The 57,249-nt window shown below is 63.4% G+C and carries 50 protein-coding genes, 1 tRNA gene and 1 riboswitch (2 of these 52 cut by a window edge); of the genes, 16 read left to right on the forward strand and 35 right to left on the reverse strand.

Annotation, left to right across the window (positions count from 1 at the left end; translation table 11 throughout):
* From proB to CCE89_RS03000, 29 genes are all read right to left on the reverse strand, one after another.
* Positions 1–838, reverse strand: partial view of a glutamate 5-kinase gene (proB, locus tag CCE89_RS02855; RefSeq protein WP_086436501.1) — the 5' portion only. Its footprint begins 296 nt before the window's first position; the window shows 838 of its 1,134 coding nt (coding positions 1–838); its start codon is at positions 836–838; the stop codon falls past the left edge of the window.
* A 44-nt stretch (positions 839–882) separates the two neighbouring features.
* On the reverse strand, positions 883–1,953 hold the full coding sequence (gene obgE / locus CCE89_RS02860; protein WP_086436502.1) for a GTPase ObgE: 1,071 nt from the start codon (positions 1,951–1,953) through the stop codon (positions 883–885).
* Positions 1,954–2,005: 52 nt separating this feature from the next.
* Complete coding sequence (locus CCE89_RS02865) at positions 2,006–3,955, reverse strand: TonB-dependent receptor plug domain-containing protein (protein ID WP_234989910.1); 1,950 nt, start codon at positions 3,953–3,955, stop codon at positions 2,006–2,008.
* A 106-nt stretch (positions 3,956–4,061) separates the two neighbouring features.
* Positions 4,062–4,247, reverse strand: a riboswitch (cobalamin riboswitch).
* Between the two features lie 52 nt (positions 4,248–4,299).
* Positions 4,300–4,375, reverse strand: a tRNA-Ala gene (locus CCE89_RS02870).
* 52 nt (positions 4,376–4,427) lie between these two features.
* Positions 4,428–5,447, reverse strand: a complete 1,020-nt coding sequence (locus CCE89_RS02875) for a hypothetical protein (RefSeq protein ID WP_159456571.1) — start codon at positions 5,445–5,447, stop codon at positions 4,428–4,430.
* Between the two features lie 167 nt (positions 5,448–5,614).
* Positions 5,615–6,358 (reverse strand): Bax inhibitor-1/YccA family protein, encoded by a 744-nt coding sequence (locus tag CCE89_RS02885; protein ID WP_086436506.1) that lies wholly within the window; start codon positions 6,356–6,358, stop codon positions 5,615–5,617.
* A gap of 109 nt (positions 6,359–6,467) precedes the next feature.
* Complete coding sequence (locus CCE89_RS02890) at positions 6,468–7,265, reverse strand: pyrroline-5-carboxylate reductase family protein (protein WP_086436507.1); 798 nt, start codon at positions 7,263–7,265, stop codon at positions 6,468–6,470.
* Between the two features lie 31 nt (positions 7,266–7,296).
* Positions 7,297–7,803, reverse strand: coding sequence for a type III secretion system chaperone family protein (locus tag CCE89_RS02895; protein ID WP_086436508.1), 507 nt, complete (start codon positions 7,801–7,803; stop codon positions 7,297–7,299).
* Between the two features lie 142 nt (positions 7,804–7,945).
* On the reverse strand, positions 7,946–9,571 hold the full coding sequence (locus CCE89_RS02900) for an SPOR domain-containing protein (RefSeq protein ID WP_234989911.1): 1,626 nt from the start codon (positions 9,569–9,571) through the stop codon (positions 7,946–7,948).
* A 157-nt stretch (positions 9,572–9,728) separates the two neighbouring features.
* Entirely contained in the window at positions 9,729–11,495 is a 1,767-nt protein-coding gene (gene ftsZ / locus CCE89_RS02905) for a cell division protein FtsZ (protein WP_086436510.1), read from the reverse strand.
* 148 nt (positions 11,496–11,643) lie between these two features.
* Positions 11,644–12,924 (reverse strand): cell division protein FtsA, encoded by a 1,281-nt coding sequence (gene ftsA, locus CCE89_RS02910; RefSeq protein ID WP_086436511.1) that lies wholly within the window; start codon positions 12,922–12,924, stop codon positions 11,644–11,646.
* Positions 12,924–13,832 (reverse strand): cell division protein FtsQ/DivIB, encoded by a 909-nt coding sequence (locus CCE89_RS02915; RefSeq protein WP_086436512.1) that lies wholly within the window; start codon positions 13,830–13,832, stop codon positions 12,924–12,926. Before CCE89_RS02915 ends, ftsA begins: the two co-directional genes overlap by 1 nt.
* A complete protein-coding gene (locus CCE89_RS02920; RefSeq protein ID WP_086436513.1) occupies positions 13,819–14,805 on the reverse strand; it encodes a D-alanine--D-alanine ligase in 987 nt (328 codons plus the stop codon). Before CCE89_RS02920 ends, CCE89_RS02915 begins: the two co-directional genes overlap by 14 nt.
* 10 nt (positions 14,806–14,815) lie before the next feature.
* Positions 14,816–15,787: a UDP-N-acetylmuramate dehydrogenase gene (gene murB, locus CCE89_RS02925; RefSeq protein WP_086436514.1), complete on the reverse strand. Its 972-nt coding sequence runs from the start codon at positions 15,785–15,787 to the stop codon at positions 14,816–14,818.
* The gene (gene murC / locus CCE89_RS02930) at positions 15,784–17,217 is read right to left on the reverse strand and encodes a UDP-N-acetylmuramate--L-alanine ligase (protein ID WP_086436515.1); all 1,434 of its coding nucleotides are present in this window, start codon (positions 17,215–17,217) and stop codon (positions 15,784–15,786) included. Before murC ends, murB begins: the two co-directional genes overlap by 4 nt.
* Positions 17,214–18,500, reverse strand: coding sequence for an undecaprenyldiphospho-muramoylpentapeptide beta-N-acetylglucosaminyltransferase (gene murG / locus CCE89_RS02935; RefSeq protein WP_086436516.1), 1,287 nt, complete (start codon positions 18,498–18,500; stop codon positions 17,214–17,216). Before murG ends, murC begins: the two co-directional genes overlap by 4 nt.
* Positions 18,497–19,723 (reverse strand): FtsW/RodA/SpoVE family cell cycle protein, encoded by a 1,227-nt coding sequence (locus tag CCE89_RS02940; protein WP_086436517.1) that lies wholly within the window; start codon positions 19,721–19,723, stop codon positions 18,497–18,499. Before CCE89_RS02940 ends, murG begins: the two co-directional genes overlap by 4 nt.
* The gene (gene murD / locus CCE89_RS02945; RefSeq protein WP_086436518.1) at positions 19,720–21,096 is read right to left on the reverse strand and encodes a UDP-N-acetylmuramoyl-L-alanine--D-glutamate ligase; all 1,377 of its coding nucleotides are present in this window, start codon (positions 21,094–21,096) and stop codon (positions 19,720–19,722) included. Before murD ends, CCE89_RS02940 begins: the two co-directional genes overlap by 4 nt.
* Before the next feature lie 10 nt (positions 21,097–21,106).
* On the reverse strand, positions 21,107–22,177 hold the full coding sequence (mraY, locus tag CCE89_RS02950; RefSeq protein WP_086436519.1) for a phospho-N-acetylmuramoyl-pentapeptide-transferase: 1,071 nt from the start codon (positions 22,175–22,177) through the stop codon (positions 21,107–21,109).
* A gap of 17 nt (positions 22,178–22,194) precedes the next feature.
* On the reverse strand, positions 22,195–23,652 hold the full coding sequence (locus CCE89_RS02955; RefSeq protein WP_086436520.1) for a UDP-N-acetylmuramoyl-tripeptide--D-alanyl-D-alanine ligase: 1,458 nt from the start codon (positions 23,650–23,652) through the stop codon (positions 22,195–22,197).
* A complete protein-coding gene (locus tag CCE89_RS02960; RefSeq protein WP_086436521.1) occupies positions 23,652–25,151 on the reverse strand; it encodes a UDP-N-acetylmuramoyl-L-alanyl-D-glutamate--2,6-diaminopimelate ligase in 1,500 nt (499 codons plus the stop codon). The genes CCE89_RS02955 and CCE89_RS02960 overlap by 1 nt, the downstream gene beginning before the upstream one ends.
* A complete protein-coding gene (locus CCE89_RS02965) occupies positions 25,148–26,869 on the reverse strand; it encodes a peptidoglycan D,D-transpeptidase FtsI family protein (protein ID WP_086436522.1) in 1,722 nt (573 codons plus the stop codon). The genes CCE89_RS02960 and CCE89_RS02965 overlap by 4 nt, the downstream gene beginning before the upstream one ends.
* The gene (locus CCE89_RS02970) at positions 26,866–27,396 is read right to left on the reverse strand and encodes a hypothetical protein (RefSeq protein ID WP_086436523.1); all 531 of its coding nucleotides are present in this window, start codon (positions 27,394–27,396) and stop codon (positions 26,866–26,868) included. Before CCE89_RS02970 ends, CCE89_RS02965 begins: the two co-directional genes overlap by 4 nt.
* Positions 27,393–28,355 carry a 16S rRNA (cytosine(1402)-N(4))-methyltransferase RsmH gene (gene rsmH / locus CCE89_RS02975; RefSeq protein ID WP_086436524.1) on the reverse strand — a complete coding sequence of 321 codons (963 nt, stop codon included), beginning with the start codon at positions 28,353–28,355 and terminating at the stop codon, positions 27,393–27,395. Before rsmH ends, CCE89_RS02970 begins: the two co-directional genes overlap by 4 nt.
* On the reverse strand, positions 28,352–28,840 hold the full coding sequence (locus tag CCE89_RS02980; protein ID WP_086436525.1) for a division/cell wall cluster transcriptional repressor MraZ: 489 nt from the start codon (positions 28,838–28,840) through the stop codon (positions 28,352–28,354). The genes rsmH and CCE89_RS02980 overlap by 4 nt, the downstream gene beginning before the upstream one ends.
* A 367-nt stretch (positions 28,841–29,207) precedes the next feature.
* On the reverse strand, positions 29,208–29,951 hold the full coding sequence (locus CCE89_RS02985; RefSeq protein ID WP_143255947.1) for a hypothetical protein: 744 nt from the start codon (positions 29,949–29,951) through the stop codon (positions 29,208–29,210).
* A 10-nt stretch (positions 29,952–29,961) separates the two neighbouring features.
* A complete protein-coding gene (locus CCE89_RS02990; protein WP_234989912.1) occupies positions 29,962–30,366 on the reverse strand; it encodes a hypothetical protein in 405 nt (134 codons plus the stop codon).
* Positions 30,367–30,388: 22 nt separating this feature from the next.
* Positions 30,389–31,402: a cysteine synthase A gene (locus CCE89_RS02995; protein ID WP_086436527.1), complete on the reverse strand. Its 1,014-nt coding sequence runs from the start codon at positions 31,400–31,402 to the stop codon at positions 30,389–30,391.
* A gap of 189 nt (positions 31,403–31,591) precedes the next feature.
* Positions 31,592–31,909 carry a 2Fe-2S iron-sulfur cluster-binding protein gene (locus CCE89_RS03000; RefSeq protein ID WP_086436528.1) on the reverse strand — a complete coding sequence of 106 codons (318 nt, stop codon included), beginning with the start codon at positions 31,907–31,909 and terminating at the stop codon, positions 31,592–31,594.
* Positions 31,910–32,016: 107 nt separating this feature from the next.
* Between CCE89_RS03000 and CCE89_RS03005 the strand changes: the two genes are divergently transcribed.
* The 4 genes from CCE89_RS03005 (at position 32,017) to CCE89_RS03020 (ending at position 36,531) form a co-directional block, all read left to right on the forward strand.
* Positions 32,017–32,634 carry a DNA-3-methyladenine glycosylase family protein gene (locus CCE89_RS03005; protein WP_086436529.1) on the forward strand — a complete coding sequence of 206 codons (618 nt, stop codon included), beginning with the start codon at positions 32,017–32,019 and terminating at the stop codon, positions 32,632–32,634.
* Positions 32,635–32,714: 80 nt separating this feature from the next.
* On the forward strand, positions 32,715–34,784 hold the full coding sequence (locus CCE89_RS03010; RefSeq protein ID WP_327078634.1) for a S9 family peptidase: 2,070 nt from the start codon (positions 32,715–32,717) through the stop codon (positions 34,782–34,784).
* A 116-nt stretch (positions 34,785–34,900) separates the two neighbouring features.
* A complete protein-coding gene (locus CCE89_RS03015; RefSeq protein ID WP_086436530.1) occupies positions 34,901–35,707 on the forward strand; it encodes an SDR family oxidoreductase in 807 nt (268 codons plus the stop codon).
* A gap of 20 nt (positions 35,708–35,727) precedes the next feature.
* Positions 35,728–36,531, forward strand: a complete 804-nt coding sequence (locus CCE89_RS03020) for an SDR family oxidoreductase (RefSeq protein WP_086436531.1) — start codon at positions 35,728–35,730, stop codon at positions 36,529–36,531.
* Between the two features lie 28 nt (positions 36,532–36,559).
* Here the strand turns inward: CCE89_RS03020 and CCE89_RS03025 are convergent, their stop codons facing one another.
* Positions 36,560–36,865: a 4a-hydroxytetrahydrobiopterin dehydratase gene (locus tag CCE89_RS03025; protein WP_086436532.1), complete on the reverse strand. Its 306-nt coding sequence runs from the start codon at positions 36,863–36,865 to the stop codon at positions 36,560–36,562.
* A 72-nt stretch (positions 36,866–36,937) separates the two neighbouring features.
* On the opposite strand from CCE89_RS03025, the gene ccmA reads away from it, so the two are divergent.
* On the forward strand, positions 36,938–37,519 hold the full coding sequence (gene ccmA / locus CCE89_RS03030) for a heme ABC exporter ATP-binding protein CcmA (RefSeq protein WP_086436533.1): 582 nt from the start codon (positions 36,938–36,940) through the stop codon (positions 37,517–37,519).
* On the forward strand, positions 37,519–38,166 hold the full coding sequence (locus CCE89_RS03035) for a heme exporter protein CcmB (protein ID WP_086436534.1): 648 nt from the start codon (positions 37,519–37,521) through the stop codon (positions 38,164–38,166). The genes ccmA and CCE89_RS03035 overlap by 1 nt, the downstream gene beginning before the upstream one ends.
* 141 nt (positions 38,167–38,307) lie before the next feature.
* Here the strand turns inward: CCE89_RS03035 and map are convergent, their stop codons facing one another.
* Positions 38,308–39,135 (reverse strand): type I methionyl aminopeptidase, encoded by an 828-nt coding sequence (map, locus tag CCE89_RS03040; protein WP_086436974.1) that lies wholly within the window; start codon positions 39,133–39,135, stop codon positions 38,308–38,310.
* A 70-nt stretch (positions 39,136–39,205) separates the two neighbouring features.
* On the opposite strand from map, the gene CCE89_RS03045 reads away from it, so the two are divergent.
* The 9 genes from CCE89_RS03045 (at position 39,206) to CCE89_RS03085 (ending at position 47,101) form a co-directional block, all read left to right on the forward strand.
* Complete coding sequence (locus tag CCE89_RS03045) at positions 39,206–40,594, forward strand: leucyl aminopeptidase family protein (protein ID WP_086436535.1); 1,389 nt, start codon at positions 39,206–39,208, stop codon at positions 40,592–40,594.
* 97 nt (positions 40,595–40,691) lie between these two features.
* Complete coding sequence (locus CCE89_RS03050) at positions 40,692–41,033, forward strand: hypothetical protein (RefSeq protein ID WP_086436536.1); 342 nt, start codon at positions 40,692–40,694, stop codon at positions 41,031–41,033.
* A 20-nt stretch (positions 41,034–41,053) separates the two neighbouring features.
* Positions 41,054–41,980: an N-acetyl-gamma-glutamyl-phosphate reductase gene (argC, locus tag CCE89_RS03055; RefSeq protein WP_086436537.1), complete on the forward strand. Its 927-nt coding sequence runs from the start codon at positions 41,054–41,056 to the stop codon at positions 41,978–41,980.
* A gap of 199 nt (positions 41,981–42,179) precedes the next feature.
* Positions 42,180–42,518 carry a P-II family nitrogen regulator gene (locus CCE89_RS03060; RefSeq protein WP_086436538.1) on the forward strand — a complete coding sequence of 113 codons (339 nt, stop codon included), beginning with the start codon at positions 42,180–42,182 and terminating at the stop codon, positions 42,516–42,518.
* A gap of 101 nt (positions 42,519–42,619) precedes the next feature.
* On the forward strand, positions 42,620–44,029 hold the full coding sequence (gene glnA / locus CCE89_RS03065; protein WP_086436539.1) for a type I glutamate--ammonia ligase: 1,410 nt from the start codon (positions 42,620–42,622) through the stop codon (positions 44,027–44,029).
* Between the two features lie 116 nt (positions 44,030–44,145).
* Positions 44,146–44,643, forward strand: coding sequence for a hypothetical protein (locus CCE89_RS03070; RefSeq protein ID WP_086436540.1), 498 nt, complete (start codon positions 44,146–44,148; stop codon positions 44,641–44,643).
* 95 nt (positions 44,644–44,738) lie between these two features.
* On the forward strand, positions 44,739–45,386 hold the full coding sequence (locus CCE89_RS03075; RefSeq protein WP_086436541.1) for a lysozyme: 648 nt from the start codon (positions 44,739–44,741) through the stop codon (positions 45,384–45,386).
* A gap of 58 nt (positions 45,387–45,444) precedes the next feature.
* Positions 45,445–46,512, forward strand: a complete 1,068-nt coding sequence (locus CCE89_RS03080) for a hypothetical protein (RefSeq protein ID WP_086436542.1) — start codon at positions 45,445–45,447, stop codon at positions 46,510–46,512.
* 55 nt (positions 46,513–46,567) lie between these two features.
* Positions 46,568–47,101: a fasciclin domain-containing protein gene (locus CCE89_RS03085; RefSeq protein WP_234989913.1), complete on the forward strand. Its 534-nt coding sequence runs from the start codon at positions 46,568–46,570 to the stop codon at positions 47,099–47,101.
* Positions 47,102–47,250: 149 nt separating this feature from the next.
* Here the strand turns inward: CCE89_RS03085 and CCE89_RS03090 are convergent, their stop codons facing one another.
* The 4 genes from CCE89_RS03090 to CCE89_RS03105 form a co-directional block, all read right to left on the reverse strand.
* Positions 47,251–51,441, reverse strand: a complete 4,191-nt coding sequence (locus CCE89_RS03090; protein ID WP_086436544.1) for a translocation/assembly module TamB domain-containing protein — start codon at positions 51,439–51,441, stop codon at positions 47,251–47,253.
* On the reverse strand, positions 51,441–53,570 hold the full coding sequence (locus CCE89_RS03095; RefSeq protein ID WP_086436545.1) for an autotransporter assembly complex protein TamA: 2,130 nt from the start codon (positions 53,568–53,570) through the stop codon (positions 51,441–51,443). Before CCE89_RS03095 ends, CCE89_RS03090 begins: the two co-directional genes overlap by 1 nt.
* Before the next feature lie 31 nt (positions 53,571–53,601).
* Positions 53,602–54,435 carry an arginyltransferase gene (locus CCE89_RS03100; protein WP_086436546.1) on the reverse strand — a complete coding sequence of 278 codons (834 nt, stop codon included), beginning with the start codon at positions 54,433–54,435 and terminating at the stop codon, positions 53,602–53,604.
* 156 nt (positions 54,436–54,591) lie between these two features.
* Positions 54,592–55,845, reverse strand: coding sequence for a threonine ammonia-lyase (locus CCE89_RS03105; RefSeq protein ID WP_086436547.1), 1,254 nt, complete (start codon positions 55,843–55,845; stop codon positions 54,592–54,594).
* A 94-nt stretch (positions 55,846–55,939) separates the two neighbouring features.
* On the opposite strand from CCE89_RS03105, the gene CCE89_RS03110 reads away from it, so the two are divergent.
* Positions 55,940–57,249, forward strand: partial view of an amidohydrolase gene (locus tag CCE89_RS03110; protein ID WP_086436548.1) — the 5' portion only. Its footprint extends 382 nt past the window's final position; only the first 1,310 of its 1,692 coding nucleotides appear in the window; its start codon is at positions 55,940–55,942; the stop codon falls past the right edge of the window.

Below are 57,249 nucleotides of genomic sequence, written 5' to 3' on the forward strand. Positions count from 1 at the left end.
CGATCCAGCTCTTGAAGGCGCTGTCGTCGCGCTTTGGCAGAAAGAGTGTGCCGGTGTTCGCTGCCAGCGCACGTCCGATCGGAATGTCGGGCGTGCCGTTGACGATGGCCAGCGCGATGCCCGCACGCTCGGCGATTTCGGCGGCGAGCAGTTTGGAGGTCATGCCGCCGGAGCCCATGCCGGAACTCGAACCGCCGGTAGCCATATCGTGGATTTCGTCGGTGACGCCGCGGATCGCCTCGACCCTCTCGGCGTCGGGATCGTCGGGATGGCGGTCATATAGGCCGTCGACGTCGCTCAGGAGCAGCACCCCTTGCGCCGATGCGGCCTGCGCCACGCGCGCCGCCAGCCGATCGTTATCGCCAAAGCGGATTTCGCTCGTCGCGATCGAATCGTTTTCGTTGATGATCGGCACAACGCCGCTCTGGAGCAGCTGGCGTATCGTGGCTGCCGCGTTGAGGTAACGCCTGCGTCCTTCCAGATCATCGAGCGTAAGCAGCATCTGTCCGGCGAGCACGTCATGCTCCCTGAGCAGTTGCGCCCATGTCGCGGCAAGCACGACCTGACCGACCGAGGCCGAAGCCTGCGCATGGGCCAGCGTTTCGCGCCCGCCTGCCGGCAGGTCCAGCATGGCCGCACCCAGAGCTACCGAGCCCGAGCAGACGACGATGATTTCCTGTCCACGCTGCCGCGCGCCGGCGATTTCCATCGCCACCGTGCGCAACCAGTCGCGCCGCAGCATGCCCTCCTTGTCGACGAGAAGGGCGGAACCAAGCTTGATGACCAGCCGCGGACATTTCTCGATGTCGCGGAAATCCAGGAGAGTTTCGATCTGCATGTTGCCTCGCACTTATAGAGATAGGCTGGCGAAGTGAAGCGGGCTCAAATGGGCGACCACTCGCCTTCGCCGTCAGCGCCTTCACCGTCCGCGCTTTCAACCGCCTGACCCTTGGTTTCGGTGCCGGTGCGTTCGGGCAAATAGCCGAGCACTGCGTCGAGCAGCGCCTCGAGCCCTTCGCCCGTAGCTCCGGAAATGGGGAATACATCGGCAGCGCCCGCCGCCTTCAATTCCTCCGCAAAGGCCTCGGCCAGTTCCTCGTCAGCAAGGTCGAGCTTGTTGAGCGCGACGATCTGCGGCTTCTCGGCCAGTCCCTCGCCATAGGCGGCGAGTTCGTCATTGACGGTTCTGAAGGCCTCGGCCGGATCGTCGCCGGCAATATCCACGAGGTGAATGAGCACGCGGCAGCGCTCGATATGGCCGAGGAACCGGTCGCCGATTCCAGCTCCTTCGGCAGCGCCCTCGATCAGTCCGGGGATGTCGGCAAGCACGAACTCGCGCCCCTTGTGGCGAACGACGCCGAGCTTGGGGATTAGCGTAGTGAAGGCGTAATGCCCGACCTTCGCCTTGGCATTGGACACCTGATTGATGAAAGTCGATTTGCCCGCATTGGGCAGGCCAAGCAGGCCGACGTCGGCAAGCAGCTTGAGCCGCAGCCACACCCACATCTCCTCGCCCGGCATGCCCGGCTGGTGCTGGCGCGGCGCGCGGTTGGTTGCGCTCTTGTAGCTCGCGTTGCCGCGGCCACCCATGCCGCCTTCGAGGAACACGACACGCTGTCCGACCTCGGTGAAGTCGGCAAGCACTTCTTCCTTGTCTTCGGAAAGCACCTGCGTCCCGACGGGCACCTTGATCACCAGGTCCTTGGCCCCGGCGCCGGTGCGGTCCTTGCCCATGCCGTGGCCGCCGCGCGCCGCCTTGAAATGCTGCGCGTAGCGAAAGTCGATCAGTGTGTTGAGGCCCTGCACCGCCTCGAACACGACGTCGCCGCCCTTGCCGCCGTCACCGCCGTCGGGTCCGCCGTATTCGACGTACTTCTCACGGCGAAAACTCACCGCGCCGGGGCCGCCTGCGCCCGATTTCAGATAGATCTTGGCCTGGTCGAGGAAATGCATAGCCGCGCATCTATGCATTCCCCCGCTGTTTTGCGAGTGTTTTGGTGCGCGTTCAGAAACTGGCCCGCAATCCGAGCACCGCCGATCGGCCCGGGCTGACGAAGCTGAAGACCTGCTGGTAACGATCATCGAGCAGGTTTTCGACGCGTCCGAACAGTTCGAAACGCTCGCTCAACCGGTAAGTCGCCGCGAGATTGACCAGCGTATACTCTTCGAGCGTGACCCGCACAGGAATGAAACTGGGGTCGGTGAAGGCGAGGTCTTCTGCCGCGCCATTGTGACGCACGACCAGCGTGGCGCTGGCGCTGTCATCGGCCGCAGTCCAGTTGAGGGCTGCCGATGCGATGTGCGAGGGGCGCCGAACTTCGGTCACGCCATCTTCCTCGGCATCGAGCCAGGTGTAAGCAGCGTCGAGAGTAACGGTCTCGGCAAGCCGCGCACTGGCGCTCAGTTCCAGTCCCTTGCGAGACGATTCTGTATCGCGATTGGCTGGCGTCGCCACGAAGGTCGGCGCGGGATAGTCGGTGAAAATCTCGTTCTCGAGCTCGCTGTCGAACCAAGTGGCGGAGAGGCGAATATCGCCATTCGCGAAGTCCTGATCCACGCCCACTTCCCAGCCGGTCGATTTCTCCGGTCTCAAGTCCGCATTGCCGATGAATCGACCATCGATGAAACCGAACAACTCGTAGAAACCCGGGTTCTTGATCCCGGATCCGATCGAGGCGCGCAGCCGCGTATCCTCGAATATCCGGTAGCCGGCGCCGATGCGATACGTCGTCTCGTTCGCGAAACGGTCGTTGATATCGTGGCGGAGAGCGGCGGAGAGATCGAACCGCTCGCCGTCATAGCGATATTCCCCGACCAGCCCGACATTCTCGATTTCTTCGCGTCCGCCAAAGGCAAAGCCGAAGGGATCGGTGTTGCGGAAGCGCTCTCGCTCCCAATCCGCAGCGAAAGTCAGGTGATGCATGTCAGCGAATTGCAGAGCCGAGACATAGGATGCCTTGAGCCGGTCACCTTCGCTACCCGACGTCCTTCCGAACAGGCCGAAGGTATCGCGAGTGATATCGGCGATCTGCGCCGACAGATCATGTGTCCATCGCCCGTCGAAAGTCGCGAGGTTTACGCCAGCGAGCGCATAGATCGCCTCGTTCTCATACGTGGTGTCGGGGCTGTCGATCACATAGCCGAAGGTCGGACTCGCCGGATCGAAATCCTGCTCATTATAATCGCCTTCGGTGCGGATGTAGCGGGCCACGCCGCGCAGTGTCAGCGTATCGCCGACCGCTACCGAGCCCTTGCCCGAAAGCGTGTAGCTGTCGCGGCCGATATCACGCGCACCGCCGATCGCATTGGGCTCGCCGTCCGTCGTTACGGCGACCGCGGACAGCGAAACATCCCAGCCGGTTCCCATCGCACCATAGCGCGCAGCCCCGTTTAGCGTGCCTTGCGTGCCTGCCTCTATCCGTCCGGTGACACCCCGGTGCGTGCCGCTCTGGTAGGCGACCACGCCGCCGATCGCGTCCGAGCCATAGAGCGCCGACTGCGGACCGCGCAGCACCTCGACATAGCCGCCGGGTTCCGCCTGCAATGTGCCGAAGTCGAACTCGCCCCCGAAGGGATCGGAAACCTCGATCCCGTCGACCAGCACGAGGACATGGTTCCCCTCGCTTCCTCGCAGGCGGATCTGGGTCTGGCCGGCGATGCCGCTGACCGCGACACCGGGAACATCGCGCAAAACCTCCGCCACATCGCGGACCTGGCGCTGTTCGAGCGTTTCGCTATCGAGCACGGTGCTGGCGCCGGTATAATCATCCAGCCTCAGCCCACCTGACCGGCTACCGGACACCAGGATGCGCTTGCCCGGATAGCAGAGCAGCTGCTCTTCACCGGGCTCGCTGTCGATAATGTAGCAGACGCCTTTGTCGCTCTCCTGAGCCAATGCGCCCGCGCTCGAGCCAAGCGCCGCAATGGCCGCGCCGCACAACAAAACTTTCTTCAATTTCAAACTCCCGTCACAAAGCGACAGGCCCTGCGGATCACGCCGCAAGGCCCAACCAATGTCGCTCGACGAAAGTCATTCGCGCCTGGCCAATCCCTGAGCCCGGCAAGAGCGACGCGCTCCGGTCGGTCTCCTGGCTCACGGGTCGCTGCTGCCGGTTCGCCTTCCCGAGAAATCTCTCAGTGGCATGTCTGAACCAGCCGCTCGCCGCTTACAGTTGCAGGGACAGCTGCGGAATTGGGTGACGCATCACCCGCACCGCATTCCCGTTACCGATGCGCGTTTCGGGCGTTAGGCATCCGCATCTGCGAATGCAACGGTAAGCTGAATTGTGAGGATGCCGGTGGTGGAGCCGAGCGGAATCGAACCGCTGACCTCGTCATTGCGAACGACGCGCTCTCCCAACTGAGCTACGGCCCCGTCCGGCGGATGCGCGTTCTAGCGAAAAAGCGCACCCGCTGCCAAGCCGGATTCATTCTGCCTGTTCATCGCCTTCGGGCGTCTGCACCACGGGATTCGATACGAACTGCGGCTGGTCGCCCGATGGCGTCGTCGCGGGGGCCGTATCGATTGCCTGCATGGTGTCGGAAGCCGCCGCTTCGGGAGCGATCCCCGCCGGATCAACGACATCGGGCTGGATCAAAGGAGCAGTTTCGCCGCCACCCGAGATCGGCCCGTAAGTCACTCCCGTCGCTTGGCTGGCAGGAGGCGTCTGGGTAGTGATTGCGGGGCTGCTGGAGGACGTTCCAGAGCCGTAATTCGCTTCCATCGTCGATCCGTTAGTTATCGCGCCGGTGTTCGAAGCCGCGCCATACATGCCGGAGGAAGGCTGCGATCCATAGCGCGAATCCCACGCGGCCAGATTGGTGCGATACCGCTCGTATGAGCTGAAGAAATTCTCGAACACCGCTTCCATGCGCGGCAGCGCCTGTTCGGCGAATGCGCTCAGTTCCCCCTTTGGAACGGCGAGCAACTCGTTGCTGATTTCGAGCGCAACATCGCAGAACTGCGGCAGGGCGGGCGGCAACGCGAAGTAGTTGTACACTTGCGTCATGTAGGTGTCCTGCACATCGCGATAGCTGCGGCCATGCTGTTCGCGGTACTCGCGTTGCAGCGTCGTGTTCGCCCGCGAAAGCTCGCGCGAATGCGTGGTGAGGAACGCCGAGTAATTGTCGACCAGCGAGCCGTGGCGCGCGTTCTGACAATTGAGCGCCGCCACATTCAGACCGGAGCGCACATTCCAGAGCCGCTGCGTCGCGCTGATATTGGCGTTGACCGTCTGGCGCACACCGTTCATGCCCATCTGCGGGATCGCCATGGTCGGCGTCGCGCCGAGCGGCGGCGTGGGCCGCGGCGGAATGACCTGTGCCGGAGGCGGCGGTGGAGGAGGCGGCGGAGGCGGTGGCGGGGGCGGCGTTGCGCAGGCAGCCAGTGCAGCGACACCCGCAGCAACCGTGATAATTCTCAGTTTCGACCCGTTTACAGCGCCCATCGCGCGATCCTTTCCACTCGACCCATTGGGGCAGCATGCCATAGCGAGCATTGCCCCGTGATTAAGCGAGGGCCTAGAACCATTGGCCGACAAAGAAAATGCCCGGAAAGCACGTGGCCTTCCGGGCATCGATAGAATGACTCTTATGTGCGATTACCGGTGCGCGATCACTCGCGCGAACCCATGAAGCGCAGCAGGAAGAGGAACATGTTGATGAAGTCGAGGTACAGACTCAGCGCACCGAGGATGACGGCCTTTCCGGCAAACTCGGTACCGCGATAATAGCTGTACTCGTTCTTCAGGCGCTGCGTGTCATATGCGGTCAGACCGGCGAAGATCAGCACGCCGATGAAGCCGACCGCGTAATACAGCGCAGGCGACTGGAGCCACATGTTGAGCAAGCTGGCGACGATCAGGCCAATTACACCCATGATGAGGAAGCTGCCCATCGCGGACAGGTTCTTCTTGGTGGTGTAGCCGTACAGGCTAAGCCCGGCGAACGCCGCCGAAGTCGCGAAGAATGTCGCCGCGATCGAACCGCCGGTATAGACGAGGAAGATCGTCGAAAGCGACAGACCCATCAGCACCGCAAAGCCCCAGAACATCATCTGCAGCGTCGATTTGCTGAACTTGTTCGCGCCGAAGCTCATCGCGAAAACGACAGCAAGCGGCGAAAGCGCCACCAGCCACATCAGCGGGCCGCTGGCAAATTGCACGGCGAGGCCCGAACGCGCGGTCAGCAGCGCGACGATGCCGGTAAGCAGCACGCCCGAGGTCATGTAATTGTAGATCGAGAGCATGTGCTTGCGCAGACCCTCGTCGAATGTCACGCCCCCGGCGAGCTCTCCGCCGGTGCGCGGAACCGAGCCGAAACCCTGCTGGGTCCGCTGGGTATCGTTCCAATCAGCCATTGTGTTGTCCACTCCAAATAGCGGGCGCAAAACCAGCGCCGTTGATTGGCAATATCGGGATTTTGGCGAGTATTTTCAAGAGAAACCGGATTGCATTCCTTGCAACCGATTAACCCTCGCCGCGCGCCTTCGCAGCAAGTTCCGAACCCTTGTCCGCCGTGGCCTTCAGCATGGAAACTAGCAGCTTTTCCAATGCCTTGTCATCGTCGAGCACATTCATGCCCTCGCGCGTCATCCCGCCGGGGCTGGCCACCCGGTCGGCCAATTCGCCGGGCGAATAGGGCGCTTCGGCTGCGAGCGATACGGCGCCCTCGACCATGCCCAGCGCCAGCCGGTCCGAGAGCCCCTGCTCCAGGCCCAACTGCTGTCCCGCGGCGGACAACGCATCGATGAAGCGATAAACGAAGGCCGGACCTGATCCCGAGAGAGCCGTGGCAAGGTCGAAATGCTCTTCGCCGCCCAGCCACTCGGCACTTCCGAGCATATCGGCGAGGCGGGTGACGTCTTCACGCTGGCCGTCCGACAGCCCGCGCGCAGCCAGCAGATTGGGTGACTTGCCCAGCGCGACCGCGAGATTGGGCATGAAGCGCACCCAGCCGCCGGCTTCGGGAAAGGCCGAAGCGATCGTGTCCAGTTCCAGCCCTGCCAGGATAGAAAGCACCACGGTTTCCGGACCGATGCAGGGCTGCATTTCCGGCGCGATGTCGCCCAGCATATGCGGCTTGAAGCCCAGCAGGACCGCATCGAAGTGGCGCTCGGGCACCTCGGTCGTCAGCGTGACGCCCTCGGCGACCTCCTTTTCACGGGGATTGAACGCGATGATGCGCGCCGGGTCCATCCCTGCGCGCAACCAGCCCTCGACCATTGCCGAGGCCATCTTTCCATAACCATAAACGAGAATATCCATGCCCGCCCTCCTACAGAAGGCGCAGAATGGCTCAAGCCTCTCCGGCGGCGTCGACCATGGCGCTTTCGAGCGCGGCGCGCGGATCCTTGTCACCCCACAGCACGAACTGGAATGCCGGATAGAAGCGGTCGCACTCCTCGATCGCGGTCTCGGCCAACGCCTGCGCCTGGGCGATACTCAGCAAGCCTTCGTCACCCAGCAAGGCGCCATGACGATAAAGCAACATGTCGCCATTCGACCAGATGTCGAAGTGACCGAGCCACATCTGCTCGTTGACCAGCGAGAGCAACTCATACGCATCGCCGCGCTTCTCTTTCGCCACCCGGATGTCGGGCAGGCACAGCAACTGCAGAACGTTATCCTCTCCGCGCCAGATCGCGCGCAGCTGGTACTTGGCCCAGCTGCCCTGCACTTCGCCCGAAACCTCTTCGTCGGAGATCATCTCGCACGGCCAGCCACGCGCTTCGAACAGCGCGGTCAGCATTTCGATCGGCGCGGCATCGTTGTCCGCGGTGTACTGCTGTTCGCGCAGTCTCATGAAAGGGGGCTTTCGATTTGCATTGATTGACGAGATGCATCGACCCGAGCCTTCAGCGCAATGGGACAACCGGCGGCGGCTGGGGAGAACCGATCTGGCTTGTTCAAAGCCTGTGTAAAGATGGTAATCGAAACCGGCTAAATTACTGAAGTACGGTAATTTCTTCGCCTTCCGGGCTGGTATAGGTGAAGCTGTCGAGCCCTTCCGCCTTGAGCGCGGTAACGAGATCGCGCGCCGCCTTGTCGGAGGACACTGGCCCTGCAAGGAGGCGATTGGCCTGACCCCAGGTCACCACGTGCGGCTCGAAGTCGCCGAGCAGATCCGGTGCCTTGCGAGCGAATCGCCGCCAGTCGAATCGCAAAGCCGAACGGTCACGCCCTGTCGCCACCTGTACCCAGTAGCGACTGGGATGCTTGGGCGGTTCGGGCTTCGCCGGCTGCTTGGGTTCGGGCGGCGCTTCACGCGGCACCTCTATCGACGTGATATCGACCGCGCCTGCCCTCGCACGGGAAGAACCGGAGCCGGTTGATGAGGCGAGTCCCGAAAATGCATCGGCGACGCTTTGGCGCCGCTCGACGACCGGTTGGGTCTGGGGTTGCGCTTGGATCTGCGTCGACTGCTGCTGATTCGCGCTATCGACGCGCGCAAGATCGAAGGTCGAGACCGACGGGCGCGGCGTGTCAGACTGCGAGGGCGTATCGGTCTGTTCGCGGGCAACGGCGGCGAGGCGACTGTCCTGCGCCACGGCGGGTAGCTCGCTCCGGGATGATGTCGCCGCCGGCGCTGCCGGTGTGGTTGAGCCGGAGGTTACTGCGTTCGAGGTCGCTCGTCCTGGACCTGCACCTTCCCGTTGAGGCCGGGAGGCGGTTCGCCGCGAGCGGGTGCTGTCGCCACCATTGGTCTTGCGGGTGTCGCTCGCCGAGGAATTGAGCGGCGCGCCTTGCGGAGCGAGGCGATCCGCCGCTCGCGATGCGGCCGGGGCGGCCGAACTCGCATATTGCGCAATGCGCGGATCATCCCGGCCGATGGCGGCAGCGCGGGGAAAAATACCGAGATTTGCAGCTGCTGCCTGCTGCGACCTGGTCAGCCGCGGCATATAGGCAAGATAAGGCGCTATGCGGCTGGCCAGATCCTTCGGCATCACGGCATTGGCAATGGAACTCGCCTCATCCACGTCACCGAGAATGGCGAGGCCGAACGCCCGCGCGCGATAGGCCGCCAGGTTCTGCTTCTGAAGCAAGGGCAGGAGAGTCTGTTCGAAGCCCTCCCGATCGCCCGCGATAGCCTGGCTGATGGCGAGCCGCTGCGTGGTTTCAGGATCCTCTCTCCGGCTCAGCACCGCGCGATAGCTTGCTTGCGCTTCTTCATTATTGCCGACCAGATCGTAAGCGAGCGCCCGCTCTGCTTCGACCTCTTCGGCGCTAGCCCCGGCCTGTTCGGCCTCCGCAAAAAGGCGAAGTGCGTCGATCGGGCGATCGGAGCGCACCATGACCGCCGCCATTCCCATCTTCGCCCGGGCATTGTTCGGCGAAAGTTCCAGGGCGCGGCCGAAAAAGCCCATCGACGCGTCGAGGTCGCCGACCTTGAGCGATGCCGTACCAGCATCGACGAGCGCGCTAACGTCACGCGAATTGCGCGCGAGCCGCGAAAGCGCAGAGTTCAGGCTCTGGACTTCAGGAGTCGGCGTCGGCTGAACGACTTCCCGCGAAACCGAACCATCAGATTGTGCCAGTGCGGCGGCCGGCACAATCGCTAGAACGCCGGCCATCGCAGCTATGGATGCGAAACGCGCGCAGGCATTGCCGCGGAAAGAAGGCCTGGATTGAGTCACGAATCCGAAATGGGGCATCTTGACGCGAGTTGCTACAGGAAGCCGCCTTAATCCGGGACGAACGGACCGTCCGCCCTGTCGACCCGCGCGCCTGTTACTGGTTGTTCTGCCGTCCAAGGAAGCGCGGAATGCTGAGCGAGGGGCTGTTCGCCTCTTCTTCATCCTCTTCCTCATCATCTTCGCGATCCATGCTCGACCCGCGCGAGAGGTTGGCCATGCGTTCGAACAGCGTGCTCCCGGTTGGCGCTCCACCCGAACTTCCGCCACTGCTACCACCGCCCGAGCTGTCGGAGGTGCCAGTGGCATCCTCACTCGCGCTCCCGCCGAGCAAACCGCGACGGCGACCGCCAGCGGGCTGAATCGGCTGGTCCTCGGCGGCAAGGCGGTCTGCATCGCCAAGCAGATCGTCCTGGGCGGGAGTTGCCTCGCCACCGCCTGACGACATGTCGGACGTCAGATCGAGTGTATCGCCATTGCCCGCATCGTCGGAAAAGCCTTCGTTCTCTGCCGGGGCAGCATAGGTGCTGTCATCGGCAGGGTCGGCCATGCCGCTGTCGCCGAAGTCATCGTCCTCTGCGTTGCGGAGACCGGCGAGCGGATCGACAATGCCGTCGACATCGTCATCCTCGTCCTCTTCTTCGCCCATGTCGTCACCGGCCTGCATGCCGGTGAGATCGAACGGCTGATCTTCCGCTTCGTCCGCGGACCCGGGTTCGTGAGCGGACTCGTAGGAAGCCGGTTCGTGATCTGCCTGTGCAGCGAGTTCAAGCGGCTCGTCGGAGCTGTCCGGCTCGTCGGTCGCTTCGCTTTCCGATGGCAATTCCAGCACAGGGCGCTTGGGCGCGCGCGAGCCACCGAGCGAAACGGGCGCGCTGTGGCTCATTTCGCCTGAGGCACTGGCTTCTATACCGGTCGCAACGACCGACACGCGAATGGTCCCGTCGAGATCGGGGTTGAAGGCCGAACCCCAGATGATGTTGGCATCTTCGTCGACCAGTTCGCGAATGTGATTTGCCGCCTCGTCCACTTCGAGCAGGCGCATGTCCTCGCCGCCGATGATCGAGATGATGACACCCTTGGCGCCCTGCATGCTGACCCCATCAAGCAGCGGGTTGGCGATCGCGCGTTCCGCAGCTTCGAGCGCGCGGTTCTCGCCTTCGCCTTCGCCGGTGCCCATCATGGCCTTGCCCATTTCGCTCATCACCGAACGCACGTCGGCAAAGTCCAGGTTGATGAGGCCCGGCATCACCATGAGATCGGTGATCGAGCGGACGCCCTGCTGCAGCACTTCATCGGCGAGCTGGAAAGCTTCCTTGAAGGTGGTCTCCGCCTTGGCGACCAGGAACAGGTTCTGGTTGGGAATGACGATCAGCGTATCGACGTGCTTCTGCAGCTCGTCGATGCCCGATTCCGCAGCGCGCATCCGGCGCGTGCCTTCGAACAGGAACGGCTTGGTCACGACGCCGACCGTCAGTACGCCCTTGCGCCGTGCAGCCTCTGCGATGACGGGCGCTGCGCCGGTTCCGGTGCCGCCGCCCATGCCAGCCGCGATGAAGACCATGTTCACGCCTTCGAGCGCGTCCTCGATCTCGGCCACGGTTTCCTCGGCCGCTGCCTTGCCCACTTCGGGCCGTGCGCCGGCACCCAGGCCGCCGGTGATATCGGGGCCGAGCTGGATACGCTTCTCCGCCGCCGAATTGCTGAGCGCCTGCGCATCGGTATTGGCCACGATGAAATCCACGCCTTCGATCTCGGCGTCGATCATGTTCGCGATCGCATTGCCGCCCGCACCGCCGATCCCGATGACCGTGATCTTCGGCCTCATGTCTTCAGTCGCTGCCGGTCCGATATTGATGCTCATTTACTCGTCCTCCGGGCGCAACAGGCCCCAGTTAATTCGGCGTTACTCTGGCACAGATGCTTTGCGCCGTTGATACCGCCTAATCCCTTATCCACAGTGGTTAAAATACTCTGTTCTCTCAATACAGACCCATAAAGGCGCGATCGGTTCAAAAATACTCCTTCAGCGCCCTGAAAACACGACTCAGCGCCTTGCTGCCACTGTAGCTGAAACTTTGCTGGTAACTGGGACCGATCGAGCGGATGTCGACCGGATCTTCCGCCGCGTAAAGGCACAGGCCAGCCAGCGTCGCAAATCCCGGAGTCGAATGCGCCTCTGGCAGGCCGGTCAGCGAAGGCGGGCGACCGACCCGCACCGGCATACCGAGCGCGCTTTGCATATAGTCGGCCAGCCCCGCCAATTCGGCACCGCCGCCGGTGAGCACGACCTGCCCGCCATTCGCGCCGGAGAAGCCCATTCCCTTGAGCGCGCGATGAATTTCGGTGCTCAGGCCTGAAAGCTTGCCGGTCACGATAGAAACCAGTTCGGCCCGGGCGATCCGGTTGTTGTCATCGGCACCGCGCGCCACTGCGGTCACAGCATCATCCCCGGGACCGTGGATCGGCACCATTTCGCGGTGATCGCTCGGGCTGGAAATCGCCGAGCCTGCGACGCATTTGAGCCGCTCCGCCTGAAAGCGCCGGATGCCGATGGCGGAGGCGATCGCGTCGGTAATGTCCGAAGACCCGAAATTGAGCGCCTCGAGCCCCAGCAGCATGCCGCCGGCATAAACCGCGACATTGGTGACATCTCCGCCAATCTCGACCATCGCCACGCCGAGATCGCGCTCTTCTTCCGAGAGACAGGCAAGCCCTGCGGCAAGCGGCGCTGCGACGACCGCCTCGACCTCCAGATGGGCATTCTGAACCGCCTCGGTGAGATTGCGGACAGGTGCTCCATCGGCGAGCATTACGTGGACGTCGACACCAAGGCGCTCTGCATGCAGGCCCTTGGGATTGGCAACTCCATGCGCGCCGTCGAGCGTGAAATGTGCAGGTTGCGCATGAAGCACCATGCGCCCGTTCGGCTGGAGGCTGTCCCGCGCCGCACCGAGCAGGTGATCGATATCCTCCTCCTCGATCCGCCTTCCGCCGATCTCGATATCGACGGTCGAAACCTCGCTATTGAGGCCCGCGCCGCTGCAGCCGATCCAGACGCTCTGAACGCTGGTTCCGGCGTTTTTCTCGGCCCGCTCCACCGCATCGCGAATGGCATAGGTCGCCGCCGCCATATCGGTGACATAGCCACGCTTTATGCCCTGGCTGGCGCGGTGGCCGCTGCCCAGCACCTGCAGTTCGCCGCTTTCGTTGATCCCCATGATCATCGCCGAAATGCGGAATGAGCCGGTATTAACCGCCCCGATCACCTTGCTGTAACGGGTGGTTGCCATCAGTGTGCCTCCCCCTCGCCCAGCACCTGTTCGGCGCGACCCGGAATGCGCATGTAGAGGCGCGGCGGTGCGCGCATATCGAATGTCGCTACCTTGCCGCCGAGCAAGCGGTTCTGGCCGTCTACCCGCGCGAACTTGATCAGCGCGGTGGCCGCTTCCTCATCGCCTTGCGGCAAGGCCAATATCTGTCCGGTCTTGAAGGTCAGGTTCCAGCGCCGGTTGCCAACCCATTCGGCGGCCTTCACTTGCGAACGCAGCGCCGGTGCCGCTTCGAGCACGCTGTCGAGTGCAGCCACCTGCCGCGCCGCCCCCGGCCCCGAAATCTGCAGCATGTCCTTTGCGCGCTCAGCCGATACCGGCTCCAGTTCCACACCTTCGCCATCGATCAGCATCAGCCGGTCGGGCTTTTCGAGGACGGCATGCGGCTCCCGCTCGACGATATCGATGGCGAGCGTCGCGGGCAATTGGCGCGAGACCCGCGCATCTTTGACCCAGGCCATTTCGAGCAGCCCTTCGCGCAGCTCCTCGAGATCGACCAACGGCATGGGTTCTTCGCGATGCTGCGAGAACACCCGCTCATACACCGCCATCTCGTTCATTCGCTCGACGCCCGACACGCGCACGTGCTTCACCTCGAAACCGGCATCGGAGGCAAGGTTCGCGACCTGCGCCTGCGCCATCGCGGGAACGCCAGCGAGCGTTGCGACGAACCACGCGAGCGCAACCCCGCCGCCCAAAATGATGGCTAGGAAAATCCGCTGCAGCTGCTCCTCGGTGAAGGGCAGCAGCGCCATCGCGCCATCGAGAAAGCCGCTCGTCTTCGCCTTCGCCTTGCGCGCGGTATTGGCGCGGCTGTTCGCTTTCGCAGCGCGGCGAACCCCCTTCGATCCGCGCTTAATCGTCGCCATTGCTACCCCCCTCGAGCTTTTCCGGAGCGAAGCGGCGCAGCGCATCGGCCACGATCGCTTCGACCAGGTCCGCATACTCCATGCCCGCATGCTTCGCCTGCTCGGGCACGAGGCTCAATGGCGTCATGCCGGGCTGCGTATTGGTTTCGAGCACGAACAGGCCATCTTCGCCCTGTTCATCGTCCCAGCGAAAGTCGGTGCGGCTTGTGCCCTTGCATCCGAGCGCCTGATGCGCGCGAAGGGCATAGTCCTCGCACAGCGCGGCGATCTCGGCAGGGATTTTCGCCGGGCAGACGTGTTCGGTCTTTCCGTCTGTGTATTTGTTCTCGTAATCGTAGAAACCCGATTTCACGATCAGTTCGGTCACGCCAAGCGCGCGGGGTCCATCGGGCGTGTCGATGACCGCCGTCGTCATCTCGCGCCCCTTGATGAAGGGTTCGGCGAGCAACTGTCGGAACTCCTGCCACGGGCCGGCGACATCGCGCCCGATCGGGTTGCCGTAATTGCTGTCGTCGGTGACGATCGCGACGCCGACCGAGGAGCCTTCATTGACCGGTTTAAGGACATAGGGCCGCGCGATCGGGTCCCGTTCGAAAAGCTCTTCCGACTTCACGATCCGCCCGCCCGGCATCGGAATGCCCTTGGGCACCAGTGCCTGCTTGGTCAGTTCCTTGTCGATCGCGATGACCGAGGTCGCGAGGCCGGAATGCGTATATGGCACGCCCATCAGATCGAGCATGCCCTGCACCGTGCCGTCTTCACCCGGCACGCCGTGAAGCGCGTTGAAGACAACATCGGGCGCCGCCTCGGCAATGCGCGCGGCGACCTGGCGATCCATGTCGATCCGCGTGACCTGATGCCCGCGGCTTTCGAGCGCGTCGGCAACGCCCTTGCCGCTCATCAGGGAGACTTCGCGCTCATGCGCCCAGCCGCCCATCAGGACGGCGACGTGTAGCTTGGGGAGGCTTGCCATATGCATGTTCCTAAGGCCGCCCCACGCGTTGAATTTCCCATTCGAGTTGAACGCCCGATTTCTTGTAAACCCGGCGTTTCACTTCCTCGCCCAGCCCCTCGATGTCGGCGCTGGTCGCATCCCCTGTATTGATGAGGAAATTGGTGTGCTTCTCCGAAACCTGCGCGCCGCCCATCCTCAGGCCGCGACATCCGGCTTCATCGACCAGCTGCCACGCCTTCTGGCCCGGCGGGTTCTTGAAAGTCGATCCGCCGGTCTTGGTGCGCAGCGGCTGCGAGTCCTCGCGCGCCTGCGCAATGCGGTCCATCTCGGCACCGATTTCTTGCGGATCGCCGGGCGTGCCCTGGAACCTCGCTGAAACGACCACCGCGCCATCGGGCAAGGCCGAATGGCGGTAGCTGTATTGCAGATCGCTCACCGGAAGGGTGACGAGTTCGCCCCCCGGCAGGATCACGTCGCAATCGATCAGGATGTCGGACACCTCGCGGCCATAGGCCCCGCCGTTCATCCGCACGAAGCCGCCGACCGTGCCGGGAATGCCGCGCAGGAATTCCAGTCCTGCGATACCGGCATCGCGCGCGGTGGAAGAAACGAGGATACCATGCGCGCCCGCGCCACAGGCGACGACATTGCCTTCACGGATTTCGACTTCGCTGAAAGGCTTGCCGAGCTTGATCACGACGCCCGGCACACCGCCGTCGCGCACGATCATGTTCGAACCAAGGCCCAGCGCCATGACCGGAGTGCCGTCCTCCAGCCGATCGAGAAACTCGCGCAGATCGTCGAGATCGGCGGGTTCGAACAGCCAATCTGCCGCGCCGCCGCTCTTGAACCACACCAGCTTTGCGAGCGGTGCGTTGGGCGTAAGCTTGCCTCGGACATGGCCGGCAGGCACTGGTGCTTCCACCGCGCCGTCGACCGAACAATCGGGCGCAGCCCCGCTATCGGTGAACCATTCATTGTCGGGCTGCGTCATCGTCATGCGGCGCGTTCTTTCGCAATGTTATCGGCAAGGTCGGCAGCCCATTTGGTGATGTCGCCAGCGCCCAGACACACCACGATGTCTCCCGGCCCGATTTCCCCGGCGAGGGTGTTCGCGAGTGCCTCCTGATCGGGAATGGTCGCAGCGGAGCGATGCCCGCGCGACTTGAGCCCGGCGACGAGCGCATCGGCATCGACGCCATCGATCGGGTCCTCACCAGCTGCATAGACCGGTGTGACATAGACCTGGTCGGCTTCGTTGAAGCAGGACTGGAACTCGTCCATCAGATCCTTGAGGCGGGTGTAGCGGTGCGGCTGTGCGACTGCGATCACGCGGCCTTGCCCGCCTGCCTCCGCCGCTTCGCGTGCTGCGCCAAGCACGGCACGAATTTCGACCGGGTGGTGGGCGTAGTCATCGATGATGGTCGCAGCGCCGCCTTCCACAGGTACGGTGCCAACCTTCGTGAACCGCCGCCGGACGCCGCCGAACTGGCCGAACCCGCTGCGGATGACGTCATCGCCGCAGCCCATCTCGATCGAGACCGCGATGGCGGCGAGCGCATTCTGGACATTGTGCCGTCCGGGCATGGGGAGCTTCACGCCTTCGATGCGGCGATCCTCTTCTCCGCGCTGGCGAACGATAACATCGAAGACATTGCCCCCGGCATCGGGCCGCACGTTGACGCCGCAGATGTCGGCCTGGAGCGAAAAGCCATAGGTGATGACCCGCCGGTCGCGCACCTGCCCCACGACGGCCTGCACTTCGGGATGGTCGATGCACATGATCGCCGCGCCGTAGAATGGCACGTTGTGAATGAATTCGACGAAGGCGCGCTTCACCCCGTCGAAATCGCCGTAATGGTCGAGATGCTCGGGATCGATATTGGTGACGACGGCGATGGTCCCGTCGAGCCGCAGGAAACTGCCGTCGCTTTCGTCAGCCTCGACGACCATCCAGTCGGAATCGCCCAGCCGCGCATTCGAACCATACTGTTCGATGATGCCGCCATTGATCACGGTCGGATCGACCCCGCCTGCATCGAGCAGTGCGGCGATCATGCTCGTCGTCGTCGTCTTGCCATGTGTGCCCGCGACCGCGACCGTCGACTTGAGCCGCATGAGTTCTGCCAGCATTTCCGCACGGCGCACCACGGGAATGCGATTTTCCAGCGCATGCGCGACTTCCGGATTGGTCCGCTTTACCGCAGTCGACGTCACGACCACCGCTGCGCCTTCGACATTCTCCTTCGCGTGTCCGATATGGACCGAGATGCCGCGGGCGCGCAGCCGCTCGACGCTCGGGCTTTCCGAAATATCGCTGCCCTGCACCGTGTAGCCGAGGTTGTTCATCACCTCCGCAATTCCTGACATGCCGATACCGCCGATGCCGACGAAGTGGATTACGCCGATGTCTGTGCCGACACCCTTCATTTGTGCATTCCCCGAGTTGCGCCCTGCCCCACGGCTTCGCCCTGGCTTGCCCCGCGCGCATTGTTTCCGCCGACGCGGATCACATCCATCATCTCGGCCCCGCCGAAGCTTTCGACGAGATCGGCGAGGTCCTTCGCCGCATCAGGCCGTCCACAATTCCACGAGGCATGCGCCGCATTGGCGAGCGATTGCGGCTTCTGGGCGAGCGCCATGATCTGACGCGAAATATCCTTGGCGAGTTTCTGGAACGTGTCGGATTGCCGCTTGCGAAGGGCGTTGGCGGCGTCGCTGTCGCCTTCGGGCATCTTGATCGTCGACTGCGGCTGGCGGATCATGCGCGCGCCGCCCGCCTTGACGATCTCGCGCGTGTTGGCCGCCTGGTGATCGTCGGTCGCGATGGGCAGCGGGATCAGGATCGCCGGACGACCGACCGCGGTCAGCTCGGCAATCGTCGAGGCACCGGCGCGCCCGATGAAAAGGTGACAATCGGCGAGGCGCGTTTCCATATCCTCGAAATAGGTGCCGAGTTCAGCGGGAATGTCGTGATTGCGATAGCGGTCGCGAACGCGGTCGAGATCTTCGGGCCGACATTGCTGCGTAACCTGCAGGCGCTGGCGAAGCGCCGGCTGCAGCATGGCCAGACCATCGGGGATTACTTCCGAAAGAATCCGCGCGCCCTGGCTGCCGCCTGTCACGAGTACGCGCAGGATGCCGTCTTCGGTCAGCGGCGGAAAATCCTCCTTGCGGAGGGCAAGCACTTCCGGGCGGACCGGATTGCCGACCAGATGCGTCTTGGAAAGATGCTGTTCCTTGAGCCGTTCGACATCGGGATAGGATGTCGCGATCGCCTGCACGCGCCCAGCCATCAGTCGATTGACCCGGCCCAGCACGGCGTTCTGTTCATGCACGATCGTCGGAATGCCGGCCGAAGTCGACGCGAGCATCGCGGGCATGGCGGGATAGCCGCCGAAGCCGACCACGGCGCTCGGCGCAAAGCTTTCGAAGAGGCGCAGTGCCATGCCGCGCCCTTCCCACAAGGCTTTCACGCCCTTGATCCAGCCGAGCGGGTTCTTGCCGAAGCGGCCCGCCGGAATGACATGTGCAGGGAGGAATTCGGGCTTTCCCGGGATCTCCGCGCCACGCTCGTCGGTGATCAGCGCGACATGATGGCCGCGCCGCTCAAGCTCGGTCGCAAGCGCGAAGGCGGGGATCAGGTGTCCGCCAGTGCCGCCTGCGGCGAGCACGTAGTGCCGCCCCGCGCCATTGGGTGTGTCACCGCTCATCGCTCGTCCTCCTTCTTGCCCAGCATGTCGATCAGGCCGGGCGTTTCGCGCTGGAGGTAGGGATTGCGGCGCGTGATGGCCAGCAACAGTCCGATGGTGAGGCAGACGGCGATTGTGGAAGACCCGCCATAGCTTACCAGCGGCAATGTCATCCCCTTCGATGGGAATAGCTGCAGATTGACGAGAATATTGATGAACGCCTGCCCGCCGACTTGGGCGGCGAGACCGGCGCCTGCGAGCAGGACGAACAGATTGTCCTCGTCGAACAGGCGCAACAATACGCGCAGCAAGATCGCGAGGTAGAGGAGCACGATGACCGCGCACATCAGCAAGCCGAACTCCTCGCCGATTACCGAGAAAATGTAATCGGTATGCGCTTCGGGCAGGTTCATCTTGCGAATGCCGAGCCACAGCCCGCTACCCGTCCAGCCGCCTGCCAGCAGGGTCCGTTCGGCGAGGTCGACCTGGTCGAATGCGGTTCCTCCGCCGAGAAAATCGTCGATCCGGTGGCGGGCGTTGTCATAGAGGAAATAGGCTGCGGTGAGCCCGACCACGCCCGCGCCGACGAGTGCGCTGATCCGCTGCACCGAAACGCCCGAAAGCAGGATCAGCACGAACCACACCCCGCCGAACAGCAGCGTTGCGCCGAGATTGGGCTGAAGCATCAGCAGCGCAGCAACCAGGCCCATGATCCCGGAGACCACGGCCAGCACGGGCATGTTGGGATCGCGCAGTCGCCAGGTCAGCACCCAGGCCAGCAGGATCGCAAAGCCGGGCTTCAGAAACTCGCTCGGCTGGAAGGAGAAACCGATATCAATCCAGCGCACGGAACCGTTTTTCTCTGTGCCGAAAATCGGCACAAGCACGAGGAAGAACAACATGGCTCCGGCCAGTAGAATACCCAGCCTGCGCGCATCGTCGATCCGTAGCAGCGAGCCGAAGAACATCGCGCCGAGGCCAAGGACCTGCCAGACGATATGCTGTTTCAGGAACAGGAACTCGTCGAGCGTGACCTCTGCCGTGGAGAGCCGGTCGGCGCTCGCAGGCGAAGCTGCTGCAACGGCAGCCGTGCCGAGCACCATCAATATGCCGACGAGTCCCAGCAGGACCTTGTCGATCTCGCGCCACCAGATCTTTAGCTCTTCCCGCCAGACCTTACGCCAGTCGCGATTGCGCTGCTGGCTCGCCTTGCGCTTCGAAACATAGATTGGTTGGCTGCTCATACGCTGCCACCTTGCGCAAGAGCAGCCTGAATCTCTTCGGAAGCACCGGTCAACGCGCCGACGACCTGGCGAAAATGCTCTCCGCGCCTCTCGTAGTCCCGGAACTGATCGAAGCTGGCGCAGGCGGGCGATAGGAGGATGACATCACCGGCGCGCGCATTTTCCATCGCTGCGCGTACGGCTTCGCAAAGCAGTTCGGCGCGGGTAACGGGCACGTGAGGCTCAAGCAATTCTGCGAAGCGCGGCCCCGCCTCACCGATAGTGTAAGCATGGGCAATATTGCCAAGGTGCTGCTCGCAAGGGCCGAGTCCGTCTTCCTTGGGCAGACCACCCACGATCCAGTGGATCCGCGGCGCACCGCTATTGATCGCAGGATCGGGCGGGTAGGCGGCAAGTGCAGGTGCGGTGCTATCCGGATTGGTTGCCTTGCTGTCGTTGATGAAAAGCACGCCCTCGTGTTCGGTCACTCGCTCCATCCGGTGCGGCAAGCCGCTGAAGGCCTTGAGCGCAGCTTCCCATTGCGAGCGCCCGACGCCCAGAGCCTCCACCAGCGCGACCGCAACGGTTGCATTCTCAAGGTTGTGAGGCCCCTGCAGACCGAGCCAGTCGGCCTGCATTGCCTCAAGTTCGCTTTCGTCTGCGATCGCCACCTTGCCCGAGGGTCGACGTTGCCGCTCGACCTCGTAGATCGCGCGGGTTGTCGGATCACCGTTACCGAATACCGCGAACTGGCTGACCGATTGCATGGAGAAGAGACGGCCTTTCGAAAAGGCATATTTCTCGAAATTGCCGTCATAGCGGTCGAGATGATCCGGCGTGATGTTGAGCAAGGCCGCTGCATCGCATGCGAGCGAACGCGTGAGGTCAATCTGATAGCTCGACAGTTCGAGCACATAGACCCCGCCTTCCGGCAGGGGCTCCTGCCCAAGGATGGGCAGGCCGATATTGCCGCCCATCAGCGCGGGGATTCCCGCCTCTTTCAGGATGTGATGCACAAGCGCAGTCGTCGTGCTCTTGCCGTTGGTGCCAGTGATGCCGACCACCTTGTGCAGCGGCAGGGCCGCGCGGGCGAGCGCAAACAGCTCGATATCGCCGATCACCGGAACGCCGAAGCGCTCGGCATGCGGCGCAATCGGGTGGGTGTTGAGCGGAACACCGGGCGAGACCACAACGCCGTCGAAACCGGTCAGATCGGCTTCGAGCGGATCGGCGAGCGTCACCCGCCCCTCGAACGGTTCGCGCGCGTTTTCCTGCCGGTCCCACGCAAGCACCTCGGCACCGCTCGCGAGCAAGCTCTCGACCGCCGCTGCGCCGGAGCGCGCGAGACCGAGGACTGCATATTTCTTTCCGGCGAAGGCGGAGGAAGTGATCACGAGACGCCCGTCACCTCAGCTTGAGCGTGGCGAGACCGGCCATGGCGAGGACGATGGAGATGATCCAGAAGCGGATCACGACCTTGCTCTCGCTCCAGCCGAGCTGTTCGAAATGGTGGTGGATCGGCGCCATGCGGAAGATGCGCTTGCCGGTGCGCTTGAACCAGAAGACCTGGATGATGACGCTGGCGGTTTCGGCGACGAACAGGCCACCGACGATCAGCAGCACGATCTCGTGATGGCTGGCAACCGCGACTGCGCCGAGCGCTCCGCCAAGGGCAAGGCTTCCGGTGTCACCCATGAAAACCGCAGCGGGCGGCGCGTTGAACCAGAGGAATGCGAGGCCGCCACCCATGATCGCGGCGCAGAAAATCGCCAACTCGCCAGCGCCGGGGACATGCGGAATGCCGAGATACTCGGAATAATCGACGCGCCCGACGAGATAGGCGATCAGCGCGAATGTGCCCGCCGCGATGATCACCGGCATGATTGCAAGTCCGTCCAGTCCATCCGTCAGGTTCACGGCATTGCCGAAGCCGACAATCAGCGTCGCGGCAAAGAGATAGTAGAAGGGACCAAGCGGGATCGCGACGTTGCTCAGGAATGGCACGTAAAGGTCGGTGTTGACCTGATCGACGATGATATAGGCGGCAGCGCCTGCGATGATGAACTCGAACAGCAGGCGGGTCTTGCCCGATACGCCCTTGTGACTGGCCTTCGTGACCTTGTCATAATCATCCATGAAACCGATCAGGCCGAAGCCTGCGGTGACGGCGAGGCAAGCCCAGACGAAGGGATTGCGCGGGTCCATCCACAAGAGGAGCGAGACGGTCAGCGCGATCAGGATCATCAGACCGCCCATGGTCGGCGTGCCGACCTTGGCCTGGTGCGACTGCGGGCCATCGGCACGGATCGGCTGGCCCTTGCCCTGGCGCACGCGAAGAAGATTGATGAAGCGCGGACCGATGATCAGCCCGAGAAAGAGCGCGGTGATCAGCGTCGCGCCGGCGCGAAAGGTCTGGTAGCGTACGAGATTGAATACGCCTTCAAAACCCAGCCACTCGGCGATCAGATAGAGCATTCAACTGTCCTAGGGCCTCATCCTTCGAGGCCTGCGAAATGTGCCACCAACTTGCCGAGACCGACCGAGTTGGATCCCTTGACCAGAACCGCGTCCCCTGCGGTTACGCCATAATCCTCCAGCGCCGCGATCGCCTCTGCAGGATTACTGCAATGCGCGAAGGTGATGGCGTTGTGAATCCCGCCGCCACTCGCTTTCCCCAGTTCCCGTGCGAGTGCGCGCATTTCCTCGCCCACCAGCACCGCATGATCGATTTTTCCCTCGATCAGCGCCTCGGTGAGCTGCGCGTGGAAGCGCTCGGCGAAATCGCCCAGCTCTTTCATGCTGCCCAGCACCGCGAGGCGTCGAGTCGCTGGCGTGTGCCCCAATTGGCGCAAGGTTGCGCGCATGGAGGCCGGATTGGCGTTATAGCTTTCGTCGATCAGCAATGCCTTGCCGCCAGCTGCCGCGATACGATGACGAGCGCCGCGTCCCTTGAGCCCGCCCATCTCTGCCAGCGCAAGTCCGGCTGCGGCGAGATCGCCGCCCGCCGCACGAACCGTCGCCATCACGCCGAGCGAGTTGGCGATCCAGTGCTCGCCCGGCTCCGCAACCGAATAGCACAGCCGTGCGTCCCCGAGGTCGGCGGTGACCAGCGAACCGCCATTGGCGCTGGGGATCGCATCGAGCAGGCGCACGTCAGCGTCCTTGCTCGCGCCGAAAGTGAGAACCTTGGCACCCAGCGCGCGGGCGCGTGCGATCAATTGTGCGGAGTATTCGCTGTCGGCCGGAATCACGGCCGTGCCGCCTTCGACCAGGCCGCCGAAAATCTCTGCCTTGGCGTCGGCGATCGCCTCCATACTGCCAAGGTTCTCGATATGCGCCGGTGCGATGGTGGTGATTAGCGCCACGTTCGGGCGCACATGGCGCGTGAGAACGTCGATCTCGCCCTTGTGGTTCATGCCCATTTCGAACACGCCGTAGCGACTGCGCGCAGGCATCCGGGCAAGGCTCAAGGGCACGCCGACATGGTTGTTGTAGCTGCGCACGCTGCGGTGGCATGCCCCGCGGCTAGCACGATCGAGCGCGTTGAAGATCGCTTCCTTGACGCCGGTCTTGCCGACCGAGCCGGTTACCCCGATCCGCACCGCATCGGTCCGGTCGCGTGCTGCATGGGCAAGAGCGTGGAGCGCCGCGGTCGTATCTTCTACCAGCACGTGCGGATAATCGACCGGGCGATCAACAATCGCGGCAACTGCGCCATTGGCAAAGGCCTTGTCGATGAACTTGTGCCCGTCCATCGCCTCGCCCTTGAGCGCGACAAACAGGTCACCGCCGCGCACATCGCGCGAATCCATTTCGACGCCCGAGGCCTGGAAATCATGGCTGGCGGTGCCGCCGGTTGCCGCAGCAATCTCGCGCGCCGACCACAATGCAAGCGGCAGGGCGTCGCGGGCCTCGGTCGGCCAGGCAATGAGAGCTGGATGCGTCGCCATCAGGCCGCTCCCTGCTCTGCCGCGCATTCGCGCGCAACCGTCACATCGTCGAAAGGCAATACCCGCATATTTTCCCCCGAGCCTATTATCTGGCCTTGTTCATGTCCCTTGCCGGCGATCAGCACGATGTCGTGCGCACCTGCCAGCCGGATCGCTTCGGCTATCGCGGCGCGTCGGCCGCCGATTTCCTGCGCGCCCTCGCTCCCGGCTGCATGCACACCCTTCATGACTTGCGCCCGGATCGCGCCTGCGTCTTCGCCGCGCGGGTTGTCATCGGTGACGATGACGATGTCGGACTGATCGGCCGCTGCACGCCCCATCGGCTCGCGCTTGCCAGCATCGCGATCGCCGCCCGCGCCGAACACGGTGATAAGCCTGCCATTTTTCTCCGCATCGACATGGGGTTTGAGCGCAGCAATAGCCGCCTCGATCGCGTCGGGCGTATGCGCGTAGTCGACATAAACGGGCGAACCTTGCGGGGCGATGACTGCGCGCTCGAGCCGGCCGCGCACCGGCTGCAGGCGGCCGACAGCATCGAACACCATCGAAGCGTCCGCGCCGCTGACCAGCGCGAGCCCCGCCGCAACCAGCGCGTTGGACGCCTGATAGGCCCCGATCAGCGGCAGCTTGATGGTGCGCTGCATCCCCTCATATTCGATTTCGAGCGTCTGGCCGAGCTGTGTCGGTGTGCGGGCAAGCAGGCGAATGTCCTCGCCCTGCTCGCCCGCCGTAAACACGCGCAGCGCCCGTTGTTGCGCGTGTTCGATGGCGCGGCGGGTCCACTCGCTGCCTTCCCCGCCATGCCAGATAACCGCCGTTCCGCCGTCATCGACCACTTCGTCGAAAAGGCGCATCTTGGCCGCGAAATAATCCTCCATATCCTTGTGATAATCGAGGTGATCGCGGCTGAAATTGGTGAAGGCGCAGGCCGATACCGGCACGCCTTCATTGCGATATTGCGAGAGACCGTGGCTCGATGCTTCGTAAGCGACATGCGTCACGCCTTCGCGCGCCAGCCCGCTCATATTCGAAAGGAAGGTGACGATGTCAGGCGTCGTTAGGCCCGTCGACACGCTCTCGTCGGGGGTCGTCACGCCAAGCGTGCCGATGCTCGCAGCACGCTCTCCGCACATGCGCCAGATCTGCCGCGTCATTTCGACCGTGGAGGTCTTGCCGTTGGTCCCGGTGACCGCGACGATCACGTTCGGCATAGGAGTGAAGAAGCCCGCGGCAAGGCGTGCGAAGGCGCGGCGCGGCTCTTCGTCCGCTATATGCACCGCGCCTTCGACTGCGACCTCGGGGCGAGCCACGACAGCTACCGCTCCGGCTTGAATGGCTTCGGGGATCACGTCTTCGGCATTGAAGCTTGCACCGCGAAAGGCACCAAAGACCGTGCCGGGTGCCACCTTGCGATGATCGATGGCGAAACCGGTCACGCTGGCATCGCCCCCCTCGCTGAGCGTAATCCCGGCCCGTTCTGCCAGCGCGCCCAGCTTCATGACTTGCCCTTGACGACCAACGGCTTGAGATCGCTGATATCGACATCGCGGGTTGCGTCGGGCCGGATCCCAAGAACCGGTCCAATCCGCGGAACCAGCTTCCCGACGATCGGAGCCGCGGTCCAGCCGGCTGTCCGCTGGAAGGAGCTGGCGACGGTACCATGTGGCTCGTCTAGCATGGCGATCACGACATAGCGCGGGCGATCCATGGGAAAGGCTGCGGCGAAGGTCGAAACCAGCGAAGACTGGCGATAGCCGCCATTGCCCGGCTTTTCGGCGGAACCGGTCTTGCCACCGACACGGTATCCCGGCGCATCTGCATTCTTCCCGGTACCGTAGATCGTGATCATGCGCAGCAGCTGGCGCATACGCGAAGAAGTCGAGGCCTTGAACACGCGGCGGCCACGTGGGGCAGCACCCGGTTCCAGCTTGCGCAAGGTTGCAGGCCGCCAGATTCCGCCATTCACCATCGCGGCATATGCACTGGCAAGGTGGAGCGGCGTGACCGCGATACCGTGACCGTAGCTTACCGTCATGTTGCGAAGGCGCGGCCAGTCATCGCCGGGCCAGATCGGGAATCCGCGAGCTGGAAGTTCGATGTAAGGGCGCTCGTTCATGCCGAGATCGATGAGGGTCTGACGCAGCCGCTTGGCACCCAGTTCGTCGGCGACCCGCGCGGTCACGGTATTCGACGAGTAGATCAACGTCTGAGGGACATTCAGCACTTCACCCTTGGGCTTCAGATCCTTGATACTGAACCGACCCACCTGAACCGGTGTCGCATTCCAGGGTTTGCCAAAATCCCTGACCACCCCGGCATCGATCGCCGCAGCAACGGTTATCGGCTTGAAGGTCGATCCAAGCTCGTAAACCTGGTTGGTCACCCGGTTGAACATGTTCTTTTCGCCTTCCTCGTCGATCCTGTTGGGATCGAACTCGGGAAGTGACGCAAGCGCCATGACCTCGCCAGTGTCGACGTCGAGGACGATTCCGGCCGCACCCATGGCGTTCACCGCCAGCATGCCCTTGCGAAGTTCATCCTCGAGCGCGCCCTGTACGCGCGCATCGATCGACAGGGGAATGGGATCGGCCCTTGTTGCCGGGTCGGTCAGATGCTTGTCGAGCACCTGCTCCATACCCACACGGCCATGACCGTCGGCTGCGACATAGCCGAGAATATGCGCGCCCATCGAACCTTGCGGATAATGGCGGTCACTTTCACGCGGCATTTCGAGTGCAAGTTCGCCAAGAGCCTGAACGCGGTTCGCCTCTTCCGGCAGCACCCGGCGGCGCAAATATCCTGCACGGCCTGAAGCAAGCTTTTCGGCGACATCGACCGGATCGATGGAAGGAAAGATCGCGGCGAGTTCTTCGGCGATTTCGGCTGGCGGGCGCACCAGCGGTGTCCCGCCGTCGCCCAAAGCCTCGGGATTGTACCACAGCGCATATGCCGGGAAAGCGCGCGCCAGCGGGGTACCATTGCGGTCGGTGATTTCCCCACGTGGCGGAAGCAGCGCCTCTTCAAGCGAAGTGCGGGTAAGCGCGCGATCGGAGAGACCGAGATGGAAGATCCGCAGCACCGCTATGAAGGCAACCACGGCAAAGACCAAAGCGACCCATAATACGCGCCAACGCGCGGTGACGAGCGACTGCCGCCGGATCGTCACCAGTTGCACCCTGCCTGTCGGGACGGCCATGCTGGCCGACAGCGCCGTCATTCAGCAACCTCTGCGGTCAGAATTGGGCGAGCCTGCGCCTGGCGAACAGGCGATGCCTCCGCGAGGAACTCACCGAAGGTCTGCGCGAAATCCTGATTGGCAGCGACTTGTTCGGCGACTGCAAGTTCGACGGGCTTGCCTGTGAGCGGCGATACCATCTGGCGCTCATCCTCGCCCTGATCCGAATTTTCAGCGCGTGCGAAACGAACCGGATCGGGGGCACCCGGCGCGCGGGGCGCGCCAAGGCTCGCCAGCTGGCGTTCGTTTTCGAGATACTGGTCGGCGCGCGGCGCCTGGTAGCCGAACTCGACGACGTTCCAGTCGGACAGCTGGCGCTGGCTGGCGCGCGTCTCGAACTCGGTTTCGAGCATCAGCGTTTCGCGTTCGAGAGCGATAATCTCACGCTCGGCGAGGAGCACTTCACTCTTCACCGCGTGAACGCGGAAACTCAGGACAAGGAACAGGCTCAGGCAAACGAGCAGGGCGGCGGCCCAGCCGATCTGGCGGAGGCGGCTACCGGCGATCATGCGACGAGCTCCCGTGCCGGGGCGTCGGTGCGGATAGCATGGCGCAAGGTGGACGAGCGCGCGCGCGGGTTGCGCGCAATTTCCGCAGCGCCCGGGCGAATGGCCTTGGAAACTTTTTCGAAAACGACAGGCGCCTGATCCAGTTGGGGCAGGTGGCGAGAGCCGCCGCCGCGCTGCGAGGCATCGCGCAGGAAGCGCTTGACGATCCGGTCCTCCAGGCTGTGGAAGCTGACGACCGCCAGCCGTCCGCCAGCGCGTAGCAGGTGTTCCGCGGCATTGAGACCGGCGCGCAGTTCGCCCAGCTCGTCATTCACATGGATGCGCACCGCCTGGAATGTGCGGGTCGCGGGATCTTTCTTGTCGGTCGGCTTGTGCCCCAATGCCTTCCGCACCACGCGAGCGAGATCGCCGGTCGTCTGCAGCGGACGGGCGGCAACGATCGCGCGGGCGACGCGGCGCGACTGGCGCTCCTCGCCATAGTCAAACAGAACGTCGGCGATTTGATCGACCTCGGCAGAATTGAGGAAGTCGGCTGCGCTCGTCCCCTCCTGGCTCATCCGCATGTCGAGCGGGCCGCCGGCGCTGAAGGCAAAGCCGCGCTCCGCCTGGTCGAGCTGCATCGAGCTGACACCGATGTCCATCGTCACACCGTCGACCTGCGCCACGCCCGCTTCGGCGAGAGCATCGACCATTTCCGAAAAGCGCCGCGGATGGAGCACGAGGCGCGGAGGGGTGGTTCGCGCTTCTGCCCATCCGCGGCCCTCGGTGATCGCGCTGGGGTCGCGATCAAAGGCGTGAACGGTCGCGCCGCGTTCGAGCAGCGCACGAGTGTATCCGCCGGCACCGAATGTGGCGTCGACAATCACGTCGCCCGGCTGCGGATCGAGCGCAGCGACAACTTCGTCCAGGAGGACGGGAATGTGCGGGGCATCGCCCGGAAGATCGGTCGGCGCGCTCATTTCTTCTTCGCCTTCGCTTCGGAAACGAGGTTTTCGCAGGCCGCCTGCGCGCTTTCCCACTCGCTGCCCATCGCGGCGAGCTCTTCGGGGTTCCAGATGGTGAAGAAGCGGCCTGCACCCTGGAAATAGAGCCCGTCCTCGACCCGGCCCAGCGAGCGCAGGTGATCGGGCATGACGAAGCGGCCACTCTCGTCGAACGGGATTTCGACGAAGCCGAAGAGCTGGTTGGCGCGGAGGTCGCGGTCGAAATCATCCCTGCCAAGGCGCAGTGCGCGTTCTTCCTCGCGGTCGAGCTGTACTTCGAGTTCAGCCTTGCGCGAGAGACCGAAGCCGACGAGGCAGTTCCAGCGTTCGTGTTTGGCGAGACAGAGGACGCGCCCTTCCGAGCTTTCCTTCACGGCTTTGCGGAAAAGCGGAGGCAGGACGAAACGGCTCTTATCGCCCGCGGGCGAATAAGCCTGTCCGCTGTACCCTCCGAAAGACACCTGTGAATCTCCGCCCTAAGCCCCGTTTCCGGCATGCCTTCTCCGCCGCCACCAACGCGCAAGGGCGGGTAGCGCGCCGCCTTTTCACTGGCGGCACATCACGAAGCGGCATGTCCGATGGATGATGGTCATATCGCGGGCACGACGGGGATGAAAGGGATTTTTGCGGGATTTCACGGGATAAGGTAGTAAATATCTGATTTACCATAGTTTATTCAAAGTCGATTATCTTTAGAAATCTCGGAGATATCCTCAGGGTTTCCCCTCAATCGTCTGAAATCGATGGTGAATCGCCGCTGGAGTCGGTTTCGACTCGGATTTTCCCGTGAAATCCCCGATCCGGGTCGAGCCTCGACCCGCAAGCCGTTCAGCGCAAAGCGTAATCCGCCAGAGCGAGGATGATGTCGGCCTCTTGCTCGCCGCCATCGCGCGCTTCGAACAGGGCGGCATCGGCAAGCACGGTAACCTGTCCTTCGCCGACCTGGCATCGGGCGATCAGTCCGCTTGCTTCGATGGTGCAGTTTCCAATGCCACTTTGTCTTTTCGTCAACCGACCGGCGATGGCCACTGGTAGTGGACCGACCGGCGTGTCGATGATCTGAGGGGCATTGTCCGAGTTCTCTTCGCGCGTTTCCATGATCACCCCCCAGCGCGGCAGGACCGGCGGGACGATACCGATGACGGAGGGGTGGCGCGGATCGCCCAGCGGCGCAGCGTATTCACCGGTCAGCATCGGATCGATCACATAGAGCAATCGCCCCCCATCCTGCACCCAGTCATCGAGCGCGACATTTCCGGCGGGCGATATCCCGCGCGGCTGCACGATGAGCAATCGCTCTAGCCCTTCGAGGACCGCGCCCTCCCGCTCTTCAGACACGAAGCTATCGACCGGACGCAGGTCATAGCGCTGTTCGAGCACCTGCCTCACCCAAGGAAGTTCGGCATTCTCGTCGAGCAGCGTCGCAAGATCCGCGCCATCGGCCCAATAAATCGGGAGGCCTGTCATCAGACCGAGTTCGGCGCGCTCGGAGGCAGGGACCGGTCGGCTCTCATCGCTTGGCCACAGCGTATACGCCATCACTCCCGCGAGCAGGGCGAACGCTATGGGCACGATAGTGCGCTTAATTGCCTGGGGGAGCACCGATGTCTTCTACTGCGCCGCCGCCATTGTTCGGGCGTGCCGGGGCGTCCCGACCCGGCGCGATTTGCGCAGGGTCTTGCTGCGTGGGTTGCGGCGTTGGCTCTGCAGGCATGTCAGGAACGATGCCCGCGTCGGCGAGCGGGTCATTGCCGGTCTGCTCCGCGCTCGGCTCGGTCGTCGGTGCTGCCTCGGGGACCGCCTGCTCGTCGGTCACGCGCGCACGGTTCTGAATGACGTTGGCCAGCGCGACCAGCAGCAGCATTGCGCCGATCCCCGCGAGCCCGACCTGCAGGCGCTGGAGCGCTTCGGCACGGGTGCCGCCGAGCGGTGTGGCAGCTTCTTCGCCCGTCCCTTTCTCGTCGCGCGCGAGGCCCAGAAGTTTCATCGGATCCACGAGGACGATCCTATCACGCCTGCTCGAGCCAGTCGAACACCGGAAGGTCCTTCGAACGCAGCCATTCGGCATTGTACAGCGTCGAGAGATAGCGGAAGCCGGTGTCGCACAGGATCGTCGCGACGCGCACATCCTTGCGCCCTTCGGCCACCAATTGCTTGCCGAGCTCTATCGCACCCGCAACGTTGATGCCCGATGACAGGCCGAGGCACAGCCCCTCCTCTCGCAGCAATTTCGCCACCCATTCGAGGCCTTCTTCGTCGGAGATACGGAACTGCGTGTCGATCGGCGCGCCTTCCAGATTGGCGGTGATCCGCCCCTGCCCGATCCCCTCGGCCACCGAGGAACCTTCGGCCTTGAGTTCGCCATTGGCGTAAAAATTGTAGAGCGCCGCGCCATGCGGATCGGTCAGCGCGATGCGGATATTCTCGTCGCGTTCCTTCAGCCCCATGCCGACGCCGGCAATCGTGCCGCCCGTACCTGCAGCGCAGGTAAAGCCGTCGACCCGCCCTTCGAGCTGCTCCCACAGTTCGGGCGCGGTGCCTTCGATGTGAGCCTTGCGGTTGGCGACATTGTCGAACTGGCCTGCCCAGATCGCACCTTCGGTCTCTTCCGCCATGCGGCGCGAGACATGCTGGAAGTGTGCGGGGTCGGCATATTTGGTCGGGGGAACGAGAACCAGCTGTGCGCCAAGGGCACGCAACGTGTCCATCTTCTCCTTCGACTGGTTGTCCGGCATGACGATCACGGTCTTGTAGCCGAGCGCATTGGCGACCAGCGCAATGCCGATCCCGGTATTGCCCGCCGTCCCTTCGATCACCGTGCCGCCGGGTTTCAATTCGCCGCGCTTTTCCGCATCGCGGATCATGAAGAGCGCGGCGCGATCCTTCACCGAGGATCCGGGATTGGCAAACTCGCACTTGCCGTAGATGTCGCAGCCCGCTGCCTCGCTCGGCCCGGTCAGGCGGACGAGCGGCGTGTTGCCGATGAGGTCGAGGGTCGAGCCGAAAGGCTTTGTAATATTCATCTTGCGGGAATTAGGCGCAGCTTGTGCCGCGCGCAATGGAGTAAGGCTTTCCAGCCTGCTATCTGCGCTAGCACGCCCGGTCCGCGACAAGCGGACCGCAAGGGCAAACGCCCGCCCGCAGCGATGCGGCCTTCAGGTCGTGTGAGCGAGGATTTCGCACACTCGGATGAGTGTGCGGACATATCTCGCTTAATCTTCGTCGGCGATCGTGACCTTCAGGCCGTCGAGATCGTCGGTGAACGCAATCTGGCACGACAGGCGCGAGGTTTCATTGCGGTGGTCAGAGCTTTCGAGAAGATCGTCCTCGTCCTCGCTCATCTTCGGCAACTTGTCCGCGAAGGCCGGATCGACGTGCACGTGGCAGGTCGCGCACGAACAGCAACCGCCGCACAGCGCCAGCAGCTCGTCGAAGCCGTTGTCGCGAATGGCTTCCATCACGGTCAGGCCGTCCTCGACATCGATTTCCGAGGTTTCGCCTTCACGGGTGGTGACGATCAGCTTGGGCATATGTGCGTGTCCTTGTGCATGGGGCCGCCACGAGGCAACCACTATCGGCTCTTTGGGCGGGCTGCTAAGCATTGCCGCGAATATTTGCAAGCTAGGGGAAGTGATAAGTGGGCCTTTCGGCAGAGACGATCCGCAAGGGGCTGGACGCCGTCGCTCAGGGCGAACCACGCGTCGCCGAAGCGATCGAGCGGGTCGGCTATCCCGAACCGCGCATTCGCGATCGCGGCTACAAGACCCTCTTGAGAACCATTGTCGGACAACAGGTCTCGGTCGCAGCGGCGAGCTCGATGTGGAACAAGCTGGAAGCCGAGCTCGGCTCCGATTTCACCGCTGCCTGCCTCTTGGAACGCGATTTCGATACTCTTCGCGCCTGCGGATTGTCGCGGCAAAAGCAAGGCTATGCGCGCTCGCTATGCGAACTGGTCGAGGCAGGCGCAGTGGATTTCGAAAACCTGCCCAAGGATGACGAAGAAGCCATCGCCGATCTTACCCAGATCAAGGGGATCGGGCGCTGGTCTGCCGAGATTTACCTGCTGTTTGCAGAGGGGCGCCCGGACATCTGGCCGGCAGGCGACCTCGCCGTGCAAGAGGGGGTCAAACGCCTGCTCGAACTGGACGAACGCCCGACCGAGAAACCGACCCGCGAAATCGGCGAACGCTGGTCCCCGCATCGCGGCGCGATGGCGATCTTCACCTGGCATTATTATGCCAATCCTGCACTATGACCGCAGCGTAAGTCTATCTTGCCAAAGATGATTCCCGGTGTATTGTAATTCTAATACAGCTAGAGAGAGGACTGACCCCAATGACTTCTAGACACACCCCCCGCCTGCTGACCGCCCTGCTCGCCGCGAGCGCACTGACACTGCCCGGCGCAGTTCAGGCGGATCATCACGCCACAAACGGAGCCGAAATGACCGAAGCCACTGCAGCAGCCCCCCTGATCCCGCGTGACGCCCTGTTCGGCAATCCTTCGCGCGCACAGGGTCGCCTCAGCCCCGATGGCAAGTGGCTCAGCTGGCTCGCGCCGAAGAACGACGTGCTCAATATCTGGCTCGCCCCGGCCGACAATCCCGATGCGGCAAAGGCGGTAACAAACGCCACCGACCGCCCGATCCGCCAGCATTTCTGGGCTCCGGATTCGAAGAGCCTCGGCTATATCCAGGACAAGGGCGGGGACGAGAACTTCCTACTCTACGGGATCGATGTCGAGACCGGCGAAGAGCGCACGCTGACTCCGTTCGAGAACACCCGCGTACAGATCGTCGGAGCTTCGGAGAGCATCCGCGACAAGATCCTCGTCGGGCTCAACAACCGCAATCCGCAATTCCATGACGTCCACATGCTCGACCTCAACACGGGCGAGCTGACGCTGGTGCTCGAGAACAACGGCTATGCCGGTTTCATGGCCGACGACAATCTGGATGTGCGCATGGCGATGCGCCAGAATGCCGAAGGCGGCACTGACTACTTCAATGTCGTCGACGGCGAAGTGGAGGAAGAACCCTTCACCAGCACGGCGATGGAAGATTCGCTGACCACCAATCCCGCCGGTTACACCACGGACGGCACGATCCTCTACTGGCTCGACAGCCGTGACCGGAATACCGCTGCGCTCTATGCGCAGAACACCGAAACCGGAGAGCGCACGCTTATCGCGGAAAACGACAAGGCCGATATCGGCGGAACGATCCGCGATCCCAAGACCGGCGTCGTCGAAGCCTATTCGGTGAATTACCTGACGAATGAATGGACCGCGACCGATCCCGAGCTGAAGGCCGCGCTCGACTGGCTCGACGAACGGCTCGAGGGCGATTTCGGCATCTCGAGCCGGACCGAAGACGACCGCACCTGGATCGTGTGGAACGACCCGCTCGTGGCGCCGAGCAAGACCTACATCTTCGATCGCGATGCGGAAACGCTGACCGAGTTCTACACCACGCGGCCCGAACTCGAAGGCGCTCCGCTTCAGCCGATGCACCCGGTCGAGATCACCAGCCGGGACGGGCTGACCCTGCCCTCTTACCTCACCCTGCCGCCGGGCAGCGACAAGGATGGCGACGGACGTCCGGAAGAGGCAGTGCCGATGGTGCTCCTGGTCCACGGCGGGCCGTGGGCGCGTGATGAATATGGCTTCAACTCGATCCACCAGATGCTCGCCAACCGCGGCTACGCGGTGCTCAGCACCAACTTCCGCGGCTCGACCGGCTTCGGCAAGGATTTCCTCAATGCAGCCAACCTGCAGTGGGGCCTCAAGATGCATGACGACCTGATCGATGCGACCGACTGGGCGATCTCGGAAGGCATCACGGCTGAAGACCAGGTCGCGATCATGGGCGGCTCCTACGGCGGCTATGCGACGCTGGCAGGGCTGACATTCACGCCCGAGAAATTCGCCTGCGGCGTCGACATCGTCGGCCCGTCGAACCTCGAAACGCTGCTGTCGACCATCCCGCCATACTGGGCACCGCTGGTGAAGATCTTCCATACCCGCATGGGCGATCCCAATACGGAAGAAGGCCTGGCGCTGCTCAAGGCGGCAAGCCCGCTCTACAAGGCGGACCAGATCACCAAGCCGCTGCTGATCGCGCAGGGCGCCAATGATCCGCGCGTCAAGCAGGCCGAGAGCGACCAGATCGTGAATGCGATGAAGGAAGCCGGCATTCCGGTGACCTACGTCCTCTATCCCGATGAAGGCCACGGCTTTGCCAAGCCCGACAACAACAAGGCGTTCTTCGGCATTGCCGAAAACTTCCTCGCCGAATGCCTCGGCGGCCGTGCAGAGCCGCTGGGCAATGTGCTCGAACCCTCCAGCGCCGAGATTCTCGAAGGTGCGGAGCATGTGAAAGGCCTCGAAGACGCCATCGAGGGCTGAGGCCCCGGACCGTTCACGTCTGCGCCGTTTTTTCGGCGCTGACATGAATGTAAATAGCTGACAAGCGAGCCGCGCGGGGGTAGCACCTTCGCGCGGTTTTGCTTTGGGAGGGGAAAATGGCCGAACGCAGATCGATTTTCATCACCGGCGGTGCCTCGGGCATTGGCCAGGCCATCGCACTGTACTTTGCCGAGCGCGGCTGGTTCGTCGGCATCGCCGATGTGAACGAGAAAGGCATGGAGGAAACCCTCGGCCAGATCGCGGGCGGGTTCAAATATGCCCACCGGCTCGATGTGCGAGACCGCGCGCAATGGGACGAGGCGCTTGCCGCGTTTGAAACCGCTGCCGGCGGGCGGATCGACGTCGTAGTCAACAACGCGGGGATCGGTGCGGGCGGCGACATCGCCACCATGCCCGTCGACGAGATTGACCGCTGCCTCGACATCAATCTGCGCGGGGTGCTCTATGGTGCGCAGGCCGCCTATCCCTATCTCAAGAAGACCGCGCCCGGCTCTGCCCTCATCAACACCGCGAGTGCTGCTGGCATTCTCGGATCATCGGGCATGAGCGTCTATTGCGCGACGAAGTTCGGCGTGCGCGGCATCGCGGAAAGTCTCGATGCGGAATGGGCCGATGACGGGATCAAGGTGGCCTCGATCTGCCCATCCTTCATCGACACGCCGCTGCTCGATGGCACCGGCAGCCGCAATTCGAACGAGTTGATCCGCGACCGCGTTACTGATGCGGGACTGGAAATCACGCCGGTCGTGGAAGTCGCCGAAGCTGCATGGAAGGCGGTGCATGGCGACGACCTGCACTACCTCGTCGGCAAGACTGCGAAGAAGATGAACTTCGCCAAGCGCTGGATGCCTGGCCGCCTGCGCCAGCAGGCCCGCACCAATCTCAAGCCGCTTGGCCAATAATTTCTCAGGGGAGAGCCAGAATGAGCGAGCGCAGGTCCATCTTCATCACCGGCGGCGCGTCGGGCATCGGGCGCGAGGTCGCGCTCTATTTCGCCAAGCGCGGCTGGTTCGTCGGCATCGCCGATGTCGATCAACAGGGGCTGGAAGACACGCTCGGCCTGATCGAAGGCGGCTACAAATATGCCCACCGACTCGACGTGCGCGACCGCGCGGCTTGGGACGAGGCATTGCAAGCCTTCTCGACTGCGGCTGGCGGGCGCATCGATGTGGTCTTCAACAATGCCGGGATCGGCCATGGCGGCCCGCTGGCGGAACAGCCCGCCGAAGAGATCGAGCAGTTGGTCGCGGTCAATATGAAGGGCGTGCTGTTCGGCGCGCAGGCGGCTTATCCGCACCTCAAGAAGACCGCACCCGGATCGGCGCTGATCAGCACCGCGAGCCTCGCCGGGATCATCGGCGCGCCGAACCTCTCGGCCTATTGCGCGACCAAGTGGGGCGTGCGCGGAATGACCGAGGCGCTGGATGCCGAATGGGCTGCCGACGGCATCACCGTCGCCTCGCTATGCCCGGGCTTCATCGACACTCCGCTGATAGAACAGACCAATCCGGATTCGAACATGTCGGTCAAGGAAACGCTGACCGAAGCAGGGGTCGAGGTTTCACCTGTCTCGGACGTGCCCGAGGTGGTGTGGAACGCAGTGCATGGCGACAAGCTGCACTACACCGTGGGCAAGATGGCGGGCCGGCTGATGAAGCTGAAGCGTTGGCTACCCGGACGCGTGCGCAAGGAAATGCGCAGCCAGGGCGTCGGCGCGGAAATCTAGGACATCGCACGAAGGATGGCGTGCTCGACTACAACAGCGCGTCGATTGCTTCGGCCATGTCGGCATCGCGCTGCGACAGCGCGCCGCCATTGTCCGGATCGGCGTCATGCGTCGTCAGCGTGATCTCGACGCGGTTGTAGACGTTGAACCATTCGGGATGGTGATCGTGCTTTTCCGCGAGCAATGCCACGCGCGCCATGAAGCCCCAGGCCTCGCTGAAATCGGCGAACTGCAACTTTCGCTGGATCGCCGCGCCGTCTCGGGCGGATGACCAGTCTGAATGATCGGCAAGGAGGGTCGCCACCTCTTTCTCGTTGAGCTTCGGGACGGACATGGGGGCCTCGCTTTCGCAAATTGTCGTTCGAGTTATTGTTCGCCAGCCACCTTTCGCCTAACGCTCCGCGTCATGCAAGCGCGCCTCGCCGCATCCGATCTCGCCTGCCGCAGAGGCGACCGCGTGCTGTTTCGCGGGCTGTCGCTCGCGCTCGGTCCGGGGGACGTCCTGCATATCGAAGGCGCCAATGGCATCGGCAAGACGAGCCTGCTGCGCATCCTCGCCGGATTGCTCGCGCCCTATGCCGGATCGGTGGAGCGCGAAGGCGCGATCGGGCTGGTCGACGAACGCCCTGCCCTCGATCCCGACCTGCCGCTGGGCAAGGCGCTGGGTTTCTGGTCGCGGATCGACGGTTCGAGCGAGGCGGCGGCTATCGCCGAGCGATTGGCCCTAACCGACCTGCTCGACGTACCCGTGCGCTACCTCTCGACTGGGCAGAGGAAGCGCGCGGCGCTCGCGCGGCTCATGGGACAAGATGCGCCGATCTGGCTGCTCGACGAGCCCTTGTCCGGCCTCGACGAAGTGTCGCGCGGTCTCGTCGCGGAGCTGGTGAGCGAGCATTCGGCTGCGGGCGGAATTGCGGTCATCGCATCGCACCAGCCGCTGGTGGTCGAACGCTTCGAAGCCTTCGCGCTGGCGGAGTACGTGCTGTGATGCGTGCGATCCTGCGGCGCGATCTGGCGCGGCTGTTCCCGTTCTCGGGGAGCGGAGCGGCGCTGCCGCTGCTGTTCTTCCTCGCCGTGGCGATGCTCTATCCCTTCGCGGTCGGGCCTGACGCCAACCTGCTCGCGCGCACCGGCGGCGGCGTGGTGTGGATTGCGGCGCTGCTCGCGGCGATCCTCCCGCTCGACCGGCTGGTGCAGGAAGATATCGAGCTCGGCCTGTTCGACCAGCTGAAACTGCGTGGCGTGACCGAGGAAAGCATGATGGCGGTGCGCCTCATCGCGCACTGGCTGAGCTTCGGCCCGCTGCTGCTACTTGCGACAATTCCTGCTGCTGCATTGCTTGCGCTGGAGGGTGAGACTTTGCGGCTGCTGCTGCTCGGTCTGCTGGCAGGTACGCCGGGTCTTGCCGCTGCCGGACTGATGATCGCGGCGTTGACAGCGAGCCTTCGTGCAGGCGCAGCTCTGTCGGGCCTCCTGCTGATCCCGCTCGCGCTGCCGATCCTGATTTTCGGCGCTGGCGCGCTCGCCCGCGGAGATGCTGCGAGCGTGGGCTTCGCCGCCGCAATCAGCCTGCTGCTTGTAGCGATCACGCCCTTCGCAGCTGGGGCGGCTATCCGCGCTGCGCGGGAGGGTTGAGGCCCGTAGGCCCGGAAAAATACTGGTCGGCGAGACAACGGCGAGCGACCAGCGAGCCGCAAGGGCGACCGCCCGTCCGCAGCGACGCGATCTTTGATCGCATGAGCGAGGAAATCGCGAGCGCGGATGCGCTTGCGGAAACTAATACGGCGGCTGGTGCAGGCCCTTCCGGCTTTCGGTGAAGATCTCGATCCCGTCCTCGGTGATGCCGAGCGAGTGTTCGAACTGCGCCGATAGCGACTTGTCGCGGGTCACCGCCGTCCAGCCGTCGCCGAGGATCTTGGCCCAGGGCTTGCCGGTGTTGATCATCGGTTCGATGGTGAAGAACATGCCGGGCTTCAATTCCGGCCCCGTCCCCGCCTTCGCCGCATGGACGACTTCGGGCGCATCGTGGAACAACCGGCCGAGGCCGTGTCCGCAAAACTCGCGCACCACGCCATAGCGGAACTGCTTGGCATGCTCCTCGATCGCGGCGCCGATATCGCCCAGCCGCGCACCGGGTTTGGACGCCGCCTCGATCCCCAGCATGAGGCATTCGTAGGTCACATCGACCAGCCGCTTCGCCTTCAGCGGCGGCTCGCCCGCGTAGAACATCCGGCTCGTGTCGCCGTGCCAGCCGTCAAGCAGCGGAGTCACGTCGATGTTGAGGATGTCGCCTTCCTTCAGCACCTTGTCCGAAGGGATGCCGTGACAGATCACGTGGTTGATCGAGATGCAGGAGCTATGCGTGTAACCGCGATAGCCAAGCGTCGCGGGCACCGCACCGCCATCGAGCATCATTTCGCGGATCGCGGTGTCGAGGCTTTCGGTCGTGACGCCGGGCTCCACGAGGTTCGCCACCTCGTCGAGAATGTCGGCGGCCAGACGGCCAGCCTTGCGCATCCCCTCGAACCCTTCGGGCCCGTGGAGCTTGATGGTGCCGTCACGATAGACGGTCTCGGTTCCTTCGACGGTTTGGTACTGGTGCATGGCGCCCATTTAGTCGCTCTTGCGCGAAAATGCGAGTGACAAGCGGCTATCGCGCACTAAGTAGGCCTGCATGAGTGATTTTGCCGAGCTGATCCAACCCGATCGCGACCAGGACGCGATCCCCATCCACCTCGTCAACAGCGACACTTTCGACGATTGGGCCAAGGGATTGTCCTCCGGCCAGCGCGCCGCCCTCAAGGCGCAGAAATTCGACGGTGGCGGATACCAGGTCGGTATCGTGCCCGATGGCGACAAATGGTTCGCGGTAGGCGGTGTCGCCGATCCGGAAGAGCTTTCGAGCTGGTGTCTCGCCAAGCTTTCGGAAACCCTGCCCGAGGGTACCTACCGCCTCGCCAAGCATTCCACAGGCCCCGCGCTCTATGGCTGGCTGACCGCGCAATACCGCTTCACCCGCTACCGCGAGGAAGAAAACCCGGTCGGCCCGCGCGTCCTGCTGACCAAGGAGGTCAAGAAGATCGACCGCGCCGTTGCCGAGGCTTCTGCCGATTGCCTCGTGCGCGATCTCGTCAATACGCCTGCCGAGGACATGGGCCCGGCCGCGCTCGAAGCGGAGTGCGAGAAGCTTGCGAAGACGCACTCGGCGCAGCTCAAGGTGACCAAGGGCGACGCGCTCGAAACCGACTACCCGATGGTCCATGCGGTCGGCCGTGCGGCCACGCGCCACCACGCGCCGCGCATCATGCATCTGACCTGGGGCAAGGAAAGCGATCCGGTGATCGCGGTCGTCGGCAAGGGCGTCTGCTTCGATTCGGGCGGGCTCGACGTGAAATCGGCCGCCGGCATGAAGCTGATGAAGAAGGACATGGGCGGCGCAGCCCACGCGATCGCGCTGGCGGGCCTCATCATGAATGCCGGCCTCAAGGTGCGCCTGCACCTCTTCGTACCAGCCGTCGAGAACGCCATTTCCAGCAATTCCTTCCGCCCGGGAGATGTGCTCAAGACCCGCAAGGGCCTGACGGTCGAGATCGGCAATACTGATGCCGAAGGTCGCCTGATCCTGGGCGATGCGCTGACCCGCGCGAGCGAGGAAGAGCCCGAGTTCGTGATCGACTTCGCCACGCTGACAGGCGCGGCGCGCGTTGCGCTCGGCCCCGACCTCCCTGCCCTGATGACCCGGCGTGACGAGACGGCGGACGAGCTGATCGCGGCAGGCAAGGACAATGACGACGAGGTCTGGCGCCTGCCATTGCCCGAGGCCTATCGCGAATGGCTCAAGTCCGACATTGCCGACATCAACAACGCCCATGGCAATGCCTTTGCAGGGGCCAGCGTGGCGGGCCTGTTCCTCGATCGCTTCGTCGGTGACGACATCGACTGGGCGCATTTCGACACTTTCGCCTGGCGCCCGACGGCGAAACCCGGTCGCTCTAAGGGCGGCGCATCATATGGCCTGCGCGCGGCCTTCCACATGATTTCCGCCCGATACGCTGGCGAATAAGTTTGGCGCGGCTAACTTGCCCGAAAGCATTGGGGCGTATAAGCGCGCTCGCAATCCGCACGGGGCGGGTCGCGATGATGCAAGGGATCAAGCCGAAATGAGCGGCGCTACGACATATGAGGTACCGTCAGGTCCGCTGCGGCTGGCCGGTCCCGTGGTGCGTCCCGAACCCGGCACCCTACCCTTGCGCGGAGATCTCGCCCATATCGCGCTCGCCGGTACGCATCTCGCCGCGCATTACGTGATCCCGCATGCCCGCAGGATCGGTGCGCAGGAAACGATCATGTATCTCGCCTCGCGCGATGACAGCGAAGAAGTCATGCGGCTCGAGCCGGGAACCGAGGTCGAGGTTCTCGACGTCGCGAGCGAATGGCTGTGGGTTTGCCTGGGTCCTGAAGGCCCGTCGGGCTATATCAAAGCCGATTGCCTCGAAGGCTGAAGCGCGTATACGCCGCGCGCATGGCGACGCGCATTTTCATCGATGGAGCCGCCGGTACGACCGGCCTCGAAATCCGCGAACGACTGGACGGTCGCGACGCGTTCGAACTCATTGTGCTGGACGATGCCGAGCGCAAGAGCGAGACTGCGCGCCGTGACGCCCTCCACGCAGCCGATATCGCGATCCTTTGCCTGCCCGACGATGCGGCGAAGGAATCGGTCGCTCTCGCCGCGGGCTCGAACACGCGCTTCATCGACGCATCTTCCGCGCACCGCGTGGCCGAGGGCTGGACCTACGGCTTCCCCGAAGTGATCGGGCGTGAGCATATTGCCGAGGCGCAATTCGTGTCCAATCCCGGCTGCTATCCGACCGGCTTCATTGCCCTGATAGCGCCACTGGTCCGCGCCGGCCTGCTGCCAGCCGACTGGCCCTTCACCTGCAATGCCGTGAGCGGATATTCGGGCGGCGGCAAGGCACTGATCGAACGGTTTGCAGCCGAACCCGACATCGCTTTCCGCACTTACGGGCTGAATCTCGATCACAAGCACCTGCCGGAAATGCAAGCGCACGCAGGGCTCGACCACGGCGTCCTGTTCGCACCATCGGTCGTGCCCGCCTATCGCGGCATGGTGGTCGAAGTGCCGCTGCACCTCGGCGCGATGTCGACGGGTCCGCATGCCGACCGGCTGCGCGACGCACTCGGCCAATTCTATGAGGGTTCGCAGGTGGTCAAGGTTGTCCACGACGAGACGGAAAGCGAACTGCTGCTCCATGCGGACGCGCCCCCGCGCGATGACATGGAACTGCGCGTCTTCGGCAATGAAGGCGGCTGGAACGCGCGCCTCGTCGCCCGGCTCGACAACCTCGGCAAGGGCGCGAGCGGCGCTGCGATCCAGAACCTCAATATCATGTGCGGCCTTCCCGAAACCGAGGGCCTGAACCTCTAGGCCGAGCGCGTCTGCCTAATTTTTAGGCATCTGTTGGATTCGCATTGGGCACGAACTGCCGTCCAGCCCCGGAAAACCACGCAAATCCGCGGCAGGCAATTTGGCACGATTCTTGATCTCACGCGTAGGGTAAACAGTCGGCCGGCGGAGCGGGGTCAGCCCGACCGCACTGGCCAATTGTGCAGGGGATCGAGAAAACATGAAAAAGATCGAAGCGATCATCAAACCTTTCAAGCTCGATGAGGTGAAGGAGGCGCTCCACGAAATCGGAGTGTCCGGCATCACCGTCACCGAAGCGAAGGGTTTTGGCCGCCAGAAAGGCCATACAGAACTCTACCGCGGCGCCGAATATGTCGTCGACTTCCTTCCCAAGGTGAAGCTCGAAGTCGTGGTGAATGACGCCATCGCCGAACGTGTGACCGAAGCGATTGCCTCGGCGGCGCAGACCGGTCGCATCGGCGACGGCAAGATCTTCGTCTCGTCGATCGAGAACGCGCTGCGTATCCGTACCGGTGAGAAAGACGACGACGCAATCTGACCGACTTCATTCGCGGTGAGCCTGTCTAGCCGCGAATGCCTCACGATCCGCCCTTCGACAGGCCCGGGGCGAATGACAATCAACAGACAAGAGGTTTCTACATGAGCAAGGCGAAAGACGTCCTCAAGCAGATCAAGGACAACGAGATCGAGTGGGTCGACCTGCGCTTCACCGACCCGAAGGGCAAGTGGCAGCATCTCTCGATGGTGGCATCGGTGATGGGTGAGGACGAGCTCGAAGACGGGCTGATGTTCGACGGTTCGTCGATCGCCGGCTGGAAGGTCATCAACGAAAGCGACATGATCCTGAAGCCCGATCTCGACCGGGTCTACATCGACCCGTTCAGCGCCACGCCGATGATGATCGTGTTCTGCGACATCGTCGAACCTTCGACCGGCGACCTTTACAGCCGCGACCCGCGTTCGACGGCGAAGCGCGCAGAAGCCTATCTCAAGTCCACCGGCGTTGGTGACACGGTCTATGTCGGCCCCGAGGCCGAGTTCTTCATGTTCGACGACGTGCGTTTCGAAGACGGTTATGCCGGTTCGGGCTACGCCATCGACGACATCGAATTGCCGACCAACACCGGCAAGGAATACGATTCCGGAAACATGGCCCACCGTCCGCGCGCCAAGGGCGGTTACTTCCCCGTGGCTCCGGTCGACAGCGCCGTCGATATCCGCGGAGAAATGGTCTCGACCATGATCGAAATGGGCCTGCCCTGCGACAAGCATCACCACGAGGTTGCTGCGGCCCAGCACGAGCTTGGCCTGACTTTCTCGACCCTGGTGGAAACCGCCGACAACATGCAGATCTACAAGTATGTCGTGCACCAGGTCGCCCATGCCTATGGCAAGACCGCGACCTTCATGCCCAAGCCGATCAAGGAAGATAACGGTTCGGGCATGCACACCCACATGTCGATCTGGAACGACGGCAAGCCGACCTTCGCCGGTAACGAATATGCCGGTCTGTCGGAAAACTGCCTCTATTACATCGGCGGCGTCATCAAGCACGCCAAGGCCCTGAACGCCTTCACCAACCCGACCACCAACAGCTACAAGCGTCTGGTGCCGGGCTTCGAAGCGCCGGTGCTGCTCGCCTATTCGGCGCGCAACCGTTCGGCTTCGTGCCGTATTCCCTACGGCGCGGGCGACAAGGCGAAGCGCGTCGAGTTCCGCTTCCCCGATGCGATGGCCAACCCCTATCTCGCCTATTCGGCCCTGCTGATGGCGGGCCTCGACGGGATCACGAATAAGATCCACCCGGGCGAAGCCATGGACAAGAACCTCTACGACCTGCCGCCGGCAGAGCTCGCCGAAGTTCCGACCGTCTGCGGTTCCTTGCGTGAAGCGCTCGAAGCGCTCGAGGCCGATCACGAGTTCCTCCTGAAGGGCGATGTCTTCTCGAAGGACCAGATCGAAGCCTATGCCGAGCTGCTTTGGGAGCAGGTCATCCGTGTCGAAACGACCCCGTGCCCGGTCGAGTTCGACATGTATTACAGCGCCTGATCACGCATCTTTTCGATGCCAGATGCGAGGGGCGTCCGGAGCGATCCGGGCGCCCCTTTTCTATTTGTGGTTTGCTGCTACGCCGAATCGCCAAGTCCTGAAGGGGGAAAGATCAGATGACTCTTGTGAGAGCGACGCGCACAGTCGCCACTGCCATCGTCGCTGTAAGTGCAGTCCTGTGCCAGCCGGCGCTTGCCGCCGACTGCTCCGCCATCGAAGCCATCGCCGCCGCACAACCCGGCGGTTTCGAGAGCATCAAGGGCGAAACGCGCAAGGTCGGCTTGATGACCTATACCTATCTTCTCACCGTTTCGCCCGACATTGCCGGTTTCGCGAACCAAGATTGTCGCATCAGGCCTTATTCCGGCACGGTCGAGATGAGCTGCACCGCCACCCTGGAAAACGAAGACGCGCTTGCCCGCGCTTTCGAGACTGCCGCCACCGACATCGATCGCTGCCTCGTGCGCAAGGACAGCTCGGTTACTTCGGTCGTCAAACGGTCAATCACCTATGCCGCACCCGGTGCTGGAGATAGCGATTTCTATCTCGAGACACAGCGTACAAATGGCGGCGGCCTGCAGCTTTATTTCAAGATGACCAAAGTCGGCAGGTAGCTTCGGGCGCGGGACGTGCGGCGCACCATTTTCCTACTCGCCCGTTTTGTGCCTAATCAGGCGGCCTCTTTCCATGAAAAACGAGGCCCCTTCCCATGACCGCCATCCTTCACCGTAAAGGCATTTTCGACACCGTCCGCAGCCTGCTTGGCCGAGGCTTCAAGCAGTCCGAAGTGGACATGCTGGATCAGGCGCTCGACGAAGCGCTCGGCGCCGTACCGGTCCGCGGCGATCAAGCTGTAGAAGATTCCGGACAGGACCCTGTTCCATGTGTTCCATCGCGTAGGATCGGTGCCGCAGGAATAGCGCTGATCAAGCGTTTCGAAGGCTGCGCGCGGCTGCGGCCAGATGGGCTGGTCGAAGCCTATCCCGATCCCGCATCTGGCGGAGATCCATGGACGATCGGTTGGGGCGCTACCGGAGCCGGGATCGGCCCCGGCACTGTCTGGACGCAGGCGCAATGCGACGCGCGGCTCGAACGCGACCTCGAGCGCTATGGCGCCGAAGTGTCCGAAGCTCTGAGTGGCGCGCCGACAAACCAGTCGCAATTCGATGCGCTCGTCAGTTTTCACTACAACACCGGCGCGATTGGACGTGCGACGCTGACCCGAAAGCACATCGCGGGCGATTTTGCCGGGGCGCAGGCTGAGTTCGCACGTTGGAATCGCGCAGCCGGACGGGTGCTCAAGGGTCTGACACGCCGTCGCCAGGCCGAAGCAAGCCTCTATCGGATCGGTCGTTGAAGCGATGGCTTGGAACTGAAACGCGCACCCTTTCGTTGCCAATGAAAGGAGAAAATCGATGTTGAGACTGCTCGCAGGTGCAGCCGTCATCGCGATGGCGGCAACGCCGCTTCATGCCCAGCCTGGGAAAAGCGGCGATAATGGCAACAAGGGTAACGCGGCCAACGCTGCCAAAGCTCAGGGCAATGGAAATGGTAATGGCAACGCCAATCGGGGCGGTCCGCCCGACGCACGTGGCAATACCGATCGCGGACCTGATCGCAGCGCTGCGAATAACGCCAATCGCGGAAACGCAAACGGCAATCAGGCGCAATCCAATCGCGGAAATGCCGGCCCACCAGCCGCGCGTGGAAACGGAAACGCCAATCGCAATTCAAACGGCAATGGTCAGGGCAACGCCACCATGCGCGGAAACGGCAATGCAGGTGGGCCCGCCAACGCCGTTCGCCAGGGCAATGGCGGAAACGGCGTCGCGAACCGGTCTGGCAACTCCTATCGCGGCAACGATCGCGGCGGCAGTTATTACGGCGGCCTCTTGCGTGAGGCGCTCGGTTCGAGCCGCGGTCTGATCGCCGGTTGTCCCCCGGGCCTTGCAAAGAAGCGCAATGGCTGCCTGCCGCCGGGGCAGGCACGTCAAAACTATCGCAGCTATCGCCCCAGCCTGTTCGGTTACAGCGGGCTCGGCGACGGGCGCTACTACCTCAATGATGGCTATCTACTGCGCTATGGCGACAGCGGCCTGGCGGGCTTCATCCCGCTGCTGGCCGGTGCACTCTCTATCGGAAATACTTGGCCAAGCAGCTACAATGCTGCGCCGCTGCCCGATTATTACGTGGACTACTACCGCCTAGGGACGCCGAACAATTATCGCTATGCCGATAATGTCATCTATCGGGTCGATCCCGAAACAGCGGCGATCAATTCGGTCGCCGGCATTTTGACCGGTGATGAATTCACGGTCGGACAGCGGATGCCGCGCGGGTACGACGTTTACAACGTGCCGTATTCCTATCGCGATCGCTATTACGACACGCCCGAAGCGAACTATCGGTATGCCGACGGATATGTTTACCGCGTCGATCCGACCACACAGCTGATCACCGCAGCGATCGATCTACTCATTTAAGAGGTAACCAATGTCTACTCTTTCAAGCCGAGCGGCGCTCTGCGTGCTCGCCCCAATGACGCTGATCCTCGCTGCGTGCTCTGGCCAGGGAAGCGAAACAGCCGACGGTGACCTCGCGACAGAGGAAAACATGGCGCGGACGGTCGCGACGATGATGGCGGGCGATGACAATCTGTCCATGGCGAGCGAGGCCCTGTCGCAGACCGGCCTTTCGACCATGCTCGATGGCCCGTCCAGCTACACCGTCATAGCGCCGGTCGATACGGCGTTTGAAACTCTCGAAGGATCCGAAGCGCTACTCGAAGACGAAACCCAGGCACCGCTGCTCGCCGCCATGCTGCGCGAACATATCATTCCCGGCGCCTTGACGCCCGAAACGATCCGGACCGCAATCGAGCAGAAAGGCGGGGCGGTCGAGATGCGCACGCTCGGAAGCGGAACGCTGACATTCGATGAGGATGGCGAAAACATCGTGATGACCTCCGCAAGCGGAGCCACCGCACGCCTCGCTTCGGCCGCCATGGTTGCCAGCAATGGCGTCCTGTTTCCGGTTGATGGTGTACTCGCCGAGCTTCCCTCGACGCAGTAGGCGCTCCGAAGCTTTCGGACATTTCTTGAACTAAAGCCCCCGGGTTCTCCGGCCTTAGTGGTCAGGAGTTCCGGGGGTTTTCTGTTTATGGGCTACTCGCGCCTGCAGGTTGGCGGTGCTCAATCTCTATTTCGCCTCGTCGGGTCCGGTCAGTAGTCGCGGCTTACTTCCACGACAGCGCTTTGGCGCCCGATGGTCGAGACGGTGCCCAGTAGTGCGAGCCAGCTGGTGATCCGGAACTCGACCTCGGTCGCGCTGTAGCCGCGCCCGTCGGTCACGATCTCGACATAGAAACGGCTGCCGATGTTCTTGCCCAAGGCGACACCGGTACCGCGTCCCAGCGCCGGATCGGCCCCGACGATGCGCAGCCGGTCGAGACCGATAGCGCTCCTGAGCTGGTTGATCGGATCCATTCCCGAACCGCCGCGCAGGCTCGCCAGCGCAGTGCCGAGTTGCAGCGCATCCGTCGCCGAAAGCGACGTGATCGAATCGCCGAACAGCAGGCGCGAGAGGATCTCTTCCTCAGGCAGCGCAGGGTCGGACTGGAACGTGATCTGCGGCTGCTGGGCGTTGCCCGAGACGCTTACCGTGACCGAAAGGCCGTCCTTCTGCGTTTCCGCCAGGATATCGATCTGGGGATCGATCGGCACGTTTTCGTCGAAGTCGATCCGGCCGCGGGTCAGTTCGAAGCGGGTCCCGGCAAAACTGTATGCGCCCCGAACGACCCGGGCTTCCCCACCGATGCGGGGATCGTCGGTCGTCCCGCGCAGGATGATATCCGCGCCCCATTCGCTGTCGAGGCCCATGCCATCGACATTGATCCGGCTCCGAGCGCGCGCATCGACGAGATAGCGCCAGGGGCTGCCCAGGCGGGTCGGCGCCGACACATCCGGGGGCTGGTTGATTTCGCGCGTATCGATATCAGGCAGCTGATACTCGTCCGCAGTCGTCCCGAGCCGCCAGCTCGCCTCATCGATCCGTACGCGGCCGGCGATCGTGCCGCCAATCCCGTCGGAGACGATGCGCAAAGGCCCGGTGAGCGTGGCCGAAAGTCCGTTGGCGTTGAGCAGGCGCGCATTGTCCGCAGCCACCCGCAAGTCGATCCGAGGGCCTCGCCCTCCGCCGATATCGGCGAGGTCGATCGACCCGCTACCCGTTACCCGGCCGTCACCAGAAGTCCGCCCTTCGAACCGCTGAAGCCTGAGGCGCGATCCGGCGAAACTGCCCCTGACGGAGACATCCCGCACATTGGTACCGGAGATCGCGCTCTGAACGCGCAGGTCGTCGCTCGAAAGCGAACCGCGCACCCGCGGATCGAGCAAGCTACCGGTCGCATTGGCGGCGACGGAGACAGGCCCGGTGATGTCGAAAGCATCGATTGCGGCCAGCCGCCAGAGCGCGTCCGCTGCTCCGCGATACCGCATCTGCGCCAGCAAAGACCCGCGCTGCAGCCTCTCGACGAGGCCACCTTGCCCCGGAAGATCGGTAATCCGCGCCTGCACCCGCCCAAGCCGAGTGCCGTTTTCGTCGAGTACCGCGCGCGCATCGAGGCGATTGGGCGAAAGCCGCGCAACGAGCGAGACGTCGAGCGGGCGCGAGGTGAGCACGAGGCCGGAACGCGTGAGGCCGTCGAGCTTCACGCGCGCGGTGCCGGATGGCGCCGTACCCTGCTGCGAGCGGAAATCGACCTTGCCCGAAATGGTGCCGCCCAGTCCGAAATCCGCCGCCACGACATCGACGAGGGAAAGCGGCATACGCACGAGGCTGAGATCGAGGGCGGTGTCACCGCCGCCGAACGAACCCGACACGAGCGCACGACCGTCGCCATAGCCGAATTGCGTGCGCGAAAGTTGCCAGCCACCGTCCGGCTGGCTCGTCAGGACGGCGCGGCGCGGCATTGTGATATCCTGCCCGGCAAAGCTGCCGCGCGCGATGACCGCGATCCGCTCCGGCGCGATGTCGCCATCGAGCGCGAGATTGAACCGGCTTCCGCGCCGGCCGGCAATGCGTGCGGTGACGTCCCCGCGTCCGTCCACCACCTGCGCGCGGGCCGACAGCTGACCGATGAACAGATTACCATAGCCGATGCCCTGCCCGTTGATCGTGCCCTCGATCCGGCTCGACCCGTCGGCGAACCGGCCCGAGACGTCGACCTGCGCCCGGTTCAGCGAAATCGGCGTATCGCCGCCGAAGCGAGCGTTGCGCGCAGTCAGATCGAGATCGAAACCCTGCCCTCCGCCGCTCGGCCCGAGTGCGATTGTTCCATCGAGCCCGCCGCCTGCGAGCTGCAGATTGCCCTGCGCGCCGCCCTCGACCAGCGATACCCTGCCGGTCACATCGGTCTGCGAGATGCGCAGGCTCGAGATGTCGACCACTGTCGGACCATCGGCTGGCGAGACCAGGCCGAGCTCTCCGGCAAATGGTCCAAGCAGCGAACCGCCTTCGGTTTCGATGGCAAAGCCATTGTCCGTCGGGCTGAGCGCCACCCGCACGTCCTCCAGCCCGGCCGCGGGAAGAGGATCTGCGAAGACCAGCACCGTTTGCGGTCCGTCGTCCGCGATTGCGGCTTCGACGGTGAACGGACCGTATTCGGTGTGTCGACCACTGCCCGCAATCGTGGTTCGCCCTTCCTCGATCCGTCCGTCGAGAGCCAGCGTGAGCTTCTCCGCCTCAAGCTCGACCTCGCGGAAAGTCAGCGGAGCCGCGCCTCCGATGCCCACGCCACCCCGGAACCGGATTTGCGGACCGGCCAGATTGGCGATCGTCTCGTTCGTGACCTCGGTGATGCGACCGGCAAGATTTGCGCGCAGGCTCCAGGGCGCGCCGCTCGCGGTCTGGAACACGATCTTCGCATCGGCATTGGCGCGGCCGATGCCGTCGAGTTCGACCCCGCTCGCACTCACTGGTCCGGCGAGCGCATAGGCGCCCGTCGCGGTGTTGCCGCGCAGCGAAAGCCTTGCGCCAAGCCCCGGGAAAACGAGCCGCAGATCGTCCGAGGTCAAGCGTACGCCGCTATAGGAAAGCGTACCGTCGAGGGTCCCGTCGACCAGCCGCGGATCGACCCATTCATTGCCACTGACAACGCGCTCGATGTCCGCATCGAGCGGGAGGGTCCAGCTCGCACCGTCGAAGCGCGCCGTACCCGATTGGCTTATACCGACCAGCCGGGTCTCGCCCGAGATCAGCTCGCCCACCTCGAGCTCATGGCCGATCCTGAGATCCCGGAAAGGACCGTCGAGAACGGCCTGAAGCCTTGTGTCTTCGAGCGCGAGATCCTCGCCGAACAGCGTGGGATCGGTCAGCCGGGCATCGAGCGCGAAATCCTCGAAAGCATTATCCGCGAGATCGATCGTGCCTTCGCCACGCGCGTCGAGAGCAGCGCCGATCAGACGTGCGTTTCCGTCCAGCGTGCTGTCGACCAGCGTGCCGTTCGCTACGACCGCGACCGAATTGCCAGCTGCGCGCGCAGGCAGGCCCTCCAAAGCCGCGGCCGGCGCCAGCTTCCCGAGAATGCCGTATTCGCCGGCGCGGTTGGTCACGCGCAACGCGGCGAAGCGCTCGCCATTGCGGGTGACCAGTGCATGGCCGAGCCAGTTGGACCAGGTCCCGTCGCCCTCGATCCGCGCGCGATAACCCGCGTCGGCGTCGAGCATCTGCGCCATCGCTCCGCCTAGCGGCGCGCGGTAATCAAGCGACATATCGAAACGGTCACCGTCCGGCCGCACATCCAGCAACAGTGCCAATCGGTCCTGCGCACCTATCGCGCCATCGACCTTGGCAAATACACGCCCCGAACGAATATCGGCCCGCGCTTCGAGATTGACGACCTGCGCCTCGTCTCCCGCGATGCCCGGCGCGATCGTGAAATCTTCCAGCGCGAGCCGTCCGATGCGAATATCGAAATCGGGCAGGATCGGTGCGTCGGGATCGCCCGGCTCCAGTTCGGGCAGGCGGGTGAGATTGCCGCGCTCTGCCGTAAGATTACTCACATCGAGGCCGCGGGTCAGCCAGGCGAGCGGTCGCCATTCGAGTTCGACCCTCGGTATCGTCAGGAACTCGCCCTTGGGATCGAGCAGTACGACATCATGCAGCACCGCGTCGGAGAATATGTCTCCTTCGATCCGGCCCACTTCGAAGCGCAGGCCCGATGCCGGTGCGACCGCGGCGATCTGTTCGGCGATGAAGCGTTTGCCGATCGAGGTGTTGAGCAAGGCGATCGCGAGGATGATCGGCGCGATAATCAGCGCGAGCAGCCAGCCGGCGCGCTTCGCCCAGCGCCGCTTGCGCTTGCGCGGCGGGGTATCTTCCCCGGTCTCCTCGATCTGGTCTTCGTCCGCCATCAGAAGGACTGCCCCAGACTGACGTAAACGGCCACGGGGCTGTCGAACATCGGATTGCGATTGAGCGGCACGCCCACATCGACACGGATCGGCCCGAAGCCCGTCTTGTAGGCTACTCCCATTCCGACGCCCCAATTGACGAAGCGGAAATCGGGAATGCTCTCGAGCGAGACGCTGCCCATATCGACGAAGGGGATGACCTCCACCGCTCCATCGAGGAAGCCGGTCTGGACACGCGCTTCGAGCGAGAACTCGACCTTCGACAGACCGCCGGTCGGTTCGCCGAAGTCATTGCGCGGGCCGACCGCCTGATAGCCATAGCCGCGCACCGAACCGCCGCCGCCGGCGTAGATCCTGCGCGAGGGCGCGATCTCGAAGGTTTCGGCCCCCTGGATGCTGGCAAAGCGCGCGCGCCCCGCGAGGACGATCTTCTCGGAGACGCTCTGGTAATAGGCCGCATCGACCTGGTTGCGCAGGTAGAAAGTCGTCGATCCTGCGCTGCGTGACACTTCGGGAGCGAGGTATCCGACGAGGCGATAGCCCTCGGTCGGATCGAGCAGCGAGTCGCTCGCGTCGATCGTCGCGCGGCCGAACAGCGCACCGATCAGATACTCCTGCCGCGGTCGCGCTATACCGCCGACAACCCGGTTGCGTTCGTCGGTATACAGCACCTCCGCCCCGACCGACCAACTGAAGGGCTTCTGGAACAGCAGGTTCGAAAGGCGCTCGAACGCGCCGCGAAGTGCGACAGTGCGCGCATCGACGGCTTCGGTTTCGAAATCGCTGGCATAGGCATCGAGCGTGATGACCTGGTCGCGGCGTTTGAAGTTGTTGCGCGTGAAATTGATCCCGGCCAGCTGTTCGCGGGTGCCCGCTATGCCGCGAACCTTGATCGCCCCTTCGGGCGGGAAGAAGTTGCGATGCTCCCAGCTCGCTTCGACCTTGAACCCGTCTTCAGTGCCATAGCCGATCGCGCCGGCGATCGTGCGAACGTTTGCCTTCTCGATATCGACGTCGAGGGCGACGACACCCGGCTCGCCATCGCTGGGCGGCTGGACTTCGCGAGTCGTGACGCTGGCCGAGGAAACGAGCCCCGTCGCAATCACCGCGCGGCGCAGGTCGAGTTCGAGACTGCGCTGGTAGGTTTCGCCCGCATCGAAGCGCGCGATCCGTTCAAAGTGGCGGCCTGACAGGAAGTCAGGCTCGCTGCTCGTCACTTCGCCAAAGACATATTTGCCGCCCGGCTGAACCGGCATGGTGAGGTCGCCTTCGCGCCGCGCATGATCGACCAGCAGTTCCGGATCGGCGATCTCGGCGAAGGGATAGCCCGTCTCGCCCAACTTGTCGTCGAGGGCGAAACGCTCGCTGACGATCCGGTCGCTGTTGAGCGGATCGCCGCTTGCGATATCGAATGTTTCGCGAAGCTCCGGATAGTCGGGCGCTGTATCGAGATCGCCCAGTTCGATCGCACCGAATTCGTAGCGGCGCCCGGGCAGGATATCGAAACGCACCTGGGGTGCGGTTTCGCCACTTTCTTCACCCGGGCGAGGCCCGCCGACGATGCGGATGACCTGCGCATCATAATAGCCATAGACCCGGAGCAGGCGTTGCAGCAGTTCCTCGTCCTCGCGTGCACGGGCGGCGATTTGCGCGACGGTGTCCTCGCCGCCGCCGAGTTCGCGCACGGTCGACAACTCGCGGAAGCGTTCGAGAAACTCGGTCTGCTCGGGGAAACCGTCCGAATCGGCCGGGAAGCCGAGCACGAGCCGTCGGCCGACGTCGAACTCCGCCAGTTCGGGTTCGGGCGCAAGCTCCAGTTCCTCGATCCCCACGAATGCCTCGGGCGCATCCTCGATGGGTTCGAGAACCTCAGGCTCGGCCAGCTCGATATCGTCGGGCCAATCGACCGTGAGATCGGGCAGTTCGGCCATCGGTGTTTCGGGATCGAGCTCGGAAACACCGGGCGCCGGCTCGGTTGAAACTTCGCCCGAAGTGTCTGCGGGGATGTCGGTCGCCCACTCCTCGGGGTTTTCGACCGCGCTATCGGGAATGAGATCTTCGAGCCGCTCGGGCGCACTCCTGTCCTGAGCCGCGAGGGCGAACGGTGAAGCGGCGAGCGATCCCGCCATCAGCAAGCGCGACAATGTCAGGAAAATGGCGTCAGCTCGTCTCGAACTGTGCCGGCTGGCCGTCCTTGTGTCCGACAGCCGAACCGCTTTGCTTGGGCCGGGTGGCTTCGGCGATGAGACGGTCCTGTTCTTCGGCGGGCATCCGTTCCCAGCCTTCGCGGGTAAGCTTCTCGAGCGGACGATAGCGCACCTTGTATTGCATGCGCGGCGATCCTTCGACCCAATAGCCGAGATAGACGTAGGGCAAGCCCTCTGCCGCAGCCCGGCGAATGTGGTCGAGAATGATATAATTGCCAAGACCCGAGCGCGCCTCATGTTCCGGGTCGTAGAAACTGTAAATCATCGACAACCCGTCGCCCTGGCGATCGGTCAAGCAGGCACCGACTAGGCGGCCCGGCTCTCCCGTCTCCGTAGGCTCCCTATACTCGATGAGCATGCTCGATACGGGCGTGTGCTCGACCATATCGGCATAGTCCATCTCGTCCATCGTGGACATCCCGCCATCGGGATGGCGCACGCCTAGGTAATTCAGAAGCAGGGCAAATTGTTCCTCGGTCGCCCAAGGTCGGCATTCGGTCGCGATCAGATCGCTGTTACGCTTGAGGTTGCGCTTCTGGGTCGAGGAGGGCCGGAAGTCATCGCTCGCAACCCGAACCGACACGCAGGCCTGGCAATCGATGCAGCTGGGACGATAGGCCACGGTCTGGCTGCGGCGGAAGCCAATCCGGCCGAGGGCTTCGTTGAGCTGATCGGCGTGCGGACCCTTGAGTTCGGTGAAAACCTTGCGTTCGCTGCGGCCCGGTAGATACGGACAGGGCGCCGGGCTCGTTACGAAAAATCGAGGGAAGCGCAGCGGTGCCGTCACGGTATCGTTAAGTCCTTAATCAGGGAATCGGGCGTGTTCGCGTTAAGCCCATGTTATGCCTGTTTCGCCGCCTCGTTAGAAGTCCCTTAACCATGAATCATGGTAAATATAGGATTACTTTGAACATTTTGACGGCAGAAGCACGCCAGAACGCGGTCAATTGAGCTCGACCAGGCTCACCGTGTAGTTTTTCTTGCGAAGAGAGTTAACCAGCGCATCGAGCTGCTCACGGTCCCGCGCCTCGCATTCGATATCGGTGATCAGCCCCTTGGCCGGCAGCGAAGTGAAGATGCGCTGGTGGTAGATCTCGATGATATTGACGTTGTGCTCGTTGAACTCGTTCATCACCTTGAACAATGCGCCGGGCCGATCCTGCAAGGTGATGCGAAGCCGCGCAAGGCGGCCTTGCCGGGCGAGATCGCGCAGCAGCACATTGGCGAGCAGGCGGGTGTCGATATTGCCGCCGCACAGCACCAGCCCGACTTTCTTCCCCGCAAAGCGTTCAGGATTGGCGAGTACTGCGGCAAGACCGGCAGCGCCGGCCCCTTCGACCACGGTCTTCTCGATCTGCAGCAGCAGCGACACGGCCTCTTCCAGGGCGCGCTCTTCCACCAGCAGGATGTCGTCGACCCGCTCGGCAATGATCTTGCTGGTGAACTCGCCGGGGGCCTTCACGGCGATCCCTTCGGCGAGCGTGTCACCGCCGCAATCCATTTCATGCCCCTTCACCCGGGCATACATGGAGGGATACAGGGAGGCCTGCACGCCGATTATCTCGATCTCGGGGTTGAGCGTCTTTGCAACCGTCGCCATGCCTGAAATCAGCCCGCCGCCACCAATCGGCGTCACCAGGCAATCGAGATCGGGTTGATCTTCGAGCATTTCGAGCGCGACCGTGCCCTGCCCGGCCGCGACGATCGGATCGTCGAACGGATGCACGAAGGTGAGGCCGAGTTCTTTCTCCAGCTTGCAGGCGTGGGCATAGGCCTCGTCGAAAGTCTCGCCTTCGAGCACGACATTGCCGCCGACGCTTTCGGTCTGCTGGACCTTAACCGTGGGCGTGGTGCGCGGCATGACGATCGTCACCGGCACGCCGAGGCGGGTGCCGTGATAGGAAAGGCCCTGACTGTGGTTGCCGGCCGAGGCCGCGATGACACCACGCTTTTTCTGCTCGTCCGTCAGATGGAGCAGCGCATTGAGGGCGCCACGCTCCTTGTAAGCGGCAGTGAATTGCTGATTCTCGAACTTGAGCCAGATTTCACATCCGGCGATTTCCGACAGGGTCTGCGAACGCATCATCGGCGTGCGTACAACGGAACCTTCAATGCGCGCTGCTGCAGCGCGCACGTCGTCGATGGTCAGCGCGTCGAGCGCGTCAGTTGAACTGGCAGAGGCCGGGGTCGCATTCATCGGTTTGCCCTAATCGCTCGGCTCCCCTTCCGCAACGGCCCGCTGACAGGCTTTCACTTTGCAGTCGCCTGATTTGGCATTAACGCGGCGAACCATGATCAGGATCACGAGCAAATCTCCCGCCCTCCGGCTCGCCAGCGCCGCATCGATTGCATTGGCCGGGCTCTCTGCCTCGCCCGCAGTGGCCGATACGCTGGTGTACAATGTCGAAGGTCTGACGGTCGGCGAAGACGGAGCGCTGGAGCGCTTCACCGGCCTGGTGTTCGACGACGAGGGACGCATCACCGATATCGTCGAAAGCGGCGAGGACCGTCCGCGCGATGTCGAGTTCAGCGTCGATGGCAAGGGTCGCGTCATGCTCCCCGGCATGATCGACGCCCATGTCCACGTCATGGATATCGGGTTCGGACAATTGACGCTCGACCTGTCGGACACGAACTCGCTCGATGAAGCGCTCGCCAAGATTGCGCGCTTTGCCGCCGACAACCCGGGCCGCCCGTGGATCCTGGGACGCGGCTGGAACCAGGAAAAGTGGGGCCTTGGCCGGTTCCCGACCGCAGAAGAGCTCGATTCCGTCGTTAGCGACCGGCCTGTGTGGCTCGAACGCGTCGACGGCCATGCCAACTGGGCCAATAGCCTCGCCATGCAGGCCGCTGGCGTCACGGCGGCCAGCAAGGATCCGTCGGGCGGGCGCATCATCCGCAAGGCGGGGTCGCGCGAACCGGCCGGCGTTTTCGTCGACGCAGCCACAAGCCTCGTCAGCGCGGTTGTGCCCGCACCTCGTCCCGCCGACCGCGATTCCGCACTGCGCGAGGCGCAGAAACTGCTCTTTGCCAACGGCATCACCGCAGTGGCCGACATGGGCACTTCGGTAGAAGACTGGCAGACCTTCCGGCGGGCCGGCGATCTCGGAGCATTGAAGCTGCGCATCATGTCCTACGCCGACAGTCTGGACTCGATGTTCCTCATCGCCGGACCGCGACCGACGCCATGGCTTTATAAAGACCGACTCCGGCTCAACGGCGTGAAGCTCTACCTCGATGGCGCCCTCGGCTCTCGTGGTGCGATCCTCAAGCAGCCCTATCATGATGAGGCGGGCCATTTCGGCCTGCCGCTGCTCAGCCCGGCCCAGTTGCGAAACCTGATGAGCCGCGCATCGATGGAAGGTTTTCAGGTCGCCGTCCACGCAATCGGCGATGCCGCCAATGCGGAAGTCCTCTCGGCAATCGACGATCTGAGCGAAAGCTATAAGGGCGATCGGCGCTGGCGGATCGAGCATGCGCAGATCGTCGATCCGTCCGATATCGCCCGTTTTGGCGAACACGGAATCATTGCCTCGATGCAGCCGCTTCACCAGACCTCCGATCGCTTGATGGCCGAAGCGCGGCTCGGACCCGACCGTCT

This window comes from Altererythrobacter xiamenensis, from assembly GCF_900177715.1.
In the GTDB taxonomy this organism is placed as follows: domain Bacteria; phylum Pseudomonadota; class Alphaproteobacteria; order Sphingomonadales; family Sphingomonadaceae; genus Erythrobacter; species Erythrobacter xiamenensis.

What these genes read in the sequence shown, in the direction of transcription:
- obgE (WP_086436502.1), bottom strand. Translation starts at nt 1,953, where the DNA reads ATGCATTTCCTCGACCAGGCCAAGATCTATCTGAAATCGGGCGCAGGC.
- CCE89_RS02875 (WP_159456571.1), bottom strand. Translation starts at nt 5,447, where the DNA reads ATGGGCGCTGTAAACGGGTCGAAACTGAGAATTATCACGGTTGCTGCG.
- CCE89_RS02885 (WP_086436506.1), bottom strand. Translation starts at nt 6,358, where the DNA reads ATGGCTGATTGGAACGATACCCAGCGGACCCAGCAGGGTTTCGGCTCG.
- CCE89_RS02890 (WP_086436507.1), bottom strand. Translation starts at nt 7,265, where the DNA reads ATGGATATTCTCGTTTATGGTTATGGAAAGATGGCCTCGGCAATGGTC.
- CCE89_RS02895 (WP_086436508.1), bottom strand. Translation starts at nt 7,803, where the DNA reads ATGAGACTGCGCGAACAGCAGTACACCGCGGACAACGATGCCGCGCCG.
- CCE89_RS02900 (WP_234989911.1), bottom strand. Translation starts at nt 9,571, where the DNA reads ATGGCCGGCGTTCTAGCGATTGTGCCGGCCGCCGCACTGGCACAATCT.
- ftsZ (WP_086436510.1), bottom strand. Translation starts at nt 11,495, where the DNA reads ATGAGCATCAATATCGGACCGGCAGCGACTGAAGACATGAGGCCGAAG.
- ftsA (WP_086436511.1), bottom strand. Translation starts at nt 12,924, where the DNA reads ATGGCAACCACCCGTTACAGCAAGGTGATCGGGGCGGTTAATACCGGC.
- CCE89_RS02915 (WP_086436512.1), bottom strand. Translation starts at nt 13,832, where the DNA reads ATGGCGACGATTAAGCGCGGATCGAAGGGGGTTCGCCGCGCTGCGAAA.
- CCE89_RS02920 (WP_086436513.1), bottom strand. Translation starts at nt 14,805, where the DNA reads ATGGCAAGCCTCCCCAAGCTACACGTCGCCGTCCTGATGGGCGGCTGG.
- murB (WP_086436514.1), bottom strand. Translation starts at nt 15,787, where the DNA reads ATGACGATGACGCAGCCCGACAATGAATGGTTCACCGATAGCGGGGCT.
- murC (WP_086436515.1), bottom strand. Translation starts at nt 17,217, where the DNA reads ATGAAGGGTGTCGGCACAGACATCGGCGTAATCCACTTCGTCGGCATC.
- murG (WP_086436516.1), bottom strand. Translation starts at nt 18,500, where the DNA reads ATGAGCGGTGACACACCCAATGGCGCGGGGCGGCACTACGTGCTCGCC.
- CCE89_RS02940 (WP_086436517.1), bottom strand. Translation starts at nt 19,723, where the DNA reads ATGAGCAGCCAACCAATCTATGTTTCGAAGCGCAAGGCGAGCCAGCAG.
- mraY (WP_086436519.1), bottom strand. Translation starts at nt 22,177, where the DNA reads ATGCTCTATCTGATCGCCGAGTGGCTGGGTTTTGAAGGCGTATTCAAT.
- CCE89_RS02955 (WP_086436520.1), bottom strand. Translation starts at nt 23,652, where the DNA reads ATGGCGACGCATCCAGCTCTCATTGCCTGGCCGACCGAGGCCCGCGAC.
- CCE89_RS02960 (WP_086436521.1), bottom strand. Translation starts at nt 25,151, where the DNA reads ATGAAGCTGGGCGCGCTGGCAGAACGGGCCGGGATTACGCTCAGCGAG.
- CCE89_RS02965 (WP_086436522.1), bottom strand. Translation starts at nt 26,869, where the DNA reads ATGACGGCGCTGTCGGCCAGCATGGCCGTCCCGACAGGCAGGGTGCAA.
- CCE89_RS02970 (WP_086436523.1), bottom strand. Translation starts at nt 27,396, where the DNA reads ATGATCGCCGGTAGCCGCCTCCGCCAGATCGGCTGGGCCGCCGCCCTG.
- rsmH (WP_086436524.1), bottom strand. Translation starts at nt 28,355, where the DNA reads ATGAGCGCGCCGACCGATCTTCCGGGCGATGCCCCGCACATTCCCGTC.
- CCE89_RS02990 (WP_234989912.1), bottom strand. Translation starts at nt 30,366, where the DNA reads ATGAAACTTCTGGGCCTCGCGCGCGACGAGAAAGGGACGGGCGAAGAA.
- CCE89_RS02995 (WP_086436527.1), bottom strand. Translation starts at nt 31,402, where the DNA reads ATGAATATTACAAAGCCTTTCGGCTCGACCCTCGACCTCATCGGCAAC.
- CCE89_RS03000 (WP_086436528.1), bottom strand. Translation starts at nt 31,909, where the DNA reads ATGCCCAAGCTGATCGTCACCACCCGTGAAGGCGAAACCTCGGAAATC.
- CCE89_RS03010 (WP_327078634.1), top strand. Translation starts at nt 32,715, where the DNA reads ATGACTTCTAGACACACCCCCCGCCTGCTGACCGCCCTGCTCGCCGCG.
- CCE89_RS03015 (WP_086436530.1), top strand. Translation starts at nt 34,901, where the DNA reads ATGGCCGAACGCAGATCGATTTTCATCACCGGCGGTGCCTCGGGCATT.
- CCE89_RS03020 (WP_086436531.1), top strand. Translation starts at nt 35,728, where the DNA reads ATGAGCGAGCGCAGGTCCATCTTCATCACCGGCGGCGCGTCGGGCATC.
- CCE89_RS03025 (WP_086436532.1), bottom strand. Translation starts at nt 36,865, where the DNA reads ATGTCCGTCCCGAAGCTCAACGAGAAAGAGGTGGCGACCCTCCTTGCC.
- ccmA (WP_086436533.1), top strand. Translation starts at nt 36,938, where the DNA reads ATGCAAGCGCGCCTCGCCGCATCCGATCTCGCCTGCCGCAGAGGCGAC.
- CCE89_RS03035 (WP_086436534.1), top strand. Translation starts at nt 37,519, where the DNA reads ATGCGTGCGATCCTGCGGCGCGATCTGGCGCGGCTGTTCCCGTTCTCG.
- map (WP_086436974.1), bottom strand. Translation starts at nt 39,135, where the DNA reads ATGCACCAGTACCAAACCGTCGAAGGAACCGAGACCGTCTATCGTGAC.
- CCE89_RS03045 (WP_086436535.1), top strand. Translation starts at nt 39,206, where the DNA reads ATGAGTGATTTTGCCGAGCTGATCCAACCCGATCGCGACCAGGACGCG.
- CCE89_RS03050 (WP_086436536.1), top strand. Translation starts at nt 40,692, where the DNA reads ATGAGCGGCGCTACGACATATGAGGTACCGTCAGGTCCGCTGCGGCTG.
- argC (WP_086436537.1), top strand. Translation starts at nt 41,054, where the DNA reads ATGGCGACGCGCATTTTCATCGATGGAGCCGCCGGTACGACCGGCCTC.
- CCE89_RS03060 (WP_086436538.1), top strand. Translation starts at nt 42,180, where the DNA reads ATGAAAAAGATCGAAGCGATCATCAAACCTTTCAAGCTCGATGAGGTG.
- glnA (WP_086436539.1), top strand. Translation starts at nt 42,620, where the DNA reads ATGAGCAAGGCGAAAGACGTCCTCAAGCAGATCAAGGACAACGAGATC.
- CCE89_RS03070 (WP_086436540.1), top strand. Translation starts at nt 44,146, where the DNA reads ATGACTCTTGTGAGAGCGACGCGCACAGTCGCCACTGCCATCGTCGCT.
- CCE89_RS03075 (WP_086436541.1), top strand. Translation starts at nt 44,739, where the DNA reads ATGACCGCCATCCTTCACCGTAAAGGCATTTTCGACACCGTCCGCAGC.
- CCE89_RS03080 (WP_086436542.1), top strand. Translation starts at nt 45,445, where the DNA reads ATGTTGAGACTGCTCGCAGGTGCAGCCGTCATCGCGATGGCGGCAACG.
- CCE89_RS03085 (WP_234989913.1), top strand. Translation starts at nt 46,568, where the DNA reads ATGACGCTGATCCTCGCTGCGTGCTCTGGCCAGGGAAGCGAAACAGCC.
- CCE89_RS03090 (WP_086436544.1), bottom strand. Translation starts at nt 51,441, where the DNA reads ATGGCGGACGAAGACCAGATCGAGGAGACCGGGGAAGATACCCCGCCG.
- CCE89_RS03095 (WP_086436545.1), bottom strand. Translation starts at nt 53,570, where the DNA reads ATGGCGGGATCGCTCGCCGCTTCACCGTTCGCCCTCGCGGCTCAGGAC.
- CCE89_RS03105 (WP_086436547.1), bottom strand. Translation starts at nt 55,845, where the DNA reads ATGAATGCGACCCCGGCCTCTGCCAGTTCAACTGACGCGCTCGACGCG.